Here is a 57,456-nt window from a genome sequence, read left to right as displayed (position 1 = left end):
CAGGCCGACCACGAGCTGAGCGTCCGGGAGTTCTCGCTGCTGGACGTGCTCAGCCGGCAGCACGACGGCGAGGGCGGCCATCTGCAGATGAAGCAGGTCGCCGACGCGGTGGTGCTCAGCCAGTCCGCGACGACCCGGCTGGTCACCCGGCTGGAGGAGCGCGGGCTGCTGTCGCGCTACCTGTGCCCGACCGACCGGCGCGGTATCTACACCGACGTCACGGCGGCCGGCGCCGAACTGCTCGACGCCGCCCGTCCGACCAACAACGCGGCCCTGCGCGAGGCCCTCGACCAGGCCGCCCAGGACCCGCGGCTCGCCCCGCTGGTCAGCGCCGTCGAACACCTCGCCGACCCGGTCGGCGCCTGACACCCCCGCCCCGCCCGCGGCCGGCGCGGGTACGGTACGAGCGGGGCCGCGGCCCGGCGTCCGGCCGGTGGCGCGCCCCGCAGGACACCGGTGGGACCGGACACGACAGCAGCGGGAGGACGCCGTGCGGATCGCGGTCTTCGGCAGCACCGGCGCGACCGGGCGCCAGGTGGTCGCCCAGGCACTGGCCGCCGGCCACGAGGTGACCGCCTTCGTGCGCGACCCGGCCAAGGCGCCGCCCGCGCACTCCGGGCTGACGATCACCGTCGGGCAGGTGACGTCCGACCAGGACGCGGTGACCGCCGCGGTCGCCGGCACCGACGCCGTGGTGGTCACGCTGGGCACCGCGCGCACCTGGCAGGGCCTGCGCGCGCCCGCCCTGATGGCCGAGGCGGCGCCGCGGATCGTGGCGGCGATGCGCGCCGCGGAGGTCTCCCGGGTGGTCTGGCTGTCCGGCCTCGGCGTCGGCGACACGCTCGGGGAGGTCCCACCGCTGCCGCGGCTCGGCTACCGGCTGCTGCTCGGCCGGGTCTACGCCGACAAGGCCGCGGGCGAACGGGTACTGCGCGACAGCGGCCTGGACTGGACGCTGGTCTACCCGGTGATGCTCACCAACGGCGCCCACACCCGCCGCTACCGGCACGGCGAGAAGCTCGCGCTCCACGGGATGCCGACCGTCTCCCGGGCCGACGTCGCCGACTTCCTGCTGGGCCGGGCCGTCTCCGGCGACTACCTGCACAAGGTCGCGGTGGTCGCGGACTGAGCGACCCGGCGGGTCCGGCCGTGAACCGGGCGGCCCGCGGGGGGAGTTACGATCGTCCCTCCGCGGGTGCCGCTTCGGCGCCCGGTCAGCGGTGACGGCGGATTCGGGAAGGCGGCGGCGGCCCGCGATGAAGGTGGTTGTCTTCGGTGCCTCCGGCATGATCGGGCACGGGGCGCTGCGCGCCGCGCTGCTGGACGGCGGCGTGACCGAGGTGGTCGCGGTGGGGCGCGCCCCGCTGGGCGTCGACCACCCCAAGCTGCGCGAGGTCGCGCACGCCGACTTCACCGACCTGTCCCCGGTCGCGGCCGAGCTGGCCGGCGCGGACGCCTGCTTCTACTGCCTGGGGGTCTCCACCAGCGGCCACAGCGCCGAGGTCTACCGCCGGGTCAGCTACGACTTCCCGCTCGCCGCCGCGCGCCTGCTGTCGGCCGGCAACCCCGAGCTGGCCTTCACCTACGTCTCGGGCGCCGGCACCGACAGCACCGAGCAGGGCCGGGTGGCCTGGGCCAGGGTCAAGGGCCGCACCGAGAACGCACTGCTGGCCCTGGACATGCGCGCGTACATGTTCCGCCCCGGCTGGATCCGCCCGGTGGACGGCGCCGTCTCCCGCACCCCGCTCTACCGCACCGTCTACCGGCTGACCTCGTGGCTCTACCCGCTGGCGCACCGGCTGGCACCGGACCGGGTCACCACCACCGCGCTGCTGGGCCGGTCGATGCTGGCGGCCGTCCGGCTGGAGGGCGCGGGCCCGCACATCCTCTCCACCCGGGACATCAACCGGCTCGGCGCCTGAGCGCCGCGCGTCCCGCCCGGACGGCGGGCGGCCGTTCGGCGAGTCGGGCGGTCTTCCGGGGCGCTGGACATACCCGGCGCGGTCAGCGGGCACAAGCAGGGTCATGACCGAGATCGGCCTTCCCGACGGCATCCGTGCCTGCCTCTTCGACCTCGACGGTGTCCTCACCCCGACGGCGCTGGTGCACGCCGCCGCCTGGAAGGACACCTTCGACGCGGTGCTGCGCACCATCGAGGGCCCGGACTTCCAGCCCTTCGACGCGACCACGGACTACGACACCTACGTCGACGGCCGGCCGCGCGCGGACGGGGTGCGCAGCTTCCTGTCCTCGCGCGGCATCGAGCTGCCCGAGGGCGAGGAGGACGACCCGCCCGAGCTGAACACCGTGCATGGCGTCGGCAACCGCAAGAACGTGCTGGTGCTGGACAAGATCCGGGAGGAGGGCGTCGAGCCCTACCCCGGCTCGGTGCGCTACCTGGAGGCGGTGCGCGCCGCGGGGCTGCGCACCGCGGTGGTCTCCTCCTCCGCCAACTGCCGGGACGTGCTGGTCGCCGCCGGGATCGAGCAGCTGCTCGACGTGCGCATCGACGGCAACGTGGCCCGCGAGCGGGGCCTGCGCGGAAAGCCCAAACCGGACACCTACCTGGAGGCGGCGAGCGACCTGGGCTGCGGCCCGGACGAGTCCGCGGTCTTCGAGGACGCACTGGTCGGCATGGACGCCGGGCGCGCCGGGCGGTTCGGCCGGGTGGTGGGCGTGGACCGCACGGGGCAGGCCGAGGAGCTGCGCCGGCACGGCGCCGACACGGTCGTCACCGACCTCGCCGAACTGCTGGAGCCCGCCAGGTGATCACCGACCCGGCCTACGAGGTCTCACCCTGGAGCCTGCGCGAGCTGGAGCTCAACCTCGACCTGCTGCCGCAGAGCGAGTCGGTGTTCGCACTGTCCAACGGCCACATCGGCTGGCGCGGCAACCTCGACGAGGGCGAGCCCAACGGCCTGCCCGGCACGTACCTCAACGGGCTGCACGAGCTGCACCCGCTGCCGTACGCCGAGGCCGGCTACGGCTACCCGGAGTCCGGGCAGACGGTCATCAACGTCACCAACGGCAAGCTGATCCGGCTGCTGGTCGACGACGAGCCGTTCGACCTGCGCTACGGCACGGTCCGCTCGCACGTGCGGGAGCTGGACCTGCGGGCCGGGGTGCTGCGCCGGGAGTGCGAGTGGGTCTCCCCCGCCGGGCGCGCGGTGCGGGTGCGCTCGACCCGGATGGTGTCCTTCCGGCAGCGCGCGGTCGCCGCCATCGCCTACGAGGTCGAGCCGCTGGACGGCGAGGTGCGGCTGGTGGTGCAGTCGGAGCTGGCGGCCAACGAGGAGGTGCCGCACTCCCCCGGCGACCCGCGGGTGTCGGCCGCGCTGTCCTCGCCGCTGCAGAGCGAGGAGCACGGCGCCGCGGGCACCCGGCTGCGGCTGGTGCACTCCACCACCCGCAGCAGGCTGCGGGTCGCGGTGGCCGCCGACCACCGGGTGGAGGGCCCGGCGGGCACCACACAGGTGTCCGCGGACTCCGCCGACGACGTCAGCCGGCTGACCGTCACCTCGGTGGTGGGCGCCGGGCAGGCGCTGCGGCTGGAGAAGTTCGTCGCCTACGGGTGGTCGGCGACCCGCTCGCTGCCGGCGCTGCGCGACCAGGCGGACGCGGCGCTGGTGGGCGCCCGGGACACCGGCTGGAAGGGGCTGCTGGACCAGCAGCGGGCGTACATGGACGACTTCTGGGAGCGCGCCGACGTCGAGGTGGACGGCGACACCGAGATCCAGCAGGCGGTGCGCTTCGCGCTCTTCCACGTGCTCCAAGTCGGCGCGCGGGCCGAGGAGCGGGCCCTCCCCGCCAAGGGCCTGACCGGCTCCGGCTACGACGGCCACACCTTCTGGGACGCCGAGACGTTCGTGCTGCCGCTGCTGACGTACACCTCGCCGCGGGCCGCCGCCGAGGTGCTGAGATGGCGGCGCAACACCCTGCCGACCGCGAAGGAGCGGGCCCGCCAACTGGGCCTCGCGGGCGCGGCCTTCCCGTGGCGGACGATCAACGGCGAGGAGGCGTCCGGCTACTGGCCGGCCGGCACCGCCGCCTTCCACGTCAACGCCGACATCGCCGACGCGGTCGTGCGCTACGTCGCCGTCACCGGGGACGAGGCGTTCGAGCGCGACACCGGGCTCGAACTCCTCGTCGAGACCGCCCGGTTGTGGCGCTCGCTGGGCCACCACGACCACGCGGGCGCCTTCCACATCGACGGCGTGACCGGGCCCGACGAGTACAGCGCGATCAGCGACGACAACGCCTACACCAACCTCATGGCGCAGGCGAACCTGGAGGCCGCCGCGGACGCCGCCGAGCGGCATCCGCGGCACGCCGCCGAGTTCGGCGTGACCGACGAGGAGACCGCCGCCTGGCGGGACGCGGCCGCCGCGATGACGCTGCCCTTCGACGACGGCCTCGGGGTGCACGAGCAGTCGGCGGGCTACACCCGCCACCAGGTCTGGGACTTCGCGGGCACCCCCGAGGACCACTACCCGCTGATGCTGCACTACCCGTACTTCGACCTCTACCGCAAGCAGGTCGTCAAGCAGGCCGACCTGGTGCTGGCGATGTACCTGCGCGGGGACGCCTTCACGCTGGAGCAGAAGGCCCGCAACTTCGCCTACTACGAGCCGCTGACGGTCCGCGACTCGTCGCTGTCGGCCTACTGCCAGTCGGTGCTCGCCGCCGAGGTCGGGCATCTGCAACTGGCGTACGACTACCTGGGCGAGTCGGCGATGATCGACCTGGAGGACCTGGAGAACAACGCCCGCGACGGGCTGCACATCGCAGCGCTGGCCGGCACCTGGACGGCCCTGGTGGCCGGGCTCGGCGGCATGCGGCTCTTCGACGGCGGCCGGCTGCGTTTCGCGCCCCGGCTGCCGGAGACCCTCAGCCGCATCTCCTTCCGGCTGCTCTTCCGCGGCCGCCGACTGCGGGTGGAGGTCGGCCGCAACACCGCCACGTACACCCTGGCGGCCGGCGAGCCGCTCCAGCTGGTCCACTACGGCGTGGAGTTCACCCTCACCACGGACAAGCCCGCCGAGCACGACCTGCCCACCCCCGAGCACCGCCCACCGCCCGCCCAACCGCCCGGCCGCGCCCCGCTGCGCCGCCCGCAGCACCCGAAGTAGCCGCGCGGGGCGGGCTCCCGCCCGTACCGAAGCGGTGACGCGCGCGCGGACCGGGTGACAGACTGGCCGGGTGCGCGACTACGACCTACTGGTGATCGGTTCGGGCCCCGGCGGGCAGAAGGCGGCCATCGCGGCCGCGAAACTCGGCAGGCGGGCGGCCCTGGTGGACCGCACCGACCGGCTCGGCGGGGTGTCCCTGCACACCGGCACGATCCCGTCCAAGACGCTACGCGAGGCGGTGCTCTACCTCACCGGTCTCAACCAGCGGGATCTGTACGGGCAGAGCTACCGGCTCAAGGAGGACATCACCGTCGCCGACCTGACGGCCAGGACGCAACACGTCGTCGGCCGCGAGGTGGACGTGGTGCGCAGCCAGCTGTCCCGCAACCGCATCACGGTGCTGGACGGCACCGGGCGCTTCCTGGACGAGCACACCGTGGCCGTGACCGACGCGGGCGGCCAGGAGCGCGTGGTGACCGCCGACCGCGTCGTCATCGCCACGGGAACGCGGCCGGCCCGCCCGGCGAGCGTGGAGTTCGACGACCGCACGGTGATGGACTCCGACAGCGTGCTGCGCATGGAGCGGGTGCCGCGCTCCATGGTGATCGTCGGCGCCGGGGTGATCGGCATGGAGTACGCCTCGATGTTCGCCGCGCTGGGCAGCCGGATCACGGTCGTCGAGCAGCGCGAGGGCATGCTGGACTTCTGCGACGCCGAGATCGTCGAGGCGCTGCGCTACCACCTGCGCGACCTCGGGGTGACCTTCCGTTTCGGCGAGACCGTCGCGGCCGTGGAGCGGCACGAGAACGGCACCCTGACGGTGCTGGCGAGCGGCAAGAAGATCGCGGCCGACGCCGTCATGTACTCCGCGGGGCGGCAGGGCCTCACCGACGAGCTGGCCCTGGACCGGGCGGGCCTGGCCGCGGACAAGCGCGGCCGGCTCGCGGTGGACGAGCACTACCGCACCGCGGTGCCGCACATCTACGCGGTCGGCGACGTCATAGGCTTCCCCGCGCTCGCCGCGACCTCGATGGAGCAGGGCCGCTGCGCGGCCTACCACGCCTTCGGCGAGCCGGTGCACGCGCTCGCCGACCTCCAGCCGATCGGCATCTACACGATCCCGGAGATCAGCTTCGTCGGCCGCACCGAGGACGAGCTCACCGATGCCTCGGTCCCCTTCGAGGTGGGCGTCTCGCGCTACCGCGAGCTGGCCCGCGGCCAGATCATCGGCGACGCGCACGGCATGCTCAAGCTGCTGGTGTCCCCGCAGGACCGGCGGCTGCTGGGGGTGCACTGCTTCGGCACCGGCGCGACCGAGCTGATCCACATCGGGCACGCCGTGATGGGCTGCGGCGGCACGGTGGACTACCTGGTCGACGCCGTCTTCAACTACCCGACGCTGGCGGAGTCGTACAAGGTGGCGGCGCTCGACGTCACCAACCGCATGCGGCAGATCGACCGGCTCGGCGACTGACGCGCGGCCCGGCGCCCTCCCCGGATTTCCCGGTCCCCGCCCGGGCATTGACAACGACGGTCGCCGTGTCAAATATGGGAGCGCTCCCACGCACCGCACCGCGCACACCCCCCACGTCACGCCTCGCGAAGGTGAGAGACCGTTGCGTCCAGGCATTGCGAAAAGCTCGGCACATCCGCGCAGACGGCTCGCCGCCTGCGCCTCCGCGCTGGCGCTCGGCGCCGCGCTGCTCGCCGGCGGTGGCACCGCGCTGGCCGATCCCGGCGACCCGGCCGCGCAGCCCGTCGGCGTCACGGTGAACGCCGCCGAGGGCCAGGGCACCATTCCGGCCACCGCCTACGGCCTCAACAGCGCGGTGTGGGACTCCCAGATGAACGTCCCCGAGGTCCAGAACCTGCTGTCGGCCGCGAACATCGGCATGCTGCGCTACCCCGGTGGCTCCTACGGCGACATCTACCACTGGGTCGACAACACCGCCCCCGGCGGCTACGTCGCGCCCGGCACCGACTTCGACGCCTTCATGGGCACCGTCAAGAAGATCGGCGCCCAGCCCATCCTGATCGCCAACTACGGATCCGGCACCCCGAAGGAGGCCGCGGACTGGGTGCGCTACGCCAACGTCACCAAGGGCTACGGCGCGAAATTCTGGGAGGTCGGCAACGAGCTGTACGGCAACAGCCACTACGGCGGCAACTGGGAGACCGACAACCACGCCGACACCTCGCCGACGGCCTACGGGAACAACGTCGCCGACTACGTCACCGCGATGAAGGCCGTCGACCCCACGGTCAAGGTCGGCGCGGTCCTGACGCTGCCCGGCAACTGGCCGGACGGCGTGATGGCGGGCAGCGAGACGTCGGACTGGAACCACACGGTGATCCCGCTGATCGCCGGCAAGGCCGACTTCGTCATCGTCCACTGGTACCCGGGCGGCTCGGACGCGGCCGGGATGCTCAACACCCCCTCCCAGCTGGCGGGCGAGCTGGCCCAGCTGCACGACCAGCTCGCCGAGAACGGCGCGGCGGACATGCCGGTCGCACTGACCGAGCTGAACTCCAACGTCTTCGAGGACACCCAGCCCAACGCCCTGTTCGGCGCCGACGCGTACCTGACGGCGCTGCAGAACGGCGTCTTCACCGTCGACTGGTGGGACACCCACAACGGGCCCGGCTCGATCAGCACCGCCCCGGACGGCGCGACGGACTTCAACGACTACGGGATCCTCTCCAGCGGCACCTGCGTCGGTGACGTGTGCGAGCCGCCGCTCAACACGCCCTTCGCGCCTTACCACGCCATCTCGATGCTCAGCCACCTCGGCACGCCGGGCGACCAGCTCATCGGGGCGGCCAGCGGCAGCCCGCTGGTTGCGGCGCACGCGGTGCACCGCAAGAACGGCGACCTGAGCGTCATGCTCATCAACAAGGACCCGGCCAACGCGCAGACCGTGGCCCTGGACTACCGGAACTTCGTCCCGGACGGGTCGACGGCGACCGTCGACACCTTCCGCGACCAGGCCTCGTCGATCGACAGCACCACCGCTCCCGCCACCGGGAGCTGGACGCTGCCGCCGTACTCGATCACCACGGTCACCGTGCACCCGAAGGCCGGCACCGGCTCGGCCCTCAGCGCACCGGGCGCGCCGAAGGTCACCGCGGCGGACGCCACGAACGCGACGGTCAGCTGGACGCCGTCGACCGGCGGCAAGGCCGACCGCTACGAGGTCTACCGGCAGATCGGCGCCAACAGCGAGCTGGTGGCGACCTCGACCGGCACCTCGGCGACCGTCCACAACCTGGTGCCCGGCAGCACCGGCACCTGGAACATCCTGGCCAGGGACGCCAACGGGCACCTGTCGCGGCCCTCGGACCCGCTCACCGTCCGCACCGGCACCCCGCAGGACTCCACCTGCAAGGTGTCGTACGATCTGACGGCAGGCTGGGGCAGCGGCTTCAACGCCAACGTGACGGTCACGAACACCGGACCGGCGACCATCAACGGCTGGACGCTCGCCTTCTCCTTCCCGAGCAGCGGTGAAACGGTCAGCGGCTTCTGGAACGCCAACCTGAAGTCCGAGGGCAGCCATGTGACGGCGACCCCGGTCGACTGGAACGCCACGCTCGCCCCGAACGGCGGCAACTCGGCGACCTTCGGCTTCACCGGCGCGAACAACGGCGCCTACCAGCCGCCGACGGTCTTCACCCTCAACGGGACGGTCTGCACCACGGTGTGACATCCTGCCCACCGGACTGCCTGCCGCACCCGGCGCCTGTCAGGGGCGCCGGGCGCGGCAGGCGCTTTTCCCGCCCCCTTCACGCCCTTCACGGCAGGCGCCGTCCGCCGCTCCAGGCCAGCAGCCGCTCCGCGCTCCAGGTGGTGACGACGCGCTCGGCCGGGATCCCGGCCTCCTCGGCGCGCGCGCAGCCGTAGGCCTGCCAGCCGAGCTGGCCGGGGGCGTGGGCGTCGCTGTCGATCGCGAAGAGCACGCCGGCGTCCCTGGCGAGCGCGAGCAGCCGACGCGGCGGGTCGAGCCGCTGCGGGCTGCTGTTGATCTCCACCGCGGTGCCGGCCGCGGCGCACGCGGCGAAGACCGCCTCGGCGTCGTACGAGGACTCCGGGCGGGTCCGGCGCTCGCCGACGAGCCGGCCCGTGCAGTGACCGAGCACGTCCACCAACGGGTTGCCGACCGCGGCGAGCAGCCGGCGGGTGAAGGCGGGCGCGGCCATCCGCAGCTCGGAGTGCACCGAGGCGACGACGACGTCCAGCCGGCCGAGCAGCTCGTCGTCCTGGTCGAGTGAGCCGTCCGGGAGGATGTCGCACTCGATGCCCGTCAGCAGCCGGAAGGGCGCGGGCCCCCGGGCGAGGCGCCCGTTCAGCTCGGCGACGGTGTCGAGCTGGCGGCGCAGCCGGTCGGCGGTCAGCCCGTGGGCGACGCGCAGCCGCGGCGAGTGGTCGGTGAGCACCGCCCACTCGTGCCCGGCGGCACGGGCTGCGTCCGCCATCACCGCGATCGGGCTGTTGCCGTCGGACCAGTCGGAGTGCAGGTGGCAGTCGCCGCGCAGCGCCGCGCACAGGGCGGCGCCACCGGAGACGGGCGGGCCGCCGTGGTCGCGTTCGAGGTCGGCGAGGTAGCCGGGGGTGCGTCCCTGCGCGGCCTCGGCGAGCACGGTGCCCGTAGTGCTGCCGATGCCCTTGAGGTCGGTGAAGCGGCGGGCCGCCGTACGCCGCTCCAGCTCGCCGGGCGGCAGGGCGGCCAGCACGGCGGCGGCGTTGCGGAACGCGCGGATGCGGTAGACGGGCGCGTCGGCGCGTTCCAGCAGGAAGGCGATCCGCTCCAGTGCCTCGATCGGCTCCATGGACACCCGTTTCCCGGCCCGGCCCCGCGCGTAACGGCGGGGCGCGGCGGGTCACACGTTCGCGTCCGCCCGGGACGGGGCGGCGGCCGCCGTCAGACGTTGGGCACGTGCAGGGCGTCCCAGGTCTCCTTGCCGGGAGGCCATTTCAGGGCCGAGCCGGTCCAGCCCTTGTGGTGCTCGGTGTTGTACTTGCGCTGCCAGGCCTCGTAGGAGGCGACGTCGCCGGAGCCGATGACGTCCTTGTCGGCCGTGCTCCGGTAGTGGTTGCAGCCGACCGCGACCAGCCGGTCGTGCATCGCCGCCACGACGGGCGAGCGGCGCCCGGTGGTGAACCAGGCGGTGCCCGGGAAGGGCTCGTACCGCGGTGCCGGGGCGCTCCTGCCCGCCCAGGCGTGCAGGGCGGCGCGGTCGGCGAAGCTCCCGACGTTGCGGTCCAGGCCGCCCGCCTCGCTGTACTGGTGGAAGAGCCAGGGGTGCTCGACGCGGGGGTGGCCCTTGGGCGCCGAGGGGTCGGCGATCCACAGGCCGTCGGCGCAGTAGGACGTGCTGTCGCGATGGAGCCAGAAGTCGCGGTTGCAGTAGAGGACCACGCGGTGCTCGGGCGCTTTGGCCTTGACGTGGCGCAGCCAGGCGTCCTTGTCGGCGCCGGACACGCCGGTGTCCTCCCAGTCGAAGGCCAGGAAATCCCCGGCCTTCGCCCCGGCGTGCGCGAGGAAGTAGTCGGCCTGGGCGCTCACCGAGCCGGGCCGGGCGAAGTGGTAGTGGCCGACGACCAGGCCGTGCTCGCGGGCGGTGGCGACCTGCCCGGCGTGCTTCGGATTGGTGTAGCTCGACCCCTCGGTGGCCTTGACGACGACGAAGTCCAGGCCGCTGGTGCTGTAGTCGCTGCTCTGGTAGGAGGCGACGTCGATGCCGTTGACCGTCACGGCGGTCCCTTTCCGTGCTCGTGCGCTGGTGGTGCGGTGGTGCGGTGGTGCGGGGCTCTCGGGGGCTGGGGGCTCGGGTCGGGGCCGGCGCGGTCGCCGATCCGGGGGCGGTCAGTGCACGGGGCCGACGTCGAAGGTGTCGCCGCAGACGACGGGGTTGTTCGTGGCCAGCGTCATGGACTGGGTCGATCCCGGCGGGTAGACCATGATCAGGGTGGGCGTCCGCCAGCAGCCGCCGTCCCTGACCCCCTGGTTGAGGGTGTGCAGGTCGGCCTCGACGGTCTGGCCCGGGGCGATCCGCACCGCGGCCGCCGTCACCGTCTGCCGCGTCGCGGCCTTGCCGATGACGCTGCCGTCGCCCCGCAGCAGGGACACGCCGGGGAAGCCGTTGAGGGTGCAGCTGTGCCCGGTGGTGTTGGTGAAGTCCAGCGGGAAGTAGATGTTGCCGGCGCCCGGGTCGCCGCGCCCCAGTGTCATCTTGAGGTCGGTGACGGTGCAGCGGGCCGCGGCCTGCTGCTGCGTACCGCCGGAGGAGCCCGAGGAACCGGCGGCCCCTGCCGTCGCCGGGGGCTCGGTGGTGCCCGCCGGGGGCTCCGGGGCGGTCGTGGCCTGACCGGCGGAGGCGCCGTCGGTGGGCGTCGCCGCGCCGGACGTGGTGGCCGGGGCGGAGTGCGTGCCGTTGCCGTCCGCGGTGGGACCGGCGGCCGAGCCGTCGCCGCCGCCGTTGCAGCCGGCGGCCGCGGCGGACAGCAGCGCCACCGCCGCGGCGGTGAGAACGGCCGGACGGCGCCGCGACCGCGGCCGCGACCGGTCCGCCGTCGCGGAGTGAGAGGACGAGTTAGCCATACTGCTCGGTTTCTCACGCCAGGCCCGCTTCGAACCTCGTCCGGCCCGATTGTTGCCGTTTCCGCACATTGTCACCGTGCGGAACAGCGGAAACGGCACACCCGTACGGCCCGCGTACACACGGGCGAACCGGGCCGCACGCCCCGCCGCCGCGCCCGCGCCGGTCGCGGTCAGTCGCGTTCGCCGCGCCGCTTGCGGACCTGCCACACCACCAGCGCCGCCACCACGACCACGGCGACCACGATCGCCACCGCGGTCCCCGCCGTCTTCTCGACGCGCTTGTAGGCATTTCCGGCGAAGTAGCCCAGCAGGGTGAAGCCGACACCCCACACCAGCCCGCCCATCGCGTTGAAGAGCAGGAACGTCGGATAGCGCATCCGCGAGATGCCGGCGAGCGCGGGCATCATGGCGCGGAAGAAGGCGATGAAGCGCCCGAGGAAGACCGCGGCGGGGCCCCGCCTGCGGATGAGGTCCCGCGCCTGGTCGATCCGCTCGCGGTGTCCGCGCAGCGTCCTGACCTCCAGGATGCGCGGCCCGTACCGCCGCCCGATCTCGTAGCCGACCGAATCCCCCGCGACAGCGGCCAGCACGACCACGGCGGCCAGCCAGTACACCGAGACCCGTCCCTCGTTGGCGATCACCCCGCCCAGCACCACGGCGGTCTCGCCGGGCAGCACGAAACCGAAGAAGAGCGCGTCCTCGCAGAAGACGAGGGCTCCCACGACGGCGTAGACGGCGGGGCCGGACAAGCGCGAAAGCCAGTCGGTGATGGAGTGCATGGAGGAAGCCTTCCCCCGCGCGGCCGCCCGTCTGCACCGCGGTGTGCGCGAACCGGGGCGTCCCGGCCACCGCGGATCCGCGAGGCCGGCAGAGCGTGGGGCAGCCGGGCGCGGGCGGTTGTCCGGGGGTGCGGGCGGTTGTCGGGGGGTGTTCCGGGGGGGTGAAAGGCACGTTGGGCGCGCATTCACGCACTCCTCACCGGAAATTACCTCCCCGGGCCGCAACGGGACGGGCCGCCGGCTCGTCCAATGGGTACGGGCACGTGGCAGGAGGCGGGACCTATGGCGGGGGCGGGGACGCAGGGCCTACGGCGGGCCGGCGCGGCGGGGGCGGCGGTCGCGGCCGTGCTGGTGTGGCTGCCGGGGGCGGCGCAGGCGGCGCCGGGCGACCCGCCCGGCGGGTGGACGCTGCCCACTTTCACCGCGCAGCCGGCCGCGACGGACTACGCCGACCGCACGGTCACGCTGGCCGGGCGGCTGGAGCGGGGCGGCCGCGAGGGCGGCGGCCCGCAGGAGCCCGCGGCGGGCGCGACGGTGGACCTCGTCGCCGGGGATCCGTCCGGCGCCGGCGCGCAACTGCTGGGCACCGTGACGACCGGCCCGGGCGGCGCCTTCCGGCTGCCGGACGCGACGATCGGCCTGCGCCCGGCGGACGCGGGCCCGGGGCCGTGGACCGTGCCGGTGCACGCGCTGCACCGTACGCCCGGCCCCGGTGGGGGCGCGTACGGCTCATGGGACGCCGAGGCGGAGGTGGACGTCACGGCGGTGCCCAGTGCCGTACGGCTGACGGCCGCCTACACGCTGGGCGCCCCGGCCGCCCAGGGCCGTACGGTCACGGCCGCAGGCCTCGTCGAGCGGGCCGCGGACGGCGGCTGGCTCCCGGTCGCGGGCGTGCCGGTGCGGATCGGCTACCTGCCGGCCGGCGGCTCAGCACCCGTGGCCCGTACGGTACGCACCGGGGCCGACGGGCGCTTCGCCGCGGACGTCACGGCGACCGCGACGGGGACGGCGTCCACCTCCCTGGCGGCGGCGGAGGACCCCTACCTCGACGCGAGCGGCGCCGCGCCGCAGACCCTCCAGGTCCAGGTGGCGCCTCCCGACCCGGCGACGGCCACGGACGCACCCACGACCCCGCCGCACCGCGCGGCACCGGCGGCGCGCCACCGCACCGCGGCGGCCACCGCGACCGCGGCCGCCCGCAGGTCCGACGCCGCCCCGGTCCCCTCGCCGACCGCGCCGGGGGCCACCCAGCAGCCCGGCAGCCTCGCGATGACCGGCTCCGGCGGCTTCACCCGCGCGGCGTTCCTGACCGGCGGCAGCACCCTGATCGCCGCGGGCCTGCTGCTGGCGGTGGCCCGTCGCCGCATCGCCCGCGCGGCGGGCTGAGAAGGCGCCCCCTCGGCCGGCACCGTGGCGGGCTCAGCCACCGTAGAGCTGCCGGTAGGAGGGGAAGTCGCCGCCCGGACCCGTGACGGGCTCGGCAGCCAGCACGGCGTTGCGGATCGCGCGGGCGAGGGTGTCGGCGCCCGCGGCGAAGATCGCGTCGAGGGCGCCGGCAGCGAGGTGGACGCCGAAGGCCGGGTCGGCGGCGGGCTCGCCGTGCGGGAGGAGCGGGCGGGCGCCGGTGGCCACGGCGAAGACGGTGTCGCCGTCGGAGAGCAGGTGCACCGGGCGGATGGCGCGGGCCAGCCCGTCGTGGGCCGTTCCGGCGAGCTTGTGGGCCTGGGAGCGGGAGAGGTCCGCATCGGTGGCGACGACCGCGAGGGTGGTGTTCAGCGGACCGGCCGCCCGCCCGGCGTTCCGCGCGGCCGCGGCGGCCAGGCGTTCGCGCGCCCGTTCCCGTACGCCCTGCGGGACGGGCGGCGCGCCCGGGGCCGCGGCCCAGAGCAGGCCGGTGGCCGGGTCGACGGCGGAGCCCGCCGCGTTGACGACCGCGAGGGCCGCCACGGTGACGCCGGAGGGCAGGACGGTGCTCGCGGTGCCGGTGCCGCCCTTGAGGCCGCCGACGACCGCGCCCGTCCCGGCGCCGGCGGCGCCCTGCGGCACAGGGGCGCCCTGCGGGGACGCGGCGGCGGCCGTGGCGGCTGCCCGGCCCATCGCGGCGTCCGGGCGGGCGTGCCAGTCGCCGCCGCGTCCGAGGTCGAAGAGCGCGGCTGCGGGCACCACCGGCACGACACGCCCGGGCCCGCCGACGGGGAAGCCGCGGCCCTGCTCCTCCAGCCAGGCCGCGACACCCGAGGCCGCGTCGAGGCCGAAGGCGCTGCCGCCGGCCAGCACGACGGCCTCGATCCGCGGGACGATGTTGCGGGGGTCGAGCGCGTCGGTCTCCCGGGTGCCGGGGCCGCCGCCGCGGACGTCGACCGCGGTCACCGCGCCGCCGGGCGGGGCCAGGACGACGGTGACGCCGGTGAGCCAGCCGTCACCGGTGCGCTGCGCGTGGCCGACCCGCAGCCCGGCCACGTCGGTGAGCGCGTCGGCCGCGCCGGGTGCCGTTCGGTCCTCCAGGTCCTCCATGGGGCTCCCTCCTCCGCGCCGGGCGGGCGTCAGGTCCTGCCGTCCTGGCCGGTGCCGTCGGGCCGCGCGCCCGGGACGTCGTGCGCGTCCAGTGCGGCCAGGAAGGCGGCGACGTCCGCGGGCGTGACGAGCGCGCGCACCCGGCGTCCGGTGTCCAGCATCACGCCCTCGCTCTTGCGCATCCGGCCCGGGTCGAGGCTCGCCCACACCGTCCAGCCGGCGGTGCCCCACATCCGGAACTGCCCGGTCATCGGGCCGAGCCGGACCCGCTTCGCCGCGGCGAGCGAGCCGTAGGGGATCTTCTTGGTGCCCCAGGGGAAGTAGTAGCCGCGGATGCGTATCGCGTCGTCGGTGCAGCGGATCCAGGTGTCCCGGTAGGTCGCGGTCATGGCTCCAGTCTCCTCCGGGATGCGGGCCGGCAGAAGGCCCCGCCCCCGGAGGAGTCGCTTCCCGTGCTGGTCAGTGGCCCGAGGTGGCCTTGAGGCCGACGACGGCGGCTATCAGCAGGGCGACGAAGAAGATCCGCGCGGCGGTCGTGGGCTCGCCCAGCAGCAGCATCCCGGCGACGGCGGCGCCCGCCGCGCCGATGCCGACCCAGACGCCGTACGCCGTGCCGATGGGCAGCGTGCGGGCCGCCTGCGCGAGCAGGACCATGCTGGCGGCGATGCCCGCGCCGGTGGCCACGCTGGGCCACAGCCGGGTGAAGCCGTCGGTGTATTTCATACCGACCGACCAGACGACCTCGAGCAGGCCTGCGACGACAAGAAGGACCCATGCCATGACGGCACCTCCGTGATCGGGGATTTACGGGGGTGCGCCGTCTTTGCAGGGTCCCGGTACGACGCGCTCGTCGGGTCGCCCCAAGGGTAGCAAATACCGGCATTACGGTCGGGGGCACGGAGGGAGCGGCGTGCCCGCGCACCCCGCTCACGCGCGGGCAAATCCGCTCCAGAGACCCGATGTCGGCAGACATATTCGTCAAATGAGGCCGCCGTAAGCCGCATCGACCACCGGGTCATCCGAGCACTGCACCGCCGTACGGGTGTCGGCCCGGTGCCCGCGGGGAATGAGCGCGCCGATTCCCCACACCACAGGAGCCTCCTGGGCAAGGTCATGTGCGCGCCGTGCGACGCACCGCGGTCTCGACGGCCGCCACCCTGGCCGCCGGACCGTTCCTGACGGCTTCTTCGCGTGCGACCACCGCCACCCCGGCCGCACTCTCCCCCACTCCCCCGCCGCGGCGCCTCGGGCGTCCGCCGACGGCTGGACCGGCAGCCGGCCGGTCTCACCGCACAGCGGCGGGCCCTTGTACGACCACAAGGCGCTGCGGCAGATCGTGCGCGCCGGCATCGGCGGCAGCGCAGCGCGGTTGCGCATCTCCCACGCCTTCGGTGTGCGGGTGGAACAGCGGTGCCGCCGGGCCGTGGCCGACACGCGGCGGGCCGCGGGGCGGCGCCGGGCCGGGGCGCCGCATTCGGCGCGGCCTCCTCCGGGCCGGGGCGACTGTTTTCCGGCGACTGCCGTGTCTGCACGGGCAGGACAGCTCCGCGCGCCGCGGCGGGCGGAGGGAGCGGGAAGCAGAGGGAGAACGGTGGCTACCGAGAGAGTACGGATGACGTCGGCGCAGGTCTGGATCCTGGGCCTGGCCTCGGCGGCGTCGTTCATGATGTCGCTGGACAGCGTGGTCGTCACGACGATCCTGGGCACGATCCGGGAGGACCTAACGGCGTCGACCGCCGCGCTGGAGTGGGTGGTCAACGCCTACAACCTGACCTTCGCGGCGCTGCTCCTGACCGGATCGGCGCTCGGCGACCGCTTCGGGCGGCGCCGCGTCTTCACCGGCGGGCTCGCGCTGTTCACCGCCGCGTCGGTGGCGTGCGCGCTGTCGCCGGACGTGGGCGCGCTGATCGCCTTCCGGGCGCTGCAGGGCGCGGGCGCCGCCATGGTGCTGCCGCTGTCGCTCACCATGGTCGGCGCGGCCTTCCCGCCGCGGCAGCGCGGCAAGGCGATGGGCCTCTACCTGGGCATCACGGGACTGGCGACCTTCAGCGGGCCCTTTGTCGGCGGGGTCATCGCCGAGGGTCTGGCCTGGCAGTGGGTGTTCTGGCTGAACCTGCCTGTGGGCCTGGTGACCATGGCGCTCACCGGGCGCCGGATCGCCGAGAGCTCGGGCCCCGGCGCCCGCTTCGACCTGCCGGGCGTGCTGCTGGTGACGGGCGGGGCCCTCGGCCTGGTCTGGGGCCTGGTGCGGGGCAACACCGCGGGCTGGGGCAGCGCGGAGGTGCTGGGCACCTGGGCAGTGGGTGTGGTGCTGCTGGTGGCCTTCGTCCGCTGGGAGCAGCGCACTCCCGCGCCGATGCTGCCGATGCGCTTCTTCCGGCTGCGGGCCTTCGCGACGGCCAACCCGGCGAACTTCCTGGTCTTCGCCTCGCTGTACGGCACGCTCTTCTTCCTGGCGCAGTACTTCCAGACGGTACGGGGCCAGGGGCCGCTGGGCGCGGGACTGCGGCTGATGCCGTGGACGGCGACGCTGATGGTGTGCGCGCCGATCGCCGGGCGGCTCACCGACCGTTTCGGGGAGCGGGCGTTCGTGGCGGGCGGGCTGCTGCTCCAGGCCGCGGGCATGACGTGGATCGCGGCGGTCGCGGACACCGGCACCGCCTACCCGCGGCTGCTGCCGGGCCTGCTCGTCAGCGGGGTCGGGCTGACCATGGCGATGCCGGCGGCGCAGCGCGCGGTGGTCGGTGCGGTGCGGCCGCAGGAGATCGGCCAGGCGTCGGGCGCGTTCATGATGCTGCGGATCTTCGGCGGGGTCTTCGGCACCGCGGTCACCGTGGCCGTCTTCACCGGCCGCGGCGGCTACGCGTCGGGCGCCGACTTCGGCCGCGGCTTCACCGCGGCGATGGCCGCGGTCGCGGGATACGCGTTCCTGGGCATGCTCGTCGCCCTGGGCATCCCGGCCCGCCGCCCCGCGCCCGTACCTGCGGCATCCGCGGAAGCACGCGACGCCGACCGCGCACCGGTGGCCCGGCCGTGAGCCGCCGTCCGCGCGGGGGCGGCTCCCCCGCGCGGACGGGAAGCGCGGAAGCGGACTCCCGCGCGGACGGGAAGCGCGGAAGCGGACTCCCGCGCGGGCCGGGAAGGCTAGCCTTGTCCCGAAAGCCTGATCTGCGACGATCGGTTACGGGGGAGCGGCTCATGAGGAGATACGGCGCGGGCTTGGCGGCGCTGGGACTGGCGGCGGCGTCCCTGACGGGACTCGCCGCGGGCGGACCGGCGAGCGCGCTGACGCCGCCGGTGGCGATGACCGCGGACGACCTGCCGACCTGGCAGACCAACGGCGTGGTGTGGTCGCTGGCCCAGGCGGACGGCGTGGTCTTCGCGGGAGGCACCTTCTCCTCGGTGCGGCCGCCGGGCGCGGCGGCGGGCACGGACGAGCAGGAGGCGCTGAACTTCCAGGCGTTCGACGCCGCGACGGGCGCTCCGACCTCCTGCCGGCTGGCCTTCACCGTCGGCAGCGGCACCGCCACGGTGCGGGCGCTCGCGGTGTCGCCGGACCGGCAGACGCTGTACGTCGGCGGTACGTTCGGCTCCGCGGGCGGCGTCGCGGTGAGCAACCTGGCGGCGGTCGACATCGCGAGCTGCACCGTACGCACCGACTTCAAGGTCGCGGTGTCCGCGCAGGTGCGCACCATCCTGGCGACGGGCGACACCGTCTACTTCGGCGGCAACTTCACCTCGGCCGGCGGCCAGACCCGGCAGCACTTCGCGGCGGTGAGCAGCACCGGCGCGCTGCTCCCCTTCGCGCCCGCGGCCGACGACGCGGGCAAGGCGCTGCTGCTGACGCCGGACGGCTCCCGGGTGGTGCTCGGCGGCGACTTCAACACCGTCAACGGCGCCTCCTCGCACGCCCTGGCGGTGGTGAACGCCACGAGCGGCGCGATCGTCCGGACGTATCCCGGCTTCATCGGCAGCACCTCGACCGTGCAGGACCTGGCGTCCGACGCCACCGGCTTCTACACCGCCAACGAGGGCACGGGCGGCTTCGACGGCCGTATCGCCGTCGACTGGACGACGCTGAACGAGCGCTGGCGCGACACCTGCCTCGGCGCGACCCAGGCGGTACAGGTCTACCAGGGCGTGCTGTACAGCGCCTCGCACGCCCACAACTGCTCCAGCATGGGGCAGTTCCCGCAGATGAACGACCGGCAGCACCTCCTCGCCGAGTCGGTCGGCAATCCGCGCCCGCTGCTCGGCTGGTTCCCCGACACCGACGACGGCCCGGCGGGCACCGAGCAGATCGGCCCGCGGGCCATGACCACCGCGAGCAAGGACGGTACGGACTACCTGTGGGTGGGTGGCGAGTTCACCCGTATCGCCAGCAACGGCAACCGGCTCCAGCAGGGCCTGGTCCGCTTCCCGAACACCCCCGACACGCGTGCCCCCTCGGTGCCCCAGCAGGTGACGGCGGCGGTCGCCCCCACCGGGGTGCGGGTCACCTGGCAGACGTCGCTCGACCTCGACGACACAGCGCTGACGTACATCGTCTACCGGGACGGGGTGAAGATCGGGGTGGTGACCGCGTCGTCCACGTTCTGGAACGAGCCGCGGACGAGTGGCACCGACACCGGAGTGAAGCCCGGCACCACGTACAGCTACCAGGTCAGCGCGTCCGACGGGGCGGGCAACGCCAGCGCGAGGTCGGAGGCGGCGAGCGTGACCACCTCCGGCACCCCGACGGCCACCACCGTGATCGTGCCGGCGGACGCCGACAGCTACACCAACGCCGCCGCGACCGCCGTCAACTACGGCGGCGACCAGCAGCTGGCGGTCCGCGGCAGCTCCGCCTACCGGACGTACCTGCACTTCAAGCTGCCCGCGGCGCCGACCGGGATGACCCTGAAGAGCGCGTCGCTCGCCGTGCGCACCACCTCCGACGCGCTCGCGAACTCCGCCGACACGCTCAGCGTGCAGCATGTCGCGGGGAGCTGGACCGAGACGGGCGTGACATGGGCGAACCAGCCCGCCCCGGACGCCGGTTCGCTCGGCACCCTGCCCGCGCCCACCGCGCTGCAGACCGACTACAGCGCCCCGCTCACCGCGTCGGCGCTGAGCCCCTCGCTCGGCGGCGGCTACAGCCTTGCGCTGACGTCCGCGGGCACGGACTCGGCGTGGTTCTGGTCCCGGGAGGCGCCCGGCACGTCGGGCCACCCGCAGCTGACGCTGACCTTCTCCAAACCCTGACGGCAGTCCCTCCTCGCAGCCGCCGTCAGGTTCCGGTGCGCCGGAACGCCCCGCCCGGCCGCAGCCGATCCGTCGGCAGCCGCCGTCCGGCGGGGCGTCACGCGCCCCTCCCCGCCGTGGCGGGGAGGGGCGCAACCATGGAACACGATGTAACGCCGGAGCGCCCGACCGGGGGTGCTCCGGCACACCCCTCGCGGTCCTCCCTCTGTCAATGCGCCTGCGGGCGCCGCTAGTCTGCTGCGCATGGAACAGATCTGTGTAACGCGTGGCTAGGCAGCCGGGCTCCCGGGCCACGGTCCGGGCCATCGCGGCCGAGGCGGGCGTGTCGATCGCGACCGTCTCGCGGGTGATGAACGGGCACGCCTCCGTCACGCCCGACACCCGTGAGGCGGTGCGCCGGGCGGCGGCCCGGCTGGGCGCGCACGCCCCCGCGCGGCGCGGCACCGCGGACGGCGCGATCTATGTGCGCTGCCCTTACGTGCTCAGCGACTACTTCGGGGTGATCGTCTCCTCGATCGCGGAGACGCTGGACCTGTACGGGCGGCGCCTGGTGCTCAGCGCGGGCGACGCGGCCCGCGACCGCGAGGTGCTGGGCGGGCTGCCGGAGGATCCGGCCGTCGCGGGCGCGGTGCTCGTCGTGCCGCCCGAGCCGGAGCGGGACCTCGCGGCGCTGCGCGCCGCCGACTTCCCCTTCGTCGTCGTCGATCCACGCACCCCGCTGCCGCAGGACATCGCCTCCGTCTCCGCCGCCAACCTCACGGCGGCGCGCGCCGTCACCGCCCACCTGGTGCAGCTCGGCCACCGCCGTATCGGGGTGATCGGCGGCCCTGGGGACTGGCTCGCGAGCCGCTCCCGGCTCTCCGGGCACACCTCCGCGCTCGCCGACGCCGGCGTGCTGCCCGCCCCCGAGCTGCTGCGCAGCATCGAGCCGACTGCGGACTGGGGGTACACCGCGGCCTGCGAGCTGCTCGACCTGCATGATCGCCCCACCGCACTGGTCGCCTTCAACGACAAGGCGGCGGTCGGCGCGCTGCGCGCGGCGTACGAGCGGCGGCTGCGGGTGCCCGAGGACCTGTCGATCACCGGTTTCGACGACATCGACCTGAGCCGCAGCACCGTGCCGCGGCTGACGACCGTCCGCCAGCCGCTGGAGGAGATGGGCCGGATGGCCGTCTCGCTGCTCATGCGGCTGCTGGACCGGCACACCGTGGACGCGCTGCACGTCGAGCTGGCCACTCAGCTGGTGCTGCGCGGCTCGACCGGCCCCGCGCCGGCCGCCGGCCCACGATGACTTTCCCGCACCGGCCTGGTCTGTATTCCTGAGGGCCGCGTCCGCCCCCGTCCCCCTTCCCACCGTGCCGCTCGCGACGGCGCGCGTTCCGGGGACGGCGGGTCCCGGCGCCGCCCGCGGATGCCCGTGGCGCTCTGCGCGGGCCGGACCGGAGGTCATTTCTTCCCATGTCAACGACACCGACCACGCCAACCACACCGACCACATCCACACCACCCGCACCACGCACGGGATCGACGGCGCACGAGCCGGACCGGCCGGCACCCGGCGCAGCGGGAGGCGCGAAACCGGCCGCGCGGACGGCCTGGACGCTGGTCCTCGCCTCGCTCGGAGCCTTTCTGACCTCGCTCGACGTGGTGGTGGTCGCCACCGCGCTGCCCACGCTGCGTGACAGCCTGCACGCGAGCCTGGCCGAGATGGAGTGGACGCTCAACGGCTACAACCTGGCCTTCGCCTGCCTGATGCTCACCGGCGCGGCACTCGGCGACCGCTTCGGACGCCGCCGCACGTACGCGCTGGGCGTCGCCCTCTTCACGCTGGCGTCGATCGCCTGCGCGAGCGCCGGCTCCGCGCCCGCGCTGATCGCCGCCCGGGTGGTGCAGGGCGCGGGCGCCGCGGTGGTGCTCCCGCTGACGCTCACCCTGATCAGCCACGCCTTCCCGGTCGAGAAGCGGGGCGCGGCCATCGGCGTGTGGGGCGCCGTCACCGGTCTCGGGGTCGCCCTGGGGCCGGTGCTCGGCGGGGTCGTCATCCAGGACATCTCCTGGCAGTGGATCTTCTGGATCAACGTGCCGGTCGGTGTCGCGGTCGCGGTACTGGCGACGGTGGTACTGGAGGAGAGCCGCGGCAGCCGCCCGCAACTGGACCTGGTGGGCGTGGCGCTGGTCAGCACCGGGCTGCTGGGCCTGGTGTGGGCGCCGGTGCGGGCGCCCTCGGTGGGCTGGGGCTCCGCGGAGGTCGTGGCCGCGCTCGCGGCGGGCGCGGTGCTGCTGGCCGGCTTCCTCGGCTGGCAGCTCAGGGCGCGCTTCCCGATGCTGCCGCTGGGCTACTTCCGCGTACGCGGCTTCTCGGTGGCCAACGGGACGGTCTTCTTCATGACGTTCTCGCTCATCGGGTCGCTCTTCATGATCACCCAGATGTTCCAGCTGGGCCTCGGCTACGACCCGCTGCAGACGGGGCTGCGCATCCTGGTGTGGACGGCGATGCCGATGCTCGTCGCGCCGCTCGCGGGTGCGCTGTCCGAACGGATCGGCAACCGGCCCTTCATGGTGCTGGGCATGCTCCTCCAGGCGGTGGGCCTGCTGTGGCTCGCCCTGGTCGCGGACGCCGGCACCGGATACGGCAGCGTGGTCGGTCCGCTGATCGTGGCGGGTGTGGGGATCTCGATGGTCTTCCCGACGGTGGCGAACGCGGTGGTCGGCGCGGTGCCGGTCGAGGACGCCGCCGTGGCGGCAGGCACCAACAACACCGTGCGGGAGGCGGGCGGGGTCTTCGGCGTGGCCGTCCTGGTGGCCGTCTTCGCCGCCAACGGGGGCTACGGGTCGGTGAGTTCGTTCATGTCCGGCTTCCGGGCCGCCGAGGTCGTCGCGGCCGCGGCGGCCGCCGCCGGAGCGGCCGTCGCGCTGCTGGCGCCGGGCAAGCACGAGGAGGACGCCGCACGCCCGCAGCGTCCCGGCACGGCGGGCGGCACCGCCTGACCTGACCGGCCGCGGGGCGGAGGGCGCACCTTATGACCCGGACGCCACCGGCCCCGCGGCGCGGACGGACACGATCGGCGCGGACCACGGACACGCCCGCGCCGTACGGGTGTCAGGCCGCGGGGTCCGGCGGGACGCGGTCAGGGGGGCGGCCGAGGAAGGCGACGAGGCGGTCCCCCGCACGCGCCTGCGACGGTACACGCACGGGCGCCGCGAAGAGCGCGGGGCGGGTGCCGGCGTCGGCCACCTGCGGGGCGCGGCGCAGGATGGCCAGTGCCAGCGGCGCCGGGATGGGGCGGGCGTAGCCGCACGCCTGGGCGATGTCCCAGCCGTGCACGGCCACTTCGAGCGCCCCGACCAGCGCCACCGTCTCACCGGGTATGGGCATCCCGCCGACCGCGACGGGCGCGCAGGACGGGCCCGGCCGGGCCGCCCAGCACCGCCAGCTCTCCAGCAGCTCGCCCGCGCCGTCGCGTACGGCGGCGACCGGGTCCGCGGGCGGCGGGGCGCCGGGACCGGCGGGCAGCAGCGCGACTCCCCCGCGGTCGGGGGCCTCCCGCAGCGCCGCCATCGACTCGTGCAGATGCCACAGCAGGTGCTCCAGGTCCCAGCCCGCGCAGGGCGTCGGCCGCCGCAGCCGGGCGGACGTGACGGCCTCGACGCAGCCGAGCCCGTACCCGACGGCCTCCTCCAGCAGCAGCACCGCCCGGCCGCGCTCGGTCAGCGCAGCCATGACACCTCCGGCGCGGTGCCCGGGGCGAGCGCCCCGGGCAGGCCGAGGAGCGGGAAGAGCGCCGGGTCGCGGAAGACGACGGCCCGGGCGATCCGCCGCTCGCGCAGCGTCAGGACGCTGACGGCGTGCGGGTGGAAGACGCCGTCCGCACCGCGCCAGTAGATTGCGAGCGCGGGCTGCCCGTCGTTGACGGCCAGACCGCGCGACCGCTGGTCGGGGAGGACGGGGAAGACCTGCCGCCGGAGGAATTCGAGCGCGACCGAGCGGTCGGCGAACCAGACGGGCTCGGGCGGCATCTCCAGCCGCACGTCGTCGCGCAGCAGCCGGGCCAGGGCGTCGATGTCGGCCTCCTGGAAGGCGCGGGCGAAGGTCTCGACGAGGGCGCGACCTTCGGCGTCGAGGGCGTCGTGGACGTCGTCCTCGCGCGGCGCCGCGCGCTCCAGCCGCTCCCTGGCCCGCTGGAGGGCGCTGTTGACGGCGGCGGTGCTGGTGCCGAGCATCTCGGCGACCTCGGCGGCGCGCCAGGCCAGCACGTCCCGCAGGATGAGCACCGCGCGCTGCCGGGGCGGCAGTTCCTGCAGCGCGACGATCAACGCCAGGCGCACGCTGCCGCGTTCGGTGACGACCGCCGCGGGGTCGGGTGGCGGGTCGGCCATCGGCTGCACCCACTCGATGCCGCCCGCGGGCGTGTCCGTCACCACGTCCGGGTCGTCGCTGGGCGCGCCGAGCCCCGCGGGCACGACCCGGCGGCTGCGGTGCTGCAGCGCGGTCAGGCAGGCGCTGGTCGCGATGCGGTAGAGCCAGAAGCGCAGCGAGGAGCGTCCCTCGAAACCGCGGTGGCCGCGCCAGGCGCGCAGCAGGGTCTCCTGGACCAGGTCCTCCGCGTCGTGCACCGAGCCCAGCATCCGGTAGCAGTGCGCCAGCAGCTCCGGGCGGTAGGCGGCGGCCCGCTCCAGGAAGTCGTCGCCGTCGTCGGGCGCTGCGTGCGCGGTGGTGGTGTGACCGCTCAGGGTGTTCACGTGACCTCTCCGGGTGCTCAGGGGACCGGTGTCCACGAGTACAGACACCGCCCGGCCCGCAAAGTCATCGCAACCGGGGCACCCCGCGCCGTGCGGCGGATGCCCGGCTCGTCGCGGCGGGACCCCCCGTCGGCTGGGGCGGCGGCCACGGAGCCGCCGCTGAGCGGCGCTGCGCGCAGAGCGGCGCCACCGGAAGAAGGCCACCGGGCGGCGCCGATGGCGACGGCGGTGTTTCCGGCGAGTTCACGCACGGGCGTGCGGTCTCCTCGGCGCGTTGTCCTCGCGTGAGGCTCCGTGGATCCACGGAGCCTCACGGACAAGGACCAGGGCAGCCGGGAGAGTTCGCCGGCCCGCGCCGGGGTTCAGTCCTCCGTCAGCTCGACGTGCTGCGGGTAGAAGGCGACGTGCCCGGCGATCCCGCCGACCGCGGGAAAGGGCTCGGTGTACGTCCACACCGCGTCGGGCACCGTGCCGTCCGCGGTGACCAGCGCGTAGTAGGAGGCGTCGCCCTTGTACGGGCAGTACGTGCTCTTGTCGCCGGGCACCAGCACGCCCGGCTCGACGTCCTCCAGCGGGATGTACTGGACCGGCGGGTACGTCCCCTCCCGGAGGGTCAGCGCCCGCGTGGTGTCGGCGACGACCTTCCCGGCGGCGCGGACGGTGACCCGGGCGGGGTTGGGCTCGACGGTGATCGGGTGGTCCGGGCCTGGCGTCTTCACGGTGCGCTCCACGGGTCCTCCCTGAGGTTGGAGAGCGGCATCTGCGACCGTAGGCAGATCGTCCGGGCACGGTCAAGCACCCCCTGCCGCGGTGCGGTGCGGCACGGAGCCGAGCCGCCGCCGCAACGCCGTCAGGTACTCCCTGCGGTCGCCCGGGTCGGGGCCGGTGCGGCGGCGTACCGGGATCGTGCCGGTGACGGGGGCGTAGTGGCCGAAGGCCGTCTCCAGCACGCCCTCGCCGCTGGTCAGGGTGGGCAGCTGCCGTTCCAGGGCGTGCACGGCGGCCGCCGGGATGGCGCCCTCCAGCACGTGGCGGCCGGGGCCCGCCGCGCCGGGACCGCGGGGCAGCGCCCGCAGCTTCGCGAGCGCGGGCAGCACCGCGCCCAGCGCGTCGGCGGGCAGGTCCAGCCGGAAGCGGTGCACGGGCTCGTGCACCCGTGTGCCGGCCTGCCGCAGCGCGGCCGCCAGCACCAGCGGGGTCAGGTTGCGGAAGTCGCCGGAGGTGCTGGACATGCTCTTGTCGAAGACCGCGTGGGCGTGGCTCTGCCGGGCGCTGTAGCCCGAGTGCGTCACCGTCACCGTGCAGTCGGCGACCTGCCAGCCGTACAGGCCCTGGGCGAGCGTGGCGTGCACGGTCTCCTCGACGGCGGCGAAGAACGCATGGGGCAGCGAGCCGAGTTCGACCTCGCGGCGGAAGGCGACGCCGCTGCCGGGCGGCGCCGGGTCGACGCGCAGCCCGACCGTGGCCAGGAAGGGGTTGCCGTCCTTCTTGTTGAACTCCACGGCCGCGCCGCTGCCGGTGACCCGCTCGATGTGCAGCGTGGTCGTAGGCTCGAAGACCACGTCCACGCCGTATTCGCCGGCCAGGGTGGCCTGGATGACCTCCTTCTGCACCTCGCCGTAGAGGGACACCGCGATCTCCCCGCGGTCCTCGTCGCGCCGCAGCCCGATGAGCGGGTCCTGCTCGGCGAGCCGGCCCAGCGCGGTGTGCAGGGCCGCGCGGTCGGCGGTGCGGCGCGCGGCGACGACCGTCTCCAGGGTGGGCGGTGCGAAGTGCCGGGAGGGCGCCGCCGCCGGGTCGAGAGCCCCGACGGTGTCGCCGATCCGCACCTCGCCGAGGCCCCACACCCTGGCGATGCGCCCGGCGGGCACGCTCGCCGCCGGGGTGTCGGTGCCGTCGGCGAACACGCTGAGCGCGGTGACCCGGCCCTTCCCCGCCGCCGCGCCGTCGCGGTGCAGCGGGGGCCGGTCGCGCACACGCAGGGTGCCCGCGCCGACCCGTACGTAGGCCACGCGCTCGCCCGCGGCGCCGCGCCGCACGGCGAAGACCGTGCCGGACAGCGGCGCGCCCGGGTCGCCGTACGCGCCGGGCAGCAGCCGCGCGATGCCGTCGGCGAGCGCGGCCACCCCGGCGCCGGTCACGGCGGACCCGGCGTACACCGGGTGCACCGCGGCCCGCGCGGTCTGCGCGGCGAGCGCGGGCCGCAGCCGCCCGTACGGCAGCCCGGCTCCGCCGCTCTCGGCCCAGGCGGCGAGCAGCCCGTCGTCCTGCCCGGCGAGCACCTCGGTGAGCCGCGCGGTGAAGGCGGCGTCCTCGGGCGTGTACGGGACCGCGGCGGCCTGCGGCGTGCCCTGCCGCCGGGCGGCGGTCATCGGCACGACGTCCGGGGTGAGGCGGTCTGCGAGGGCGGCCAGCGTGCGGTCGAGGTCGGCGCCGGAGCGGTCGAGCTTGTTGACGAAGACCAGCGTCGGGATGCGCAGCCGGCGCAGCGTGCGCATCAGCACGGTGGTCTGCGGCTGGACGCCCTCCACCGCCGAGACCACGAGGACGGCGCCGTCCAGGACGCCGAGCACCCGCTCGACCTCGGCGATGAAGTCGGGGTGGCCGGGGGTGTCGACGAGGTTGACGGTGGTGCCGCCGAGCGGGAAGGAGACGACGGCGGCCTTGATGGTGATGCCGCGCCGGCGCTCCAGCGCGAGGGTGTCGGTGCGGGTGGTGCCGCGGTCGACGCTGCCGACGGTGTCGATGACGCCGGCCTCGTACAGCAGCCGCTCGGTGAGGCTGGTCTTACCTGCGTCGACGTGCGCGAGAATGCCGAGGTTGAGTGAAGCCACGGGCTGTCATGTCCTCAGGAGGGGAAGGGATTCCTGTCGGGGCGGGCATGACGGGACCGCGCATTGCTCAGTGCTCCTTCGTCGGCGGTGATGACCCGCCGACTACACCAGGGTGCCCTCGCGGGCGGCAACCGGATTTCGCGGTGGCTGCCGCCCGCGAACGGCTGTTTCCGCCGGGCGGCGGGCGGCCCTCAGGACGGAGCGCGTGTGTTCAGCTGCCGGGCGACCACCGGGAAGGAACGCGGGTGGCGCAGCCGCAGGTCGGGCACGGCAGCAGGCGGACGGACCCTGCCCGTACCGCGGTGGGGTGTCTCATCCACGGGAGACCTTGCGGTTGGCGCGCAGCCATTCGCGGTTCATCGAGGCGATGGAGGTCAGCGGGATGCCCTTGGGGCAGGCGGTCGCGCACTCGCCGGCCAGGGTGCAGCCCCCGAAGCCCTCGGCGTCCATCTGCGCGACCATGTCCAGCACCCGGGTCTCGCGCTCCGGGGCGCCCTGCGGCAGGACGTTCAGGTGGTTGATCTTCGCGGAGGTGAAGAGCATCGCCGATCCGTTGGGGCAGGCGGCCACGCACGCGCCGCAGCCGATGCACTCGGCGTGCTCGAAGGCGGTGTCGGCGGCGGCCTTGGGCACGGGGGTGGCGTGCGCCTCGGGGGCGGACCCGGTGGGGGCGGTGACGTAGCCGCCGGACTGGATGATCCGGTCGAAGGACGAGCGGTCCACCACCAGGTCGCGCACCACCGGGAAGGCGGCCGCGCGCCAGGGCTCGACGTCGATGGTGTCGCCGTCCCGGAAGGAGCGCATGTGCAGCTGGCAGGTGGTGGTGCGCTCGGGGCCGTGTGCGTCGCCGTTGATGACCAGGCTGCACGCGCCGCAGATGCCCTCGCGGCAGTCGTGGTCGAAGGCGACCGGCTCCTCGCCCTCGACCGTGAGCCGCTCGTTGAGGGTGTCGAGCATCTCCAGGAAGGACATGTCGGGCGAGATGCCGTCCACCTCGTAGGTGGTCATGCCGCCGAGCGCGGCCGCGTCGTGCTGGCGCCAGATGCGCAGGGTGAGCCTCATGCGTAGCTCCGCTGGGTGGGGTGAACGTACTCGAAGACCAGGTCTTCGCGGTGCAGGACGGGGGCGTCGCCGGTGCCGGTGAACTCCCAGGCGGCGGCGTAGGAGAACGCGTCGTCCCGGCGGGCGGCCTCGCCGTCCGGGGTCTGCGACTCCTCGCGGAAGTGGCCGCCGCAGGACTCGGCGCGGTGCAGCGCGTCCAGGCACATCAGCTCGGCCAGCTCCAGGTAGTCGACGACGCGGTTGGCCCGCTCCAGCGACTGGTTGAACTCGGCCTCGGTACCGGGCACCTTGATGCGGCGCCAGAACTCCTCGCGGATCTGCGGGATGCGGTCGAGCGCCTTGCGCAGCCCCTCCTCGGTGCGGGCCATGCCGCAGAACTCCCACATCAGCTCGCCGAGTTCGCGGTGGAAGGAGTCGGCGGTGCGGTCGCCGCCGACGCCGACCAGCCGGCGGAGCCGGTCGGCCGTCGCGGCGAGCACCGCGGCGACCTCGGGGTGGTCGGCGCCGGGGGTGTCGTGGCCGGGGTGCCGGGCGAGGAAGTCGTTGAGGGTCGCGGGCAGCACGAAGTAGCCGTCGGCCAGGCCCTGCATGAGGGCGGATGCGCCGAGCCGGTTGGCGCCGTGGTCGGAGAAGTTGGCCTCGCCGATCGCGAACAGGCCCGGGATCGTGGTCTGCAGGTCGTAGTCGACCCACAGCCCGCCCATCGTGTAGTGCACGGCCGGGTAGATCCGCATCGGGACCTCGTACGGGTTCTCCGCGGTGATCCTCTCGTACATCTCGAAGAGGTTGCCGTACTTCGCCTCGACGGCCTTGCGGCCCAGCCGGGCGACGGCGTCGGCGAAGTCGAGGTAGACGCCCTGGCCGCCGGGGCCGACGCCGCGGCCCTCGTCGCAGACGTTCTTGGCGGCGCGCGAGGCGATGTCGCGCGGCACCAGGTTGCCGAAGGAGGGGTAGATGCGCTCCAGGTAGTAGTCGCGCTCGTCCTCGGGGATCTCGGCGGCCGGGCGGGTGTCGCCCTGGGCCTTGGGCACCCAGATGCGGCCGTCGTTGCGCAGCGACTCGCTCATCAGGGTGAGCTTGGACTGGTGGTCGCCGGTGCGCGGGATGCAGGTGGGGTGGATCTGGGTGAAGCAGGGGTTGGCGAAGTACGCGCCGCGGCGGTGGGCCCGCCAGATCGCGGTGGCGTTGGAGTTCATGGCGTTGGTCGAGAGGTAGAAGACGTTGCCGTAGCCGCCGGAGGCGAGCACGACGGCGTCCGCGAAGTAGGGCGTGATCTCGCCGGTGACCAGGTCGCGGGCGACGATGCCGCGGGCCCGGCCGTCGACGACGAGCAGGTCCAGCATCTCGGTGCGCGGGTGCAGCTCGACGTTGCCGGCCGCGATCTGCCGGGAGAGGGCCTGGTAGGCGCCGAGCAGCAGCTGCTGGCCCGTCTGCCCGCGGGCGTAGAAGGTGCGGGAGACCTGGACGCCGCCGAAGGAGCGGGTGTCGAGCAGACCGCCGTACTCGCGGGCGAAGGGGACGCCCTGGGCGACGCACTGGTCGATGATCTCCACCGAGATCTGCGCCAGCCGGCGGACGTTGGACTCCCGGGAGCGGAAGTCGCCGCCCTTGACGGTGTCGTAGAACAGCCGGTGGATGGAGTCGCCGTCGTTCCGGTAGTTCTTGGCGGCGTTGATGCCGCCCTGCGCGGCGATCGAGTGGGCCCGGCGCGGGGAGTCCTGGTAGCAGAACTGGACGACGTGGTAGCCCTGTTCGGCGAGCGTGGCGCCCGCGGAGCCGCCGGCCAGGCCGGTGCCGACGACGATGACGGTGTGCCCCCGGCGATTGGCGGGGTTGACCAGCTTGGCGGTGAAGCGGCGGGTGTCCCAGCGCTCCTCGATCGGGCCGTCGGGCGCCTTGGTGTCGGCGACGGGCTCGCCGACGGTGTAGTCGGCGTATGCGGTGGGGTTGCTCATGTCGGATCCCTCAGCTCACGAGGCCGGTCATCACGCCGACCGGCACGGCGACGAAGCCTGCCGTCAGCAGCAGGGCGAGGACGTTCGCGGTGCCCTTGAGCACCCGGTCGCGGGTGGCGCTGCCCGCGCCGAGGGTCTGCGCTGCGCTCCAGAAGCCGTGCCGGACGTGCAGGCCGAGTGCGAGCATCGCCGCGATGTAGAAGACGTTGTTCCACCAGTCGTGGAAGGCGGCCACCACGTTGTGGTACGGGTGGCCGGGCACGAAGCCGCGCTGCACGGTGCCGGTGGTCAGGTCCAGGATGTGCCACACGATGAAGAGCGCGAGGATCACACCGCCCCAGCGCATGGTGCGGGTCGCGTAGCTGGACCGGGCCTTGCGGTGGACGTAGCCGACCGGGCGCGAGCGGATGTCGCGGCGGCTGAGCTGATACGCGCACACGCCGTGCGCGACCACGGCGGCGACGAGGCCGGCCCGGACGATCCACAGCGCCCACTCGTAGTGGAAGAAGGGCTCGCCGAGGGTGCGCAGCCAGTGCGCGTAGGCGTCGAAGGTGCCGGGACCGAAGAAGATCTTGAGATTGCCGTACATGTGCACGACCAGGTAGAGCAGCATCACCACGCCGCTCACCGCCATGACCGCCTTCTTGCCGACGGATGAGTCCCAGACCGTGCGGACCGCCGATGGGCGACGGTCCGGCCGCGTTGCCAATGCCATGGACACGACGCTACGGCCGTGGGTGACCAGTGGTCCAAGACATGATCGGGCTGGAGTCGATAGGCACTGGCTATGGAAGGGCTACGCTTGCCGCGTGCAGTTCCAGCAGCTCGCGTACTTCGTGGCCGTCGCGGACACCCGGCACTTCACCCGGGCCGCGCAAGCCCTGCACGTCTCCCAGCCGTCGCTGTCGCAGCAGATCAGGGCGCTGGAGAAGGAACTGGGCGCGGCCCTGTTCAGCCGGGCCCGCGGCAACATCGCGCTCACCGACGCCGGCGAGACGCTGCTGCCGCTGGCCAGGCGGATCCTGGCCGACGCCGACACCGCGCGGCACGAGGTGCTGGAGCTGGTGCAGCTGCGCCGCGGCCGGGTCCGGCTCGGCGCGACCCCGAGCCTGGCCACCGGGCTGCTGCCGGACGTGCTGCGGGCCTTCCACGACCGGCACCCCGGCATCCGGCTGCTGATCGAGGAGGGCGGCTCGCACGACCTGGTGCGGCATCTGGCCCGCGGGGCGCTGGACCTCGCGCTCGTGGTGCTGCCGCTGCCCAGCCCGTCGCCCGCGCTGACGACGGTGGAGCTGTTCCAGGAGGACCTGGTGGTCGTCTCGTCCGCCGCCGATCCGCCGCCCGCGGAGCCGGCCGGCGGGCCGCTGCGGATCGCCGATCTGGAGGGCCGCCCGATGGTGATGTTCCGGCACGGCTACGACCTGCGCGACCTCACCCTGGCCGCCTGCCGGGCGGCGGGCTTCGAGCCGTACCTCACGGTCGAGGGCGGTGAGATGGACGCCGTGCTGGGCTTCGTACGGGCGGGGCTCGGCATCGGCGTCGTCCCCGCGACCGTCGCCGCCCGGGCGGGGCTCGACCTGCGCGTCACCCCGCTGGCCCGCCCGGGCCTGCGGCGTACCGTCGCCCTGGCCCACCGCAGCGACGTCGCCCCGCCGCGGGCCGCCCGCGTCCTGCAGGACGTGCTGCTGACGGCGGCCCGCCGGGCGGTGGCCTCGCCGGGCCTGCACCCGGGCCGTGCCTGAACCGGGTCGGCCCCGTGCCCGGCCGGTCCGGCGCCGGCCCGGTGCGTACTTCGAACCGGGCGCTAGGCCGTGTCTGACAAATAGCGTCGTCCGCCCGCAGGGCGGGGCTGGCGGTGTCTGGTGCGTGCGATTGCAAGGCGGAGGGTGGGGGCACCTCCCGGGCCGCCAGGCCCAGGGGGAGAGAGCGCAGCGGGCTGCGCCGACGACCGACAACGCGGCAAGCGTGCGTGCCAGACACCGCCAGGCAGACGGGATTTGTCAGACACGGCCTAGTCCTGCGCCCGCACCGTCGGCAGCAGCAGCGCCACCAGCAGCGCGGCCAGCGCGAAGCCGGCGCCGATGAGGAAGGCCTCGTGGAAGCCGCTCGCCCGGGCCGCCCGCAGGCCGCTCTCGGACGGGCCCGACACCGCGTGGCCGATACGGGTGAACGCCGCGGTGGACACGACCGCCACGCCGACCGCGCCGCCCGCCTCCTGGCTGGTGGTGATCAGCCCGGCGGCCACGCCCGACTCGCGCTCGGTCACCCCGAAGGCCGCGGCGATCTGCAGCGGCACGAAGGACATCCCCAGCCCCGCGCCGACCAGCAGGAAGGGCGGCAGCACCCGCCCGGCGTACCCGGCGTCGACGGGGAGCCGGGCGAGCAGCAGCAGGCCCGCCGTGGCCAGCGCGAGGCCGGTGGCGAGGACCACCCTGGCCGGAAGCTTGGTCACCAGGCCGGAGGCGAGGCCCGCCCCCACGATCACGGCGACGGCGAGCGGGACGTAGGCGAGCCCGGTCCTGAGCGCGTCGTAGCCCAGCACCTGCTGCATGAACAGGCTCGCGAAGAAGAACAGCGTACCCATCGCCCCGAGCATCAGCATCGCGCCGATGTTGGCGGTGCGCAGTGCGCGCAGCCGGAAGATCCGCATCGGAAGCAGCGGCGCCGCCGTGCGGAGCTCGACGGCGACGAAGGCCGCGAGCAGCAGCGCGGCGCCGGCCAGCCCGCCGACGGTGCGCGCGGTGGCCCAGCCCGCCGTGACCGCCTGGTCGAGGGTGAAGATGAGCAGCAGCAGCCCCGCCGTCAGGCCCGCCGCGCCCGCGGCGTCGAAGCGGCGCGGCCCGTCGTGCGCGGCCCGGCTCTCGGGCAGCACGCGCGGCGCCAGGACCAGGGCGGCGAGCGCGACGGGCACGTTGATGAAGAAGATCCACCGCCATCCCGGGCCCTGGGTGAGCAGCCCGCCGAGCAGCACCCCGACGACGGAGGCGACACCGGCGAGCGCGCCCCAGATGCCGAGCGCCTTGTTGCGCTCGGCGCCCTCGGGGAAGGTCGTGGTCAGCGCGGACAGCGCGGCGGGCGCCGTCAGCGCGGCACCCAGGCCCTGGACGGCGCGGGCGGCGATCAGCAGGGCGGGTTCGTGCGCGAGCCCGGCGGCGAGCGAGGCGGCGCCGAAGAGCGCCATGCCGGCCCGCAGCAGGCGGCGGCGCCCGAGCATGTCGGCGAGCCGCCCGCCGAGCAGCAGGAAGCCGCCGAGGACGGTTCCGTAGGCGGTCACGACGAGCTGGAGGTCGCCGTCGGCCATGCCGAGGCCGCGCTGGAGGGAGGGCAGGGCGACGTTCACGATCGTGACGTCGAGGTAGACCATCGACTGCACCACGCAGAGGAAGGCCAGGACCAGGCCGGGACGTACGGCGGCCGGGGCGTGCGGTGCGGAGCCGCGCCGGGCGGCGGTGAGTGACATGGCGCGGACGCTAGCAACGCGGATATAGTAGGTACCTAGAGGATAGTGACTACGGATCTTCCCGCCGCTCCGGCACGGTCCGCCGGGGCGGTGGCGTCGGTCCAGCTCAGCGGGGCCGCCAGGGCCCCGAGAACCGAGTCCGGCACGCCGAGTCCCGAAAGGCGCAGCAGCCATGCCCGAGATGATGTCCCCGCCCGCCGGCGCGCGTCCCGCGCGGGGCGCCGCCGCGGGGGTCCAGGCGGAGCCGTGCCCCATCGGGCCGGTCGTGGACCTGGTGTTCAGCCGCTGGACGACGCCGATCCTGTGGGCGCTCAACGAGTTCGGGCGGCAGCGCTTCGTGGAGCTGGAGCGCCGGATCGGCACGATCACCCCGAAGGTGCTGACCCAGCGGCTGCGCCAGATGGAGCGCGACGGCCTGGTGGTGCGCACCTACCATCCGGAGGTGCCGCCCCGGGTGGAGTACGAGATCAGCGAGCTGGGGATGAGCCTCGCCCCGCTCTTCCACCACCTCACCGAGTGGTGGCGGGAGCACGCCGGCGACGTGGCCACCGCCCGTACCGGCTACGACGACCGCGGCGGCCCGATGCCCTGACGGCCCCGGAACGACCCCCGCCGGCCGGTGCCGGATCAGTCCCGGTGGCCGCCCTCGGCGAGAGCCGCGTCGATACGGGCGCGGTGCTCGGCCTCCCAGGCGTCGAGATCCTGGGCGGCCTCCTTGGCGAGCTTCCTGCGGGCGGCCGCCAGCACCTCGTCCGCCCGGCCCGCCGGGACGACGGCGACACCCTCCTCGTCCGCCACCACGATGTCGCCGGCGTGCACCCGGACGCCGCCGCAGTCGACCGGCTCGCCCAGCGGCAGCACCGCGGACTTCGCCCCCGGGCAGGGCACGACGCCGCGGGCGAGCACCGGGAAGCCCATCTCCCGGATCTCGGCCAGGTCGCGGATCACCCCGTCGACGACGAAGCCGGCGATGCCGCGGCGCCGGGCGACCGCGCAGACGTTGCCGCCCGCGACCGCGTAGTCGGTGTCCCCGGCCGCCATGACGACCACCGAGCCGGCCGGGGCCCGGTGGATGGCGGCGTGCAGCATGAGGTTGTCACCGGGCGGGCAGCGCACGGTGAAGGCCGGGCCCGCGATCCGCGGCGCCGGTCCCCACAGCGGGCGCAACCCGTGGTCCATCACCTGGCCGCGTCCGAGGACGTCCGCGAGGGTCGTCGGGGAGATCTCCCGGAAGTCGTGCGCGTCGCCCATGGCCGGCCTTTCCGTGCGGGGCGCTCCCGGCCGGGAGCGCCCCCGGCATGTTACCCGGCGGTCAGCCGGTCGCGAGGGCGGGGTCGCTGACGCCCGGCCGGCCGTTCTCGACGTGGCCGGCGAGGCGGCGCAGGAAGGCCGGGTCGTGGTCGGCGGTCACCGTCAGGTCGTACCAGCGCGTGCTGCGGGCCAGGTCGACGGTGTGCGTCTCGCGGTGGCCGGCCCGCAGGGTGTAGGTGGCGTGGTGGCCGTCGTAGGAGTTGCGGACGGTCAGCCGGACGTCGCTGCGGCCGTTGTTGACGAGGGTCAGCTCGACCCCGCCGGACGCGGCGTCGTGGCGTGCGGTCACCTCGGGCCCGGTCTGGACGGCGGAGCCGCGGAAGGCGCGCAGGAAGCCGGCCGGGCCGTACGCCGTCAGGTCGTAGGAGCCGTCCCGGTCGGCGGTCTCCCATCGGCCGGAGACGGTGCGGCCGGCTGCCGCGGTGTACGTCCGCGGGGCATCGTCACTTCCCCCGTCGGTGCCGCCCGCGTCGGTGACGTGGAAGCACGCGCCCGCGCCCGCTCCCCCGAAGAAGGTGAGGGTCACGGTGCCCTTGGCGGGGGCCACGGAGGCGTCCACCAGCGGCTCGTACGGCAGCGCGCGGGTGGGGCGGCTGCCTCGCTCCTGCACGGGCAGCTTCTGGTCGGCCGGCGGCACGGGCACGTAGCTGTCGTGCCGGCCGCCGTCCTGCGGGCGGTAGCCGTCGGTGGCGGGCAGCGGCGCGGGCCGCTCGCGGGCGAGGGAGAAGTCGAAGGCCGAGGTCAGGTCGCCGCAGACGGCGCGGCGCCACGGCGAGATCTGCGGCTCGCGCACCCCGAAGCGGCGCTCCATGAACCGGACCAGCGAGGTGTGGTCGAAGACCTCGGAGCACACGTAGCCGCCGCTGCTCCACGGGGAGACGACCGTCATCGGCACCCGCTGCCCGAGCCCGTAGGGGCCGGCGGCGTAGGTGCTGTTGCCGGGGAAGACCTCCAGGTCGGTGCTCACGGTGGAGGCGCCGCGGCCGGCCGCGGCGGGCGGAGCCGGCGGCACCACGTGGTCGAAGTAGCCGTCGTTCTCGTCGTACGTGATGAACAGCGCGGTCCTGCTCCACACCTCCGGGTCGGCGGTGAGCGCGTCCAGGACCTGCGAGATGTACCAGGCGCCGTAGTTGGCGGGCCAGTTGGGGTGCTCGGAGAAGGCCTCGGGGGCGGCGATCCAGGAGATCTGCGGCAGCCGCCCGGCGGTGACGTCGGCGCGCAGGACGTCGAAGAAGCCGTCGCCCGCCGCGGCGTTCGTGCCGGTGCGGGCCTTCTCGTAGAGAGGGTCGCCGGGCCGGGCGTTGCGGTAGTTGTCGAAGTACAGCAGCGAGTTGTCGCCGTAGTTGCCGCGGTAGGCGTCGTCGATCCAGCCCCAGGAGTGCGCGGCGTCCAGGCCGTCACCGATGTCCTGGTAGACCTTCCAGGAGATCCCGGCCCGCTCCAGCCGCTCGGGATAGGTCGTCCAGGAGTAGCCGAGCTCGGAGTTGTCGACGACCGGGCCCGCGCCCTTGCCGTCGTTGCCCGTCCAGCCGGACCACATGTAGTAGCGGTTCGGGTCGGTACCGCCGATGAAGGAGCAGTGGTAGGCGTCGCAGACGGTGAAGGCGTCGGCGAGCGCGTAGTGGAAGGGGATGTCCTCGCGGGTCAGGTACGCCATCGTGGCCGCGGACTTGGCGGGGACCCAGCGGTCGTAGCGGCCGTCGTGGACGGCCGCGTGGCTGCCGGTCCACTCGTGGTTGAGGCCCTCGATGAACTGCATGCCCAGGTCGCCGGCGTCCGGGTGGTAGGGCAGCACCTCGTTGCCCGCCCCGTCGGGCTGGTGGAAGACCGGCTTGCCGTTCCCCAGCAGCACCGGGCGCGGGTCGCCGAAGCCGCGCACCCCGCGCATCGTGCCGAAGTAATGGTCGAAGGACCGGTTCTCCTGCATCAGGACGACGATGTGCTCGACGTCCTTGATGGTGCCGGTGCGGCGCCGGGCCGGGATCGCGGCGGCGCGGGCGATGCTGCCGGACAGGGCACTCAAGCCGGCGGTGGCACCGGCGATCTGCAGGAAACGCCGCCGGGTGGGTTCGGCCATGGGTCGGAACACCTCTTAGCTCGTCGAGGATGCGGGAGTGCCGGGAGTTCGGGGATACGCGGGGCGGTCCCCACAGCAGCGACCCCGGGCGAACCGCCCGTGTCGCCCGCGTGACGTGCCACGGTACGCGTCACGAACAGCCGCCCGCCGCGCGGCGGAAGCCCCCGAGCGGGGACGCGGCCTTCCGGGCGGCCGGGCTCCGGCGGGGGCCGGGGAGCGGGCACGGCGGCGGCTTCCGACTCGCGGCGGACAGCCGGTGTTCAACTGGGCGTCGCCGGAGGGCGCGAGTCTTCACGCGTTCCCAGCCATTGCACCAAGGAGCAACGATGGTCGCACAGATGGACACCCCGGAGCCGTCCGCACCCGGGGACCGCCTCAGCCGGCGCACCGCGGTCGGCCTGCTGGGCAGCGCGGGGGTGGGCGCGGTCGCCGTGCCGCTGCTGAGCGCGGGCCCCGCGGCGGCCGCCCCGGCCGGCGCGCCCGCGTTCCATCCCACCCCCGACGCGGGCGGCGCCTCCCCGGTGCTGGGCCTGCACCTGACGTTCGGCAAGGACCCGTCCAGCCAGATGACGGTGTCCTGGATCACCGACGGCCCGGTCAAGCGTCCCCGGGTGCTCTACGGCACGCTGGAGCACGGCCTGGGCTCCGGCGCCGCGGCGCGGACCCGTACCTACACCGACGGGAAGTCGGGCCGCACGGTGTACGTCCACCACGTGCTGCTCGGCGGGCTGCGCCCCGGCACCGACTACTACTACCTCGCCTCGCACGACGGCGGCACCCCGGACAGCGGCACCTTCCGCACCGCGCCGCGCGGCCGGCAGCCGCTCACCTTCACCAGCTTCGGCGACCAGTCCGCTCCGCAGGTGACCTGGTCGGCGGACGGCACGGTGGCACTGGACGCCAACTCCACACCCGCCACGATGGACATCGTCACCGGCGTCGAGCAGGTCGCGCCGCTCTTCCACCTGCTCAACGGCGACCTGTGCTACGCCAACCTGGACGTGGACCGGGTGCGCACCTGGAACAACTTCTTCGCCAACAACTCGCGTTCGGCCCGCTTCCGGCCGTGGATGCCCGCCGCGGGCAACCACGAGATCGAGTCCGGCAACGGCCCGCTGGGCCTGGGCGCGTACCAGGCGTACTTCGAGCTGCCCTCGACCGAGACGGACGACGAGCTCGCGGGCCTGTGGTACGCCTTCACGGCCGGCTCGGTGCGGGTCATCGTGCTGCAGAACGACGACGTGGCCCTCCAGGACGGCGGCGACAACTACGTGCACGGATACTCCGGCGGGCGCCAACTGGCCTTCCTGGAGCGGGAGCTGAAGGCGGCCCGGCGGGACAGCGGCATCGACTGGATCGTCGTGGCGATGCACCAGGTGATGATCAGCTCCTCCGACGCCAACGGCGCGGACTTCGGCCTCCGGGCGGCGTACGGCCCGCTGTTCGACCGCTACCAGGTCGACCTCGTCGTGTGCGGCCACGAACACAACTACGAGCGGTCGCTCGCGGTGCGCGGCGTGGTGAGCGGCAGCGAGACGCTGACCCCGAACCCCGCCTCGGCCCGCACCGACGACATCGACACGAGCCTCGGCACCGTCCACATGGTGCTGGGCGGCGGAGGTGTCTCGGGCACCACCAACCAGGCCTTCTTCAAGGACGGTACGGCCAAGGTGATCACCGCGGTGGCCGACAGCCGCCCCTCGGGCGGCGGCAAGCGCGCCGCGACGTACGTCAGGGAGCAGGCGGTCTGGACGGGTGTGCGCGACATCGACCACCCGTACGGCTTCGCGGCCTTCACGGTCGACCCGGGCCGCTTCCCCGGCGACACGACCCGGCTGCACGTCACGTACTACAACGTGAACAAGCCGCACGGCGAGCTGTCGGTCTTCGAGCAGTTCACGCTGCACCGCAAGCGCTCGGACGGGCGCGGCTGACATCCACCCGGCCAAGCCGAGGGCGGCCCGCGGGAATCGCTCCCGCGGGCCGCTTTCCGGCACCATGTATACCGAGTATGATACCGGGTATACTCAGCCATCGAGGGGATGGACACGAGGGGACGGGGGAACGGATGAGCGTGCGCCATGCGCTGCTGGCCCTGCTGAGCGAGGGGCCCAAGTACGGGCTCCAGCTGCGGCAGGAGTTCGAGGCGCGGACGGGGGAGGTCTGGCCGCTCAACGTCGGGCAGGTCTACTCGACGATGCAGCGCCTGGAGCGGGACGGCCTGGTGGAGTCCGAGGAGGAGGCGGAGGCCGGCCCGCAGAAGGCCTACCGCATCACCGCCGAGGGCGCCGCGGAGCTGGCCGCCTGGCTGCGCACCCCGCCGGACGCGGACGCCCCGCCGCGCGACGAGCTGGTGATCAAGGTGCTGGTCGCGCTGCGACTGCCCGGCGCGGACCTGCCCGCGATCCTCCAGGCGCACCGCCGGGCCACCATCGAGCGGATGCAGCAGTACACCCGGGTGAAGGAGCAGGCGCGCGACGACGGGGACGGGCTGGCCCTGCTGCTGGTGGCCGACGCACAGCTCTTCCGACTGGAGTCGGTGGTGCGCTGGCTGGACGCGGCCGAGGCCCGGCTGCGCCACCGCTCCCCCGCGCCCGCCGCCCCGCACCCCGGTCCGGGCGCCGCGGGCCTGCCGCGCGCGCCCCGTGCGAAGGGGGCCGTGCGATGACGGCGCCGCTGGAGATGCGCCGGGTGCGCAAGACCTACGGCGAGGGGCCGGCCGCCGTGCACGCGCTCGCCGGGGCCGATCTGACCGTCGCCGCCGGGGAGATGGTCGCGGTGATGGGCCCGAGCGGGTCGGGCAAGTCCACGCTGCTGGCCATCGCGGGCAGCCTGGAGGAGCCGACCGAGGGCGAGGTGCTGATCGAGGGCACCGGGCTCGCCGGACTGAGCCGGGACGAGCGGGCCCGGCTGCGCCGCCGTCACATCGGCTACGTCTTCCAGGACTTCAACCTGCTGCCAGGGCTGACCGCGGTCGAGAACATCACGATGCCGCTGGAGCTGGACGGGATGCGGCACCGCCGGGCGCGGGGTGCCGGGCTCGCGGCCCTGGAGGAGCTGGGGCTCGCCGACCGTGCCGACAGCTTCCCCGACGAGCTGTCCGGCGGGCAGCGGCAGAGAGTCGCGCTGGCCCGCGCGCTCGTCGGGGACCGCCGGCTGCTGCTGGCCGACGAGCCCACCGGCGCGCTGGACTCGCGCACCGGTGAGGACGTGATGCGGCTGATCCGGACGGCCTGCCACGGCGGGGCCGCGGCCGTGCTGGTCACGCACGACGCGCAGCTGGCCTCCTGGGCGGACCGGGTGGTCTTCGTACGGGACGGCGAGATCGTCGACGCCACGAGCCCGCTCGCCGGGCCCGAGTCGCTGCTGGCCGGCGGCACACCCGGGGATTCCGGGGAGGCCCGCTGATGGCCGCCCCCGTCCGGGAGCGCGCCGCCGGGCGGCGCTCCGGCGCCCGGGGCGGCGGGCTCGCCGCGCGGATGGCGGTGCTGCGCTGGTCGTGGCGGATGCTGCGGCGCGAATGGCGCCGCCAGGTCCTGCTGCTGGCGCTGCTCACGCTCACCGTGTGCGCCGCGGTGTGCGGGCTCGCCGCCGTGCACGCATGGGTGCCGACCCCGGCCGGTACGTACGGCCCGGCCTCGCAGCGGATCGTGCTGACCGGCGGCGCGGACGGGGCCGGGCTGCCCGCGGCGGTCCGGGCGGCCCGCGCCGGCCTGGCGCCCGTGGACGTGGTCGCGCACCGGCGGGTGCCGGTGCCCGGTTCCGTCGACACGCTCGACCTGCGGGCAGAGGATCCGCACGGGCCGTTCACCGCCGGACGGCTGCGGCTGGTGTCGGGCCGCTACCCGGCGGCCCCCGGCGAGGTGGCGCTCAGCGCGCCCGCCGCCGGACTGCTGGGCGCCCGCGCCGGCGGTGCGGTCACGCTCGGCGGGCAGCGCTTCGCGGTCACCGGCACGGTGGAGAATCCCGGCCTGCTGGGCGACACGTTCTCGCTGGCCGCCCCCGCGCCGGGCGCCACCGTCGCCGGACGTCCGGCGGCCTCCGCCGACCTGCTCACGAACGCGCCGCGGGCCGCCGTCGACACCTTCCGGCGGGCGGCGGGCGGCACGACCGCGGTGCTGGTCGAGCGGCGCGGCGACCTCGGGCGCGGCGCCGCCGACACCCTGGTGCTGGTGATGGCCACCGTGGGGCTGCTGCTGGTCGCTCTGGTCGCGGCGGCAGCGTTCGCGGCCGTCGCGCAGCGCAGGCTGCGGCAGATCGGGATGCTCGGCACGCTGGGTGCCACCGACCGCGGGCTGCGGCTGGTGCTGGTCGGGCACGGCGCGCTGACCGGGCTCGCCGCGGTGGGCTGCGGGGCGGTGCTCGGCGCGGCGGTGTGGGTGCCGCTGGCGCCCGCGCTGGAGCACGGCGCCGACCACCGTATCGACCGCCTCGCGCTGCCCTGGCCGCTGCTGGCGCTGCTGCTGGCCGTCTCGGTGGCCGCGCCGACCGCCGCCGCGTGGTGGCCGGCCCGCACGGTGGCGCGGGTGCCGATCACGCGGGCGCTGTCGGCCCGGCCGCCGCGCCCGGTGCCGGCGCGGCAGTCGGTGTGGGCGGCGGCGGTGCTGCTCGCGGCGGGCGCGGCGGGCCTCGTCGCGTCGCACCGCGCCAGCGGCCTGCTGGTGGCGGGCGGGATCGTCGCCGTGGTCGCAGGACTGCTGCTGCTCAGCCCCCCGGCCGTCCGGCTGCTGGCCGCGCCCGCGGGCCGGATGCCCTTCGCCGCACGGGTCGCGCTGCGCGACCTGGGGCGGCATCAGGCGAGGTCGGGGGCCGCGCTGGCGGCGGTCACGCTCGCGCTGGGCATACCGGTGGCGGTCAGCGTGCTGGCCGCGGTCAACCAGCCGACGGCGGCGACCGGGAATCTGCCGGCCCGCCAGGTGCTGGTGCGCATCGGGGGGCGCGGCACGGTCGTCCCGGTGCCGTCGGCGCGGGCGCTGCGGGTGCAGCAGGACGTGGTCGAGCGGTGGGCGGCAACGGTGCACGGCACGGCGGTACCGCTGGAGATGGCCTACGACCCGGCGGTGCCGCGCAGCACCGGGCCGGACGGGGCGGAGGGGCAGCCGGTCGTGGAGGCGGGCAGCAGGAGGTCCGCGAACTCCTGGGCGACGCACCCGCTGTACGTCGCGACCCCGGCCGCGGTACGGGAGTTCGGCCTCGCGGCGGCGATGGCCGCGGCTCCCGACGCCCGGATGGTGTCCTCGCTCCCCGGCGGCGGGCCGCTGGCTGTGGTGGGCGGCACGGACCGGACCGCCGAGGACGATCCCCCGCGGCAGGCGACGGTGCGCGGCAGCGCGTACGGCTCGGATCCGCATGCCTTCCTCACGCCCTCCGCCGTGGCGGACATGCACCTGCGGACGGTCCCGGTGGGCTGGCTCGTCACCGCGCGGCACGACCTGACCGCGGACGACCGCGCCGCCGCCCGCACCATGGCGGCGGGCGAGGGCCTCCAGGTCGAGGTGCGCGACGCCCGCGACGGACTGCGCACCCTGCGGTTGGCCTCCGTCGCGGCGGGCGGGGCGCTCGCGCTGGCGGTGCTGGCGATGACCGTGGGCACGCTGCGCGCCGAGGCGGCCGACGACCTGCGGACGCTCACCGCGACGGGCGCGACCTCCCGCACCCGGCGCGCGCTCACCGCCACGACGGCCGGCGGCCTCGCCCTGGCCGGTACGGTGCTGGGCGCCCTGGGCGCGTATCTGATCCTGCTGTGCGCCTACGGCGACGACCTGGGCCAGCTCTCCCACGTCCCGGTCGCGGCGCTGCTCACGGCCTTCCCCGGCATACCGCTGCTCGCCGCGGCGGGCGGCTGGCTGGCGGCGGGCCGGGAGCCGGCCGGGATCGCCCGCCGCCTGCTGGAGTGACGGCCGCCCGTCCGGGCCCGTCCGCCGCGGACGGGCCCGGACGGGACGGATACGGCGTCGGACGAGCAGCCGCCTCGAGCGCGGCGGTGCCGTCGGTCAGCACCAGGCGCTCCGCCGAGGCCGCGGCGCCCGCCGCACCGTTCACCACCGCGCAGGCCGCGCCGAACGCCGACGGCAGCTGCCAGGGCCGGCTGGGCCCCGGCCGCCGCCCAGGCGGACGTCGCCGCCGCGCACACGGGCCCCTCCGCCGCGGTCGAGCCGTCGTGGCCGGACGCCGTCTTCGACGAGGTCGAAGCGATTCACGGCAGCTTCGACGGCGACCTGCACCTGGCCGTGGCCAAGGCGGCGGCCGCCGGAGCGGCGAGCGGCCCGGCGGCGCCGAGGACGGCGGCAGCGGCAGCGGCAGCGGCAGCGGCAGCGAGAGAGCGCGGTACAGGGGCTGCGCACGAAGTGCTCCTCACGTGTGGTGGACGCCGCCGCAGTCCGTCCCCCGTACCCGGATGGCCCCTCGGAGGGGCCGCCGCGGATTTCTGTGCCGCAGAACGCGCGGAACGCGGTACGCGCCCGGGGCGCGTACCGCGCCGCACCCCCTTGCGCCGGGCGCACCCGCCCGCGACGCCTGTGCGTCACCGGCCGCGCACGGAGTGCTCGTCGTCCTGACCGGAGCCGCCGCCCGGGGCCCGGCGGGCGCGCTCCCGCGTGGCGCGGAAGGCCAAGGTGCGTGACCATGGATTTACGGGTGTGGCATCTTGCCCGAGGTTCGGGCGGAGGGAGAGTCCGACATGGCCGGCGAAACGCGCACCGGCGGGCAGCGGACCGACCGGGATCCAATCGTGCGGCGCATCGCGGAGCGACGAGCGCAGCTCGGGCTGAGCGAGAGCGCGCTGTCGACCCGGGCGGCGATGTCCCCCCGGTATCTGCAGCACCTGCTGGACTGCGGCCGGGACTTCGACCCGGGCGGGCTGGTGAGGGTGGCCGCCGCGCTGGACCTCACGTACCAGGAGCTGATGGAGGGCCGCCGCGACCCGCCGCCAGGCCGGCCGGATGCGGCGCCGCGCCCGGTGCTCGCCCACCTCAGCGCCGACGAGTGCTGGGACCGCCTGGGCACGCACGGCGTCGGCCGCATAGCGGTGCCGGTGCAGCCGGGGCCCGCGGTACTGCCGGTGAACTACCTGGTGGACGGCGACACGGTGGTCTACCGCACGGCGCCCGGCGGACCCGCGGCGCCCGCGCCCGGCGAGGGCGTGTCCTTCCAGGTCGACCAGATCGACGACCACCTCAGCCGCGGCTGGAGCGTGCTGCTCACCGGCACCGCCGAGCACGTCGACGACCCCGCGCAGACCGAGGTGCTGGCCTCCCGTTCCCAGGAGCCCTGGGCGGGCGGCGACCGCCCGGTGTGGATACGGGTGCGTCCCAAGAGCGTCACCGGCCGCCGTATCGACACCGAGTGAACGGGCCCCGCGCGCCCTCCCCGAACGGGTGCCGCCCGGCCGGACCCCGGTAGCGGCGCCACGGCACGGCCCCCACCGACCCACCACCGAGAGCCGGCGGTTCCTGCGCCGGACGAGCCGAAGGGACCGCGGCATGGAGGACGGCTGGGCCTGGCGCTACGCGGGCTACGACCCGGAGCGCGAGCAGCTGCGCGAGGCGCTGTGCACGCTGGGGAACGGCTACTTCGCGACCCGCGGCGCGGCGGCCGAGTCCCCGGCGGGCGGCGCGCACTACCCGGGCACGTACGCGGCCGGCTGCTACAACCGGCTGACGTCGAAGGTCGCGGCGCGCGAGGTCGACAACGAGGACATGGTCAACCTGCCGAACTGGCTGCCGCTGCGGGTCCGCCCGGCGGGCGGCTCCTGGTTCGGCCCCGACGGCTGCGAGGTGCTCGACCACGAGGTCGTCCTCGACCTGCGCCGCGGCACCCTGGAGCGGCGGATGCGGCTGCGGGACGGCGCCGGGCGGATCCTCGCCACGACCGAGACCCGCCTGGTGCACATGGGCGACCCGCATCTGGCCGCGCAGCGGCTGCAGGTCACCGCGGAGGGCTGGAGCGGTGACCTGGAGATCGAGGCGGGCCTCGACGGCGACGTCACCAACAGCGGCGTCGCCCGCTACGGCGACCTGGACGGCCGGCATCTGACCGGCCACCGCGCGGGCGCGCGGGGGCAGGACACCGGCTGGCTGAGCTGCCGCACCTCCAGCTCCAACATCGAGGTTGCGCTGGCCGCCCGCATCCGGGTGACCGGCACGGACGTGCGCGGGCAGCCGCCCGTCCCGGGCGGGCGCGGGGTGCTGCGGCGGCTGACCGCGGCGGTGGGCGGCACCCGGCCGGTCGTCGTCGAGAAGGTCGTCGCGCTGCACACCTCGCGGGACCCGGCGATCCACGACCCGCTGAACGCCGCGCTGGAGCGGGTGGCGCGCGCGGCGGACGTCGCGGGGCTGCTCACGGAGCACGCCACCGCGTGGGAGGGGCTGTGGGAGCGCGCCAGGATCCAGGTCCCGAATTCCGTCGGCGCGGTGCTGCGGCTGCACCTGTTCCACGTCCTCCAGACGCTGTCGCCGCACACCTCCGACCTGGACGTGGGGGTGCCGGCCCGCGGGCTGCACGGCGAGGCCTACCGCGGGCACGTCTTCTGGGACGAGCTGTTCGTGCTGCCCTTCCTCAACCTGCACCTGCCCGAGGTGTCGCGGGCGCTGCTGATGTACCGGCACCGGCGGCTGGAGGCGGCCTGCCGGGCGGCGCGGGCCGAGGGGCGGCAGGGCGCGATGTACCCGTGGCAGAGCGGCAGCGACGGCCACGAGGAGACCCAGCGGCTGCACCTCAACCCGCGTTCGGGCCGCTGGCTTCCGGACCACACGCATCTGCAGCACCATGTCGGCTCGGCGGTCGCGTACAACGTCTGGCAGTACTGCCTGGCCAGCGGCGACACCGCCTTCCTGCACGGCGAGGGCGCCGAGATGCTGCTGCAGGTCGCCCGCTTCTGGGCGGGCAGCGCGGTGTGGGACACGGAGTACGAGCGCTACCGCATCCGCTCGGTGGTGGGCCCCGACGAGTACCACACCGCCTACCCGGGGGCGGACCGCCCGGGGCTGGACGACAACGCGTACACCAACGTCACGGCCGCGTGGGTGCTGGCCCGCGCGCTGGAGCTGGCGGAGGCGATGCCCGCGCCGCGCCGCGCCGAGCTGTTCGAGCGGCTGGGGATCGGCCCGGACGAGCCGGAGCGCTGGGAGGACGTCTCCCGGCGGCTGCGGGTGCCCTTCCACGCAGGCGTGATCAGCCAGTTCGACGGCTTCGGTGAGCTGGACGAGCTGGACTGGGACGGCTACCGCGAGCGCTACGGGGACATCCGCCGGCTCGACCGGATCCTGGAGGCCGAGGGCGACAGCGTCAACCGCTACCAGGCGTCCAAGCAGGCGGACGTGCTGATGCTCGGCTACCTCTTCCCGCCCGCGGAACTGGCCGCGCTCCTCGCCCGGCTCGGGCACACCCTGGACGACGAGCTGTGGGCGCGGACGGTGACCCACTACCTGGCGCGCACCAGCCACGGCTCGACGCTCAGCGGCCTGGTGCACGGCTGGGTGCTGGCCCGCCTGCGCCGCGAGAGCGCCTGGGAGCACGTGCGCGAGGCGCTGCTCGGCGACGTCGCCGACCTCCAGGGGGGCACCACGGGCGAGGGCATCCACCTGGGCGCCATGGCCGGGACGCTGGACCTGGTGCAGCGCGGGCTGACCGGCCTCCAGCCGCAGGGCGACTGCCTGAGGCTGGACCCGGTGCCGCTGCCGCAGCTGTCCCGCTTCTCGCTGTCGCTGCGCTACCGGGCGCACTGGGGCGTCGACCTGGCGCTGCACGGGGGCCGGCTGCGGGTCGGGGTGCCGGACTCCGGCCAGGACCCGATCGCGGTGGCGGTCGACGGACGCGCCTACGAGGTCGCGCCGGGCCGCGAGGTCACGGTGGAGCTGCCGCGCTGAGGGGCGCCGCCGGTCAGGTGCGCAGCGTCAGCTCCTCGTGCCGGGGCTCGCCGAGCACGACCTTGAGGGCGCCGGTGTCGGCGGCGCCGGCGAAGACCTCGTACGCCTCCTCCATCCGCGCCAGTGGGAAGGTGTGGCTGACCAGCACGGACGCCGGGAGCCTGCCGTCGACCAGCATGCGCAGCAGGTCGGGTGTGGAGTAGGTGTCGACCAGGCCGGTGGTCAGGGTCAGGTTCCTGATCCACAGGTCCTCCAGGTGCAAGGTGACCGGCCTGCCGTGCACGCCGACGTTCGCCAGGTGGCCGCCGGGGCGGACCATGCGGGCGCACAGCTCGAAGCTCTCGGGGCGGCCGACCGCCTCCACGACGACGTCCGCGCCGAGCCCGCCGGTGAGGTCGGCGACCAGCTGCTCGCTCTCGGCGACGCCCGCGATCGCGTCGGCGCCGACGCGCTTGGCCGCGTCGAGCCGACCCGGCGCGAGGTCGACGGCGATGGTGCGCGCGGGCGAGAACAGCTGGGCGGTGGCGACGGCGGCGAGCCCCACCGGCCCGGCGCCCACGACCACGACCGTGTCGCCGGGCCGCACCCGGCCGTTGAGCACGCCCACCTCGTAGCCGGTGGGGAAGATGTCGGCGAGCAGCACGGCCTGCGCGGCGTCCACCGCGGCGGGCAGCGGGTGCAGCCCGAAGTCCGCGAAGGGCACCCGCACGTACTCGGCCTGGGTGCCGTCGACGAGGTGGCCGAGGATCCAGCCGCCCCCGCCCAGGCACTGCCCGTACGCGCCCTGCCGGCAGTAGCGGCAGCGCCCGCAGCCGCTGACGCACGACACCAGCACCCGGTCGCCGGGGCGGACCCCGTGGACCGCGGCGCCGGTCTCGACGACCTCGCCGACCGCCTCGTGGCCCAGCACCGTGCCCGGCCGCACGTCCGGCACGTCGCCGCCCAGGATGTGCAGGTCGGTGCCGCAGATGGTGGTGGCCTCGACGCGCACGATGGCGTCGCCCGCGTCCTGGAGCACGGGGTCCGGCACGTCTTCCCAGCCGGACCGGCCGGGACCGTGGAAGACCATGGCCTTCATGGGGATCATCTCCTCGCAACCGGCGGACGCCCCCCTGGCTCCATGGTGGCCGCAGCCGCCCCGTCGCGCATGCGGCGCGGCCGCGCGCCCCGCCGCTCAGCGGCGGCGGGCCAGCACCAGGCGCGCGCGGGGGCTGCCGTCGGCGCGGCGGCCGAGGGCGGCCAGCGGGCTGAGGGCGACCTCGAAGCCGGCCGCCGCGAGGTCGGCGCGGACGGCGGGGAGCGGGAAGGTGCGGTAGTACATCACGAAGGGCGGGCGGCGTACGGCGTTGCGCACCCGCATGACGGCGTCGAAGCCCGCGAAGGCCCAGTACCAGGGCGAGCGCACCGGCGGCGGGGCGCCCACGGGGAAGGCGAACAGCCCGCCGGGCCGCAGCGCCCGGTGGACCTGCGCGAACAGGCCGGGCCGCTCGGCAGGCAGGAAGTGGCCGAAGGCACCGAAGCTGACGGCCAGGTCGAAGGACCCGGCGAAGGGCAGGGCGCGCGCGTCCGCCCGCACCCACCACTGCCGCGGGCCCTCCGCGGGCGCGGCGGCGGTCCGGGTCCTGGCCTGCGCCTGCGCCTGCGCCTGCGCCTGGGCCTGCGCCTGGGCCTGGGCCTGGGCCTGGGCGAGCATCACGGCGCTGAAGTCGACGCCGGTGACCTGCGAGCGGCACAGCGGCGCGAGTACCCCCATCCCTGCTCCCGTACCGCAGCACAGGTCCAGCCCCGCGTCGAAGGGGCCGAGCGGGGCGAGCGCGGCGGCGGTGGCGTCGAGGAAGAGGTTGGGGGTGCGGAAGGGGGTGGCGTCGAAGGCCGGGGCGAGCAGGTCGTAGCCGCGCTCGACGGACGACAGCGCCTGGACCGCCAGCTCGCGCAGGGTGGGCCCCTCGGGTGAGAACACCCGGCCAAGGATAGGCGGGCAGGTCCCCCGGACCCCGCCGCCGGCCCCGCGCGGGACGTTCATCTGCCGCGGCGGCGCTCCCGGGCGGCGTAACTGCGCAGCGCCCGCAGGAAGTCGACCTCGCGGAAGGCCGGCCAGTGCGCGTCGCAGAAGTACAGCTCGGCGTAGGCGGCCTGCCACAGCAGGAAGTTGGACATCCGCTGCTCGCCACTGGTCCTGATCACCAGGTCGGGGTCGGGGTGGCCGGCGGTCCACAGGTGCCGGGCGATGTCGCCGGGCTCGAAGGCGGCCGCGGCCTCGGCCAGCGAGCGGCCCGACCCGGCGTGCTCGGTGAGCAGTTCGCGCACCGCGTCGACGACCTCCTGGCGGCCGCCGTAGCCGATCGCGAGGGTGACGTGGTGCCCGGTGGCGATGTCCCGGCCGGCGTCCACGGCCTCCTTCAGCGCGTGCGCGGTACGGTCGGGCAGCACCGACAGGTCGCCGGCGACATGCAGCCGCCAGCGGGAACCGGGGCGGGCGAGCCGCTCGGTGACGACCTGGGTGATCAGGTCCATGAGGAAGCCGACCTCGGCCTCGCCGCGGCGGGCCAGGTTCTCGGTGGAGCAGACGAAGACGGTGACATGGCCGATGCCGAGCGACTCGCACCAGGCCAGGACGTCGTCCACGTGCTCGGCGCCGGCCTTGTGGCCGAGGCTGGGACTGGCCAGCCCGGCCTTGCGGGCCCACCGGCGGTTGCCGTCCATGATCAGCCCGATGTGCCGCGGCAGCGCTCCCGCGCGGAGCCTCCGGCGCAGCCGGCGGGTGTAGAGGGCGTATACCGGTGTCGTGATCCGCACGGCGGTCTCCCCTTCCCTGGCGCCCCTGAGGTCCCGAGGCGCTCCCTGAGCTCTCCCCTTGCTTTCCTGAGCGAAGACTAGGGTGAGCGGGCGGATTGCGGCGCGGCGCGCGGCCCCTGCACCCCGTAAGGGGGAGCGCGCGGGCGGGGAAGCGCTCTCCCCGACCCCGGTGCCCGGGTCCGCGCGCAGCGGGCGGAAGCCGCAGTCCGGTGGCGGTGTGCGCGGGCGGGCGGGCGTATTCCCGGTATCGATGTGCGCTTTCCCTCATCGTCATGAAACGGAACCGTCATTCCTGATGGCTTATCCTGTATTCCGGAATGATCGTTCCGTTTCACTCTGAAGGAGTTCCATGGCGTCCGAGACCCGGCGCACGCACCACCAGGTCACGTTCGCGGTCCTTGCGGCGGGTGTGACCGCGTATTCGCTGCTCCAGTCCCTGGTCACACCGGTGCTGCCGACGATCCAGGAAGACCTGCACACCAACCAGAACACCGTGACATGGGTCCTGACGGCCTATCTGCTGTCGGCCTCGATATTCACGCCGATCATGGGCCGGATCGGCGACATGATCGGCAAGGAGCGTGTCTTCGTCGCGACGCTCGGCGCGCTGGCCGCCGGCTCGCTGCTCGCCGCGCTGGCGACCAACGTCCAGGTGATGATCATCGCCCGGGCGATCCAGGGCATCGGCGGCGGCGTGCTGCCGCTCGCCTTCGGCATCATCAGGGACGAGTTCCCGCGCGAGAAGCTCAACGGCGCGGTGGGCATGATCGCCTCGCTGCTGGCGGTCGGCGGCGGGCTCGGCATCGTGCTGGCCGGCCCGATCGTCAACGCCCTCGACTACCACTGGCTGTTCTGGCTGCCGATGATCCTCACGCTGGCCTCGGCGGTGGCGGCCTTCTTCTTCGTCCCCGAGTCGCCGGTGCGCACCCCGGGCCGGATCAGCTGGGCTCCCGCGGTGCTGCTGTCGGCCTGGCTGGTGGCGCTGCTGGTCGCCCTGAGCGAGGCCCCGACGTGGGGCTGGGCGTCGGGCAAGGTCATCGGCCTGCTCGTGGCGGCCGTGGTGCTCGCGGTCGGCTGGGTGGCCGTCGAGAACCGCGCGGCCACCCCGCTGATCGACATGAAGATGATGGCCCGCCCGGCGGTGTGGACCAACAACCTGGTGGCACTGCTGGTCGGCGTCGGCATGTACGCGGTCTTCGCCTTCCTGCCGGAATTCGTGCAGACCCCGAAGTCCACCGGCTACGGCTTCGGCGCGAGCATCACCCAGTCCGGCCTGATCCTGGTGCCGATGTCCGTGATGATGTTCCTGGTCGGCCTGGGCAGCAACAACCTGGCCAACCGGATCGGCGGCAAGAAGGTCGTCTTCATCGGCTCGCTGATCGGCACCGTCTCGATGGCGCTGCTGGCCTTCGCGCACACCAGCACCTGGGAGCTGTACGTCGCCACCGGCATCATGGGCGCGGGCTTCGGCCTCACCTTCGCGGCCATGTCCAGCCTGATCGTCAGCGCGGTCCCGCCCGCGCAGACCGGTGTCGCCAGCGGCATGAACGCCAACATCCGCACCATCGGCGGCTCCATCGGCGCCGCGCTGATGGCCAGCGTCGTCACCGCGAGCCCGGCCGCCGACGGCCTGCCGCGCGAGGCCGGCTACACCAACGGTTTCGCGATGCTCGGCGGGGCGCTGCTGATCGCCGCCGTCGCGGCGCTGCTCATCCCGGTCACGCGGCGCACCACCCGGATCGACTTCGCCGACGAACCGCAGCACGCGGAGTTGGCGATGGTCCCCGGGGGTACGGTCGTGGGTGACAAGCCCGAATGAGCTGCGGCGGCCGGGCACGCGGGAGTGAGTGAGCGACGATGACAGGTCATGCGCGCACCAGGGACCGGGCACCCGAGCAGGCGGCACCGCACCCGCGGACGCCGCCCGCACCGCCCGCTCCCGCCGCGGTGTCCGGGCCCGCCCCGGACACCCGGGCCCCCGGGACCGGCGGCACGGACCACCCGGACGGGCCGGAAGGCTGCGAGCCGGAGTGCCAGCCGGCCCGGCCGATGCGGCGCGACGCCGTACGCAACCACCATCTGGTGGTCGAGGCGGCGCGCGCGGTCTTCTCGGAGTTCGGCACCGACGCCAGCATGGAGCTCATCGCCTCCCGCGCCGGCGTCGGCGTCGGCACGGTCTACCGGCGCTTCCCCAACAAGGAGGCGCTGGTCGACGAGATCGCCGGGCTGATGCTCCAGGAGCTGACCGAGGTCGCGCGGCGCTCGCTCACGCTGCCCGACGGGGCGGGCCTGGAGGCCTTCCTGCGGGTCATCGGCCGGTCGCTGAGCGAGCACCGCGGCTACGCCGACAAGCTCGTGGGCCACAAGGCCTCCTGCGTGGAGGTGCTGCGCGACCGGATCACCGAACTGCTCGTCCAGGCCCAGCAGTCGGGCCGGGTCGCGGCGGGCGTCGAACTGGGTGACGTGATGGCGCTGATCTGGGGTCTGCGCGGCATCGTCGAGACCGGCGGCGCGGTTGTGCCCGACGCCTGGCGGCGGCATCTGGACATCCAGCTCGCGGGCCTGCGCTCGGTGACCGTCCCGCAGGACAGCCCGCCCGCGGCCACCCGCGAACAGCTGCGCCGGATCGGCACCGCCACGGCGGCCTCCCGGCACACGGCGGGCAACCCGCGCGGCTGAGACGGACCCGGCCGATACGGGAAGCGGTGCGGACCGGTCCGCGCCACCGGGCCGGACGCACGGAAGCGGCACGCCGGGAGCGGCGTGCCGCGGGGTCTGCGGGGCGGTCAGCCCTGGCGGGCCTTCATCCGCGGGTCCTTGCGGTTGATCACGTAGACCTTGCCGCGGCGGCGGACGATCTGGGCGCCCGGCCGGTTCTTCAGCGACCGCAGGGAATTGCGTACCTTCATTTTCCGGCCTTTCTCCTCGTATGCCGGCCAGCCGGTCATACTTTGTCGTGCACGCACCACAACGGCGGCAGCCTCGCGTTCATTCCGCACGGCGCCGCGCGCACGGAGGGCACGGCATGAGCCAGGATTCCGCGGCCGGGGACGACGACTTCTCCCCCGGCTTCTCCAGCCCCGACTTCTCCAGTCCGGATTTCTCCGGCCCGGACGACACGATCGGCGATTTCAAGGTGCCCGACTTCGTGGTCCCGCCCTTCGAGGGCCCGGACTACGAGGCAGAGGACGCCGACGACCTCGTCCCCGAGGAGGCCGGGTTCTCCCGGCCCGGCTATTCCAGCCCCGACTTCAGCTCGCCGGACGACACCGGCGCCGACCGCGAGGACTGAGCCTCAGCCGCGCCGCGGCGGCCCCTGCTGCAGGGCTGCCGCCGCGGTGCGGACGACCGCCGCGGTGAGGGCGGCCAGCGGCGGCGAGTCGAGCTTCCACTGCTGCCAGTAGAGCGGCACGTCCACCGGCCGCTCCGGCGCGAGGGCGGTCAGCGTCCCCGCGGCCACGTACGGCGCCGCCTGCCCGTCGGGGATCGCCCCCCAGCCGAGCCCGGCTGCGACCGCCGCGGCGAAGGACTCCGACGCGGGCACGTACGTCCGCGGCTGGCCCGAGGTGCGGCGGCCGGGGGCCAGGGCACGCAGGAAGGCGTCCTGGATGTCGTCCTTGCGGTCGAAGACGATCATGGGCGCGGCGGGCAGCGCCTCCGCCAGCGAGCCGTCCGCGAGATACCGGGCGGCGAAGGCCGGGGCGGCGTACGCGCGGTAGGTCATCCGGCCGAGCGGGCGCACCGAGCAGCCCTGCACGGGCTCCGGCGACGAGGTGACGGCGGCCATCACGCGGCCCTGGCGCAGCAGCAGCGCGGTGTGGTCCTGGTCGTCGCGGTGCAGGTCGAAGCAGACGTCCGAGGTGGCGGCGGCCTCTGCGAGCGCGGGCAGGAACCAGGTGGCGAGCGAGTCGGAGTTGACCGCGACCGGCAGCGTCGACGGCCCGGCCGCGCCGACCAGCCCCAGCTCCGCGCCCGCGTCCTGCTCCAGCCGGGCGAGCTGCCGCCCGAAGCGCACGACGACCTCGCCGGACTCGGTCGGCCGCACTGGCTTGGAGCGCAGCAGCAGCACCCGCCCGGTCCGCTGCTCCAGCGCCTTGACGCGCTGGCTGACCGCGGACGGCGTGACGTGCAGCCGCTCCGCCGCCGCCTCGAAGGTGCCCTCGTCGACGGCAGCGAGCAGGGTGCGTACCTGGTCCAGCGGAAGTCCGTCCGTCATCACATTAACTAATCTTACGTAAGAAAACTGAGCTGGACTGTTGACTGTCCGACTTTCTACGCTCGGACCATGACCACTCCACTGCTCGCCGCCCTGGCAGGCCTCGGCACCGGCCTGTCGCTCATCGTGGCGATCGGGGCGCAGAACGCGTTCGTGCTGCGGCAGGGCATACGCCGCCAGCACGTCGCCGCGGTGGTGGCGATCTGCGCGCTGTCCGACGCCGTCCTGATCTCGGCGGGCATCGGCGGCGTCGGATCGGTGGTCCGCGCCCGGCCGTCCGCTGTCACCGCGGTCGGCCTGCTCGGCGGCGCCTTCCTCGTCACGTACGGGGTGCTGGCCGCCCGCCGCGCGGTGCGCCCGCAGGCGGCGCTGACGGCGGCGGACGGCAGCGGCGGCTCGCTGCGGACGGCGGTGCTCACGTGCCTGGCGATCACCTGGCTGAACCCGCACGTCTACCTCGACACCCTGCTGCTGCTCGGCTCGGTCGCCAACGGCTACGGCCACTCGCGGTGGGGCTTCGGGGCGGGTGCCGTGACCGGCAGCGTGGTGTGGTTCACCGGCCTGGGCTTCGGCGCCCGGCTGCTGGAGCGGCCCTTCTCCCGGCCCGGCTCGTGGCGGGCGCTGGACGCGGCCATAGCGTGCACGATGATCGCCCTGGGCGTGCTGATGGCGGTGCGGGCATGATCGTCCGTACCGCCCAGGGCCCGGGTGTCAGTCGGCGTCCGGGCGCGGCTCGCCTTTGGCCGGGATCGGCCGGAAGCCGATGACAGCGGCGTCGTCGCGCCGGTCGGCCGCGGAGGCCAGCAGCCGGGCGCACAGCGCGGTCAGCGACACCCCGTCGGAGCGCGAGCGCACCGCCTCCTGCGCCAGCGCCGCCATGCCCTCGCTGATGTCGGTGCCCGGCACCTCGATCAGGCCGTCGGTGTAGAGCAGCAGCGTGTCCCCGGCCGACAGCTCCTGGTGCCAGGTCCTGCGGGCCATGGACGGCAGCACGCACAGCGGCAGGTCGGGCCCCGAGCCCTCCAGGAAGCGCGGCGGGCCCGCGGCCGGGAGCAGCAGCGGCGGCGGGTGCCCGGCGTTGGACCAGGCCGCCTGCCAGCCGCCGGACCCGCGCGGTACGAGGTGCGTGTGCACCGCCGTGACCAGCGGCGCGATGCCCAGGCCCTCCACGACCCGGTCGAGCCGGGCCAGGCTCTCGGCGGGAGTGCTCGGGTGCGCCGGGTCGTAGGCGATGACCCGCAGCATGCTGCGCAGCTGGCTCATCGCGGTGGCGGCGTCCAGGTCGTGCCCCGCGATGTCGCCGATCGTGAGGGTGACCGAGCCGTCGGGCAGCAGCAGCGAGTCGTACCAGTCGCCGCCGATCTCGGCCGTGGTGTTCGCGGGCTGGTAGTGCGCGGCGAGTTCCGCGCCCGGCACGCGCGGGGTCGGCGTCAGCAGCGAGCGCTGGAGGGTCAGCGCGGTGTGCCGGGTGCGCTGCAGCTCCATGGCCTGCCGCAGCGGGTCGCTCACCTCGTGCAGCACCTCGCCGAGCAGCTGGAGGTCGGCGGGGCCGGGCGGCGGGCTGTCGGCGCAGCCCACGGCGGCGGCGAAGGCGGCGACGGCCGCGTCGATCACGATCGGCACCAGGGCCACGCTGGTGGCCCGCGCCTCGCGCAGCCACTGTGCGGACATCTCCGCCAGCGCCCCGGCCGGCGGCTCGCCCGGGGGGAAGGTCAGCAGCCGGGGGCGGCGGGTCTCGACGACCTCCCGGGCGACCGGGCCGAGCGGCCGCGGCTCGCCGCCCAGCGGCGGGGTCGCGGGCAGCCCGTCCCGCGCGGTGGCGGCCACCCGGGAGGCGGACGGGCCGCCGCCCGGGGCCTCCTGGCCCATGCCGTGGCCGGGCAGCAGGAAGACGGTGCAGGCGTCGGCCAGCTCGGGCACCACCGCGGCGGTGACGGCGGCGAAGGCCTGCGGCACGTCGGCGGCGGCCGTCACCGTCGCCACCCGGGCCAGCAGCCGCTCGCGCAGCCGGTTGCGCCACTGGTCCTCCACGTCCGCGGTGGTGCCGATCCACTCGGCGGCGACGTTGCCGCGCACGATCGGCACCGCGCGCGACTGCACGTGCCGGTACGTGCCCGAGGCGGTGCGCATCCGGAAGGTGCACACGAACATCGACGGGGTGTCGGCGGCCGCCTCCCGCCAGGTGTGCACCAGCCGGTTGCGGTCGTGCGGGTGGACCGAGGCCAGCCACTCCTGGTCGATCACCGGGCGCCACGGCACCCCCGTGAAGTCCTCGAAGCCGCCGACCAGCTCTGTGATCTCCCCATTGGGCTGCATCAGCCAGACGATCTGGCTGACCGCGGACATCAGCGCCTCGTAGCGCTGGAGCGCCTGGTGGCGCTGCTCGGAGAGCTCCTCCGCGCGCAGGGCCGCCGCGACCTGGGCGCTGGTGTCGATCGCCACCGCGAGCACCCCCGGGCCGTGCCGGGAGACCACCGGCGAGCAGCTGTAGACGAAGTGCTGGACGCCGGGCGAGCCGGGGGCGCTGCCGTCGGTGGTGCGTGGCGAGGTGACTTGGCGGGCGGTGCGGTCGCGGTAGACGTCCTCAAGCATGTCCACGAACCGGGCGGCAGCGGGCTCGCCGAACGCCTCGCGAGCCGGGGCGCCGAGCGGGCGCGGGCCGAAGAGGCGGCGGAAGGCGGCGTTGTAGTAGACGAGCAGGTGCTCGGCGCCGGCGGTGATGGCCACGGGCACGATGGCGCTGTCGAACACTTCCGGTTCGAGTTCGGGCATGCCCGTGTCCTGGCCGCTGGGGCTCATCCTCCGATCATCCCCCGGAGCGCGCCTCCGGGCGCGTTGAGAGGGGCCGGGGGCTTGGAGAGCGCTCTCCAAGCC

At 74.7% G+C, this 57,456-nt stretch carries 47 protein-coding genes and 1 riboswitch (1 of these 48 only partly in view); of the genes, 24 read left to right on the top strand and 23 right to left on the bottom strand.

Annotated features, from left to right (window positions below):
* From IH54_RS0127455 to IH54_RS0127425, 7 genes are all read left to right on the top strand, one after another.
* Positions 1–366, top strand: the 3' portion of a protein-coding gene (locus IH54_RS0127455) for a MarR family winged helix-turn-helix transcriptional regulator (protein WP_031521784.1). Its footprint begins 99 nt before the window's first position; 366 of the gene's 465 nt are visible here — the last part of the coding sequence; its start codon lies off the left edge, out of view; it ends in the stop codon at positions 364–366.
* 124 nt (positions 367–490) lie between these two features.
* The gene (locus IH54_RS0127450; RefSeq protein WP_031521781.1) at positions 491–1,129 is read left to right on the top strand and encodes an NAD(P)-dependent oxidoreductase; all 639 of its coding nucleotides are present in this window, start codon (positions 491–493) and stop codon (positions 1,127–1,129) included.
* Positions 1,130–1,256: 127 nt separating this feature from the next.
* On the top strand, positions 1,257–1,922 hold the full coding sequence (locus IH54_RS0127445; RefSeq protein WP_031521780.1) for an epimerase: 666 nt from the start codon (positions 1,257–1,259) through the stop codon (positions 1,920–1,922).
* A gap of 103 nt (positions 1,923–2,025) precedes the next feature.
* Positions 2,026–2,769 (top strand): HAD family hydrolase, encoded by a 744-nt coding sequence (locus IH54_RS0127440; protein WP_031521777.1) that lies wholly within the window; start codon positions 2,026–2,028, stop codon positions 2,767–2,769.
* Positions 2,766–5,129 (top strand): glycoside hydrolase family 65 protein, encoded by a 2,364-nt coding sequence (locus IH54_RS0127435; protein ID WP_031521775.1) that lies wholly within the window; start codon positions 2,766–2,768, stop codon positions 5,127–5,129. The genes IH54_RS0127440 and IH54_RS0127435 overlap by 4 nt, the downstream gene beginning before the upstream one ends.
* A gap of 70 nt (positions 5,130–5,199) precedes the next feature.
* Positions 5,200–6,603 carry a Si-specific NAD(P)(+) transhydrogenase gene (sthA, locus tag IH54_RS0127430; RefSeq protein ID WP_031521773.1) on the top strand — a complete coding sequence of 468 codons (1,404 nt, stop codon included), beginning with the start codon at positions 5,200–5,202 and terminating at the stop codon, positions 6,601–6,603.
* 142 nt (positions 6,604–6,745) lie between these two features.
* A complete protein-coding gene (locus IH54_RS0127425; protein WP_234343919.1) occupies positions 6,746–8,833 on the top strand; it encodes a cellulose binding domain-containing protein in 2,088 nt (695 codons plus the stop codon).
* Between the two features lie 88 nt (positions 8,834–8,921).
* On the opposite strand, the gene IH54_RS0127420 is transcribed toward IH54_RS0127425, so the two are convergent.
* From IH54_RS0127420 to IH54_RS0127405, 4 genes are all read right to left on the bottom strand, one after another.
* Complete coding sequence (locus tag IH54_RS0127420; RefSeq protein WP_031521768.1) at positions 8,922–9,956, bottom strand: PHP domain-containing protein; 1,035 nt, start codon at positions 9,954–9,956, stop codon at positions 8,922–8,924.
* A 92-nt stretch (positions 9,957–10,048) separates the two neighbouring features.
* Positions 10,049–10,882, bottom strand: coding sequence for a GH25 family lysozyme (locus IH54_RS0127415; RefSeq protein ID WP_031521765.1), 834 nt, complete (start codon positions 10,880–10,882; stop codon positions 10,049–10,051).
* Between the two features lie 111 nt (positions 10,883–10,993).
* Positions 10,994–11,728 carry a DUF4232 domain-containing protein gene (locus tag IH54_RS0127410; RefSeq protein WP_078862560.1) on the bottom strand — a complete coding sequence of 245 codons (735 nt, stop codon included), beginning with the start codon at positions 11,726–11,728 and terminating at the stop codon, positions 10,994–10,996.
* Positions 11,729–11,898: 170 nt separating this feature from the next.
* Positions 11,899–12,507, bottom strand: coding sequence for a DedA family protein (locus tag IH54_RS0127405; RefSeq protein WP_031521759.1), 609 nt, complete (start codon positions 12,505–12,507; stop codon positions 11,899–11,901).
* Positions 12,508–12,789: 282 nt separating this feature from the next.
* Between IH54_RS0127405 and IH54_RS0127400 the strand changes: the two genes are divergently transcribed.
* A complete protein-coding gene (locus tag IH54_RS0127400; protein ID WP_031521756.1) occupies positions 12,790–13,893 on the top strand; it encodes a hypothetical protein in 1,104 nt (367 codons plus the stop codon).
* Between the two features lie 33 nt (positions 13,894–13,926).
* On the opposite strand, the gene IH54_RS0127395 is transcribed toward IH54_RS0127400, so the two are convergent.
* From IH54_RS0127395 to IH54_RS0127385, 3 genes are all read right to left on the bottom strand, one after another.
* Complete coding sequence (locus tag IH54_RS0127395; protein ID WP_031521754.1) at positions 13,927–15,021, bottom strand: P1 family peptidase; 1,095 nt, start codon at positions 15,019–15,021, stop codon at positions 13,927–13,929.
* Between the two features lie 29 nt (positions 15,022–15,050).
* On the bottom strand, positions 15,051–15,410 hold the full coding sequence (locus IH54_RS0127390; RefSeq protein ID WP_052397929.1) for a hypothetical protein: 360 nt from the start codon (positions 15,408–15,410) through the stop codon (positions 15,051–15,053).
* Positions 15,411–15,480: 70 nt separating this feature from the next.
* Positions 15,481–15,801, bottom strand: a complete 321-nt coding sequence (locus IH54_RS0127385; protein WP_031521750.1) for a DMT family transporter — start codon at positions 15,799–15,801, stop codon at positions 15,481–15,483.
* 31 nt (positions 15,802–15,832) lie between these two features.
* Positions 15,833–15,897: riboswitch (guanidine-III (ykkC-III) riboswitch) on the bottom strand.
* 715 nt (positions 15,898–16,612) lie between these two features.
* Here IH54_RS0127385 and IH54_RS0127375 point away from each other — a divergent pair.
* From IH54_RS0127375 to IH54_RS0127360, 4 genes are all read left to right on the top strand, one after another.
* A complete protein-coding gene (locus IH54_RS0127375) occupies positions 16,613–18,058 on the top strand; it encodes an MFS transporter (RefSeq protein WP_234343916.1) in 1,446 nt (481 codons plus the stop codon).
* A gap of 161 nt (positions 18,059–18,219) precedes the next feature.
* Positions 18,220–20,265 carry a DUF7594 domain-containing protein gene (locus tag IH54_RS0127370; RefSeq protein ID WP_031521746.1) on the top strand — a complete coding sequence of 682 codons (2,046 nt, stop codon included), beginning with the start codon at positions 18,220–18,222 and terminating at the stop codon, positions 20,263–20,265.
* 265 nt (positions 20,266–20,530) lie between these two features.
* Positions 20,531–21,556, top strand: a complete 1,026-nt coding sequence (locus IH54_RS0127365) for a LacI family DNA-binding transcriptional regulator (protein ID WP_031521744.1) — start codon at positions 20,531–20,533, stop codon at positions 21,554–21,556.
* A gap of 167 nt (positions 21,557–21,723) precedes the next feature.
* Positions 21,724–23,253: an MFS transporter gene (locus tag IH54_RS0127360; protein WP_078862559.1), complete on the top strand. Its 1,530-nt coding sequence runs from the start codon at positions 21,724–21,726 to the stop codon at positions 23,251–23,253.
* 112 nt (positions 23,254–23,365) lie between these two features.
* Here the strand turns inward: IH54_RS0127360 and IH54_RS0127355 are convergent, their stop codons facing one another.
* The 7 genes from IH54_RS0127355 to IH54_RS0127325 form a co-directional block, all read right to left on the bottom strand.
* Complete coding sequence (locus IH54_RS0127355) at positions 23,366–23,986, bottom strand: TIGR03086 family metal-binding protein (protein ID WP_031521741.1); 621 nt, start codon at positions 23,984–23,986, stop codon at positions 23,366–23,368.
* Positions 23,974–25,005: an RNA polymerase subunit sigma-70 gene (locus IH54_RS0127350; protein WP_234343914.1), complete on the bottom strand. Its 1,032-nt coding sequence runs from the start codon at positions 25,003–25,005 to the stop codon at positions 23,974–23,976. The genes IH54_RS0127355 and IH54_RS0127350 overlap by 13 nt, the downstream gene beginning before the upstream one ends.
* Before the next feature lie 362 nt (positions 25,006–25,367).
* Complete coding sequence (locus IH54_RS0127345) at positions 25,368–25,736, bottom strand: DUF427 domain-containing protein (protein ID WP_031521738.1); 369 nt, start codon at positions 25,734–25,736, stop codon at positions 25,368–25,370.
* Between the two features lie 60 nt (positions 25,737–25,796).
* Positions 25,797–27,839 carry an elongation factor G gene (locus tag IH54_RS0127340; RefSeq protein ID WP_031521737.1) on the bottom strand — a complete coding sequence of 681 codons (2,043 nt, stop codon included), beginning with the start codon at positions 27,837–27,839 and terminating at the stop codon, positions 25,797–25,799.
* Positions 27,840–28,151: 312 nt separating this feature from the next.
* Positions 28,152–28,901: a succinate dehydrogenase/fumarate reductase iron-sulfur subunit gene (locus IH54_RS0127335; RefSeq protein WP_031521736.1), complete on the bottom strand. Its 750-nt coding sequence runs from the start codon at positions 28,899–28,901 to the stop codon at positions 28,152–28,154.
* Positions 28,898–30,856: a fumarate reductase/succinate dehydrogenase flavoprotein subunit gene (locus IH54_RS0127330; RefSeq protein ID WP_031521735.1), complete on the bottom strand. Its 1,959-nt coding sequence runs from the start codon at positions 30,854–30,856 to the stop codon at positions 28,898–28,900. Before IH54_RS0127330 ends, IH54_RS0127335 begins: the two co-directional genes overlap by 4 nt.
* Positions 30,857–30,866: 10 nt before the next feature.
* Entirely contained in the window at positions 30,867–31,571 is a 705-nt protein-coding gene (locus IH54_RS0127325; RefSeq protein ID WP_031521733.1) for a succinate dehydrogenase cytochrome b subunit, read from the bottom strand.
* Positions 31,572–31,665: 94 nt separating this feature from the next.
* Between IH54_RS0127325 and IH54_RS0127320 the strand changes: the two genes are divergently transcribed.
* Entirely contained in the window at positions 31,666–32,598 is a 933-nt protein-coding gene (locus IH54_RS0127320) for a LysR family transcriptional regulator (RefSeq protein WP_031521731.1), read from the top strand.
* 269 nt (positions 32,599–32,867) lie between these two features.
* Here the strand turns inward: IH54_RS0127320 and IH54_RS0127315 are convergent, their stop codons facing one another.
* Positions 32,868–34,316, bottom strand: a complete 1,449-nt coding sequence (locus IH54_RS0127315; protein WP_031521729.1) for an MFS transporter — start codon at positions 34,314–34,316, stop codon at positions 32,868–32,870.
* A gap of 181 nt (positions 34,317–34,497) precedes the next feature.
* Here IH54_RS0127315 and IH54_RS0127310 point away from each other — a divergent pair, with 181 nt between their 5' ends.
* Entirely contained in the window at positions 34,498–34,908 is a 411-nt protein-coding gene (locus IH54_RS0127310) for a winged helix-turn-helix transcriptional regulator (protein ID WP_420711803.1), read from the top strand.
* 35 nt (positions 34,909–34,943) lie between these two features.
* Here IH54_RS0127310 and IH54_RS0127305 read toward each other — a convergent pair whose 3' ends face one another.
* On the bottom strand, positions 34,944–35,567 hold the full coding sequence (locus IH54_RS0127305; protein ID WP_031521726.1) for an RraA family protein: 624 nt from the start codon (positions 35,565–35,567) through the stop codon (positions 34,944–34,946).
* 61 nt (positions 35,568–35,628) lie between these two features.
* A complete protein-coding gene (locus IH54_RS0127300; RefSeq protein WP_031521724.1) occupies positions 35,629–37,704 on the bottom strand; it encodes a phosphocholine-specific phospholipase C in 2,076 nt (691 codons plus the stop codon).
* A 326-nt stretch (positions 37,705–38,030) separates the two neighbouring features.
* Here IH54_RS0127300 and IH54_RS0127295 point away from each other — a divergent pair, with 326 nt between their 5' ends.
* From IH54_RS0127295 to IH54_RS0127270, 6 genes are all read left to right on the top strand, one after another.
* The gene (locus IH54_RS0127295; RefSeq protein ID WP_043182414.1) at positions 38,031–39,638 is read left to right on the top strand and encodes a purple acid phosphatase family protein; all 1,608 of its coding nucleotides are present in this window, start codon (positions 38,031–38,033) and stop codon (positions 39,636–39,638) included.
* A gap of 134 nt (positions 39,639–39,772) precedes the next feature.
* Entirely contained in the window at positions 39,773–40,372 is a 600-nt protein-coding gene (locus tag IH54_RS0127290; protein WP_031521720.1) for a PadR family transcriptional regulator, read from the top strand.
* Positions 40,369–41,112, top strand: a complete 744-nt coding sequence (locus tag IH54_RS0127285) for an ABC transporter ATP-binding protein (RefSeq protein WP_031521718.1) — start codon at positions 40,369–40,371, stop codon at positions 41,110–41,112. The genes IH54_RS0127290 and IH54_RS0127285 overlap by 4 nt, the downstream gene beginning before the upstream one ends.
* Entirely contained in the window at positions 41,112–43,601 is a 2,490-nt protein-coding gene (locus IH54_RS0127280; protein ID WP_031521716.1) for an FtsX-like permease family protein, read from the top strand. Before IH54_RS0127285 ends, IH54_RS0127280 begins: the two co-directional genes overlap by 1 nt.
* Positions 43,602–44,383: 782 nt before the next feature.
* On the top strand, positions 44,384–45,052 hold the full coding sequence (locus IH54_RS0127275) for a helix-turn-helix domain-containing protein (protein WP_043182413.1): 669 nt from the start codon (positions 44,384–44,386) through the stop codon (positions 45,050–45,052).
* A 133-nt stretch (positions 45,053–45,185) separates the two neighbouring features.
* The gene (locus IH54_RS0127270) at positions 45,186–47,570 is read left to right on the top strand and encodes a glycoside hydrolase family 65 protein (RefSeq protein WP_031521711.1); all 2,385 of its coding nucleotides are present in this window, start codon (positions 45,186–45,188) and stop codon (positions 47,568–47,570) included.
* Positions 47,571–47,583: 13 nt separating this feature from the next.
* Here IH54_RS0127270 and IH54_RS0127265 read toward each other — a convergent pair whose 3' ends face one another.
* The 3 genes from IH54_RS0127265 to uppS all read right to left on the bottom strand — a co-directional run bounded on the left by IH54_RS0127265 (position 47,584) and on the right by uppS (position 50,366).
* Positions 47,584–48,648: an alcohol dehydrogenase catalytic domain-containing protein gene (locus tag IH54_RS0127265; protein ID WP_031521710.1), complete on the bottom strand. Its 1,065-nt coding sequence runs from the start codon at positions 48,646–48,648 to the stop codon at positions 47,584–47,586.
* Positions 48,649–48,744: 96 nt separating this feature from the next.
* Positions 48,745–49,530: a class I SAM-dependent methyltransferase gene (locus IH54_RS0127260; protein WP_031521709.1), complete on the bottom strand. Its 786-nt coding sequence runs from the start codon at positions 49,528–49,530 to the stop codon at positions 48,745–48,747.
* A 59-nt stretch (positions 49,531–49,589) separates the two neighbouring features.
* The gene (uppS, locus tag IH54_RS0127255; RefSeq protein ID WP_031521708.1) at positions 49,590–50,366 is read right to left on the bottom strand and encodes a polyprenyl diphosphate synthase; all 777 of its coding nucleotides are present in this window, start codon (positions 50,364–50,366) and stop codon (positions 49,590–49,592) included.
* Positions 50,367–50,715: 349 nt separating this feature from the next.
* On the opposite strand from uppS, the gene IH54_RS0127250 reads away from it, so the two are divergent.
* Positions 50,716–52,185 (top strand): MFS transporter, encoded by a 1,470-nt coding sequence (locus IH54_RS0127250; protein ID WP_031521707.1) that lies wholly within the window; start codon positions 50,716–50,718, stop codon positions 52,183–52,185.
* Positions 52,186–52,223: 38 nt separating this feature from the next.
* Positions 52,224–53,045 (top strand): TetR/AcrR family transcriptional regulator, encoded by an 822-nt coding sequence (locus IH54_RS0127245; RefSeq protein WP_234343911.1) that lies wholly within the window; start codon positions 52,224–52,226, stop codon positions 53,043–53,045.
* A 107-nt stretch (positions 53,046–53,152) separates the two neighbouring features.
* Here the strand turns inward: IH54_RS0127245 and ykgO are convergent, their stop codons facing one another.
* Complete coding sequence (gene ykgO, locus IH54_RS0127240; RefSeq protein ID WP_031521705.1) at positions 53,153–53,275, bottom strand: type B 50S ribosomal protein L36; 123 nt, start codon at positions 53,273–53,275, stop codon at positions 53,153–53,155.
* Positions 53,276–53,391: 116 nt separating this feature from the next.
* Between ykgO and IH54_RS0127235 the strand changes: the two genes are divergently transcribed.
* Positions 53,392–53,658 carry a hypothetical protein gene (locus IH54_RS0127235; RefSeq protein WP_031521704.1) on the top strand — a complete coding sequence of 89 codons (267 nt, stop codon included), beginning with the start codon at positions 53,392–53,394 and terminating at the stop codon, positions 53,656–53,658.
* Positions 53,659–53,661: 3 nt separating this feature from the next.
* Here IH54_RS0127235 and IH54_RS0127230 read toward each other — a convergent pair whose 3' ends face one another.
* Positions 53,662–54,582, bottom strand: a complete 921-nt coding sequence (locus IH54_RS0127230) for a LysR family transcriptional regulator ArgP (RefSeq protein ID WP_031521703.1) — start codon at positions 54,580–54,582, stop codon at positions 53,662–53,664.
* Positions 54,583–54,651: 69 nt separating this feature from the next.
* On the opposite strand from IH54_RS0127230, the gene IH54_RS0127225 reads away from it, so the two are divergent.
* On the top strand, positions 54,652–55,266 hold the full coding sequence (locus IH54_RS0127225) for a LysE/ArgO family amino acid transporter (protein WP_031521702.1): 615 nt from the start codon (positions 54,652–54,654) through the stop codon (positions 55,264–55,266).
* Between the two features lie 27 nt (positions 55,267–55,293).
* Here IH54_RS0127225 and IH54_RS40265 read toward each other — a convergent pair whose 3' ends face one another.
* Positions 55,294–57,381 (bottom strand): SpoIIE family protein phosphatase, encoded by a 2,088-nt coding sequence (locus IH54_RS40265; protein WP_052397926.1) that lies wholly within the window; start codon positions 57,379–57,381, stop codon positions 55,294–55,296.
* Between the last annotated feature and the right edge of the window lie 75 nt (positions 57,382–57,456).

The organism is Streptomyces sp. NRRL F-5123, assembly GCF_000721495.1.
Classification (GTDB): Bacteria; Actinomycetota; Actinomycetes; order Streptomycetales; family Streptomycetaceae; genus Actinacidiphila.
This window is presented reverse-complemented; position numbering and strand designations above follow the sequence as displayed.

Bases quoted from the DNA above. Each gene is read 5' to 3' on its own strand.
- IH54_RS0127445 (WP_031521780.1), top strand. From the start codon at position 1,257: ATGAAGGTGGTTGTCTTCGGTGCCTCCGGCATGATCGGGCACGGGGCG.
- IH54_RS0127440 (WP_031521777.1), top strand. From the start codon at position 2,026: ATGACCGAGATCGGCCTTCCCGACGGCATCCGTGCCTGCCTCTTCGAC.
- IH54_RS0127420 (WP_031521768.1), bottom strand. From the start codon at position 9,956: ATGGAGCCGATCGAGGCACTGGAGCGGATCGCCTTCCTGCTGGAACGC.
- IH54_RS0127410 (WP_078862560.1), bottom strand. From the start codon at position 11,728: ATGGCTAACTCGTCCTCTCACTCCGCGACGGCGGACCGGTCGCGGCCG.
- IH54_RS0127405 (WP_031521759.1), bottom strand. From the start codon at position 12,507: ATGCACTCCATCACCGACTGGCTTTCGCGCTTGTCCGGCCCCGCCGTC.
- IH54_RS0127400 (WP_031521756.1), top strand. From the start codon at position 12,790: ATGGCGGGGGCGGGGACGCAGGGCCTACGGCGGGCCGGCGCGGCGGGG.
- IH54_RS0127395 (WP_031521754.1), bottom strand. From the start codon at position 15,021: ATGGAGGACCTGGAGGACCGAACGGCACCCGGCGCGGCCGACGCGCTC.
- IH54_RS0127390 (WP_052397929.1), bottom strand. From the start codon at position 15,410: ATGACCGCGACCTACCGGGACACCTGGATCCGCTGCACCGACGACGCG.
- IH54_RS0127385 (WP_031521750.1), bottom strand. From the start codon at position 15,801: ATGGCATGGGTCCTTCTTGTCGTCGCAGGCCTGCTCGAGGTCGTCTGG.
- IH54_RS0127370 (WP_031521746.1), top strand. From the start codon at position 18,220: ATGAGGAGATACGGCGCGGGCTTGGCGGCGCTGGGACTGGCGGCGGCG.
- IH54_RS0127360 (WP_078862559.1), top strand. From the start codon at position 21,724: ATGTCAACGACACCGACCACGCCAACCACACCGACCACATCCACACCA.
- IH54_RS0127355 (WP_031521741.1), bottom strand. From the start codon at position 23,986: ATGGCTGCGCTGACCGAGCGCGGCCGGGCGGTGCTGCTGCTGGAGGAG.
- IH54_RS0127335 (WP_031521736.1), bottom strand. From the start codon at position 28,901: ATGAGGCTCACCCTGCGCATCTGGCGCCAGCACGACGCGGCCGCGCTC.
- IH54_RS0127330 (WP_031521735.1), bottom strand. From the start codon at position 30,856: ATGAGCAACCCCACCGCATACGCCGACTACACCGTCGGCGAGCCCGTC.
- IH54_RS0127325 (WP_031521733.1), bottom strand. From the start codon at position 31,571: ATGGCATTGGCAACGCGGCCGGACCGTCGCCCATCGGCGGTCCGCACG.
- IH54_RS0127315 (WP_031521729.1), bottom strand. From the start codon at position 34,316: ATGTCACTCACCGCCGCCCGGCGCGGCTCCGCACCGCACGCCCCGGCC.
- IH54_RS0127310 (WP_420711803.1), top strand. From the start codon at position 34,498: ATGATGTCCCCGCCCGCCGGCGCGCGTCCCGCGCGGGGCGCCGCCGCG.
- IH54_RS0127305 (WP_031521726.1), bottom strand. From the start codon at position 35,567: ATGGGCGACGCGCACGACTTCCGGGAGATCTCCCCGACGACCCTCGCG.
- IH54_RS0127300 (WP_031521724.1), bottom strand. From the start codon at position 37,704: ATGGCCGAACCCACCCGGCGGCGTTTCCTGCAGATCGCCGGTGCCACC.
- IH54_RS0127295 (WP_043182414.1), top strand. From the start codon at position 38,031: ATGGTCGCACAGATGGACACCCCGGAGCCGTCCGCACCCGGGGACCGC.
- IH54_RS0127290 (WP_031521720.1), top strand. From the start codon at position 39,773: ATGAGCGTGCGCCATGCGCTGCTGGCCCTGCTGAGCGAGGGGCCCAAG.
- IH54_RS0127285 (WP_031521718.1), top strand. From the start codon at position 40,369: ATGACGGCGCCGCTGGAGATGCGCCGGGTGCGCAAGACCTACGGCGAG.
- IH54_RS0127280 (WP_031521716.1), top strand. From the start codon at position 41,112: ATGGCCGCCCCCGTCCGGGAGCGCGCCGCCGGGCGGCGCTCCGGCGCC.
- IH54_RS0127275 (WP_043182413.1), top strand. From the start codon at position 44,384: ATGGCCGGCGAAACGCGCACCGGCGGGCAGCGGACCGACCGGGATCCA.
- IH54_RS0127270 (WP_031521711.1), top strand. From the start codon at position 45,186: ATGGAGGACGGCTGGGCCTGGCGCTACGCGGGCTACGACCCGGAGCGC.
- IH54_RS0127265 (WP_031521710.1), bottom strand. From the start codon at position 48,648: ATGAAGGCCATGGTCTTCCACGGTCCCGGCCGGTCCGGCTGGGAAGAC.
- IH54_RS0127250 (WP_031521707.1), top strand. From the start codon at position 50,716: ATGGCGTCCGAGACCCGGCGCACGCACCACCAGGTCACGTTCGCGGTC.
- IH54_RS0127245 (WP_234343911.1), top strand. From the start codon at position 52,224: ATGACAGGTCATGCGCGCACCAGGGACCGGGCACCCGAGCAGGCGGCA.
- ykgO (WP_031521705.1), bottom strand. From the start codon at position 53,275: ATGAAGGTACGCAATTCCCTGCGGTCGCTGAAGAACCGGCCGGGCGCC.
- IH54_RS0127235 (WP_031521704.1), top strand. From the start codon at position 53,392: ATGAGCCAGGATTCCGCGGCCGGGGACGACGACTTCTCCCCCGGCTTC.
- IH54_RS0127230 (WP_031521703.1), bottom strand. From the start codon at position 54,582: ATGACGGACGGACTTCCGCTGGACCAGGTACGCACCCTGCTCGCTGCC.
- IH54_RS0127225 (WP_031521702.1), top strand. From the start codon at position 54,652: ATGACCACTCCACTGCTCGCCGCCCTGGCAGGCCTCGGCACCGGCCTG.
- IH54_RS40265 (WP_052397926.1), bottom strand. From the start codon at position 57,381: ATGAGCCCCAGCGGCCAGGACACGGGCATGCCCGAACTCGAACCGGAA.